General features: G+C 63.5%; 50 protein-coding genes, 2 tRNA genes and 1 pseudogene (2 of these 53 running past the window's edge). 17 read left to right on the top strand and 36 right to left on the bottom strand.

Annotation, left to right across the window (positions count from 1 at the left end):
* The 3 genes in view from ACIPK7_RS21900 to ACIPK7_RS21890 are tightly spaced (at most 58 nt apart) and all read left to right on the top strand, a layout consistent with a single transcriptional unit that may run on beyond the window.
* A protein-coding gene (locus tag ACIPK7_RS21900) for an urease accessory protein UreF (protein ID WP_192434191.1) crosses the window boundary here: on the top strand, positions 1-10 show its 3' end. The gene continues 659 nt to the left of window position 1, outside the view; 10 of the gene's 669 nt are visible here — the last part of the coding sequence; its start codon lies beyond the left edge, outside the window; it ends in the stop codon at positions 8-10.
* A gap of 10 nt (positions 11-20) precedes the next feature.
* Positions 21-635 carry an urease accessory protein UreG gene (gene ureG / locus ACIPK7_RS21895; RefSeq protein ID WP_401090139.1) on the top strand — a complete coding sequence of 205 codons (615 nt, stop codon included), beginning with the start codon at positions 21-23 and terminating at the stop codon, positions 633-635.
* A gap of 58 nt (positions 636-693) precedes the next feature.
* Positions 694-1,266: a HupE/UreJ family protein gene (locus ACIPK7_RS21890; protein WP_401090137.1), complete on the top strand. Its 573-nt coding sequence runs from the start codon at positions 694-696 to the stop codon at positions 1,264-1,266.
* 261 nt (positions 1,267-1,527) lie between these two features.
* On the opposite strand, the gene ACIPK7_RS21885 is transcribed toward ACIPK7_RS21890, so the two are convergent.
* From ACIPK7_RS21885 to ACIPK7_RS21845, 9 genes are all read right to left on the bottom strand, one after another.
* Entirely contained in the window at positions 1,528-2,292 is a 765-nt protein-coding gene (locus tag ACIPK7_RS21885) for an SDR family oxidoreductase (protein ID WP_401090135.1), read from the bottom strand.
* Between the two features lie 509 nt (positions 2,293-2,801).
* On the bottom strand, positions 2,802-3,731 hold the full coding sequence (locus ACIPK7_RS21880; protein ID WP_401090133.1) for an ornithine cyclodeaminase family protein: 930 nt from the start codon (positions 3,729-3,731) through the stop codon (positions 2,802-2,804).
* A 240-nt stretch (positions 3,732-3,971) separates the two neighbouring features.
* Entirely contained in the window at positions 3,972-4,688 is a 717-nt protein-coding gene (locus tag ACIPK7_RS21875) for an ABC transporter ATP-binding protein (RefSeq protein WP_138214070.1), read from the bottom strand.
* Positions 4,685-5,560, bottom strand: coding sequence for an ABC transporter ATP-binding protein (locus ACIPK7_RS21870; protein ID WP_138524199.1), 876 nt, complete (start codon positions 5,558-5,560; stop codon positions 4,685-4,687). The genes ACIPK7_RS21875 and ACIPK7_RS21870 overlap by 4 nt, the downstream gene beginning before the upstream one ends.
* Entirely contained in the window at positions 5,557-6,861 is a 1,305-nt protein-coding gene (gene livM / locus ACIPK7_RS21865; protein WP_401090131.1) for a high-affinity branched-chain amino acid ABC transporter permease LivM, read from the bottom strand. The genes ACIPK7_RS21870 and livM overlap by 4 nt, the downstream gene beginning before the upstream one ends.
* Before the next feature lie 2 nt (positions 6,862-6,863).
* Positions 6,864-7,778: a branched-chain amino acid ABC transporter permease LivH gene (locus ACIPK7_RS21860; RefSeq protein ID WP_401090129.1), complete on the bottom strand. Its 915-nt coding sequence runs from the start codon at positions 7,776-7,778 to the stop codon at positions 6,864-6,866.
* 133 nt (positions 7,779-7,911) lie between these two features.
* The gene (locus ACIPK7_RS21855) at positions 7,912-9,048 is read right to left on the bottom strand and encodes a branched-chain amino acid ABC transporter substrate-binding protein (RefSeq protein ID WP_138214067.1); all 1,137 of its coding nucleotides are present in this window, start codon (positions 9,046-9,048) and stop codon (positions 7,912-7,914) included.
* 413 nt (positions 9,049-9,461) lie between these two features.
* Positions 9,462-10,745, bottom strand: coding sequence for an NAD(P)/FAD-dependent oxidoreductase (locus ACIPK7_RS21850; RefSeq protein WP_401090127.1), 1,284 nt, complete (start codon positions 10,743-10,745; stop codon positions 9,462-9,464).
* 168 nt (positions 10,746-10,913) lie between these two features.
* The gene (locus ACIPK7_RS21845) at positions 10,914-12,404 is read right to left on the bottom strand and encodes an aldehyde dehydrogenase family protein (protein ID WP_401090125.1); all 1,491 of its coding nucleotides are present in this window, start codon (positions 12,402-12,404) and stop codon (positions 10,914-10,916) included.
* 120 nt (positions 12,405-12,524) lie between these two features.
* Between ACIPK7_RS21845 and ACIPK7_RS21840 the strand changes: the two genes are divergently transcribed.
* The gene (locus ACIPK7_RS21840) at positions 12,525-13,418 is read left to right on the top strand and encodes a LysR family transcriptional regulator (RefSeq protein ID WP_401090123.1); all 894 of its coding nucleotides are present in this window, start codon (positions 12,525-12,527) and stop codon (positions 13,416-13,418) included.
* A gap of 24 nt (positions 13,419-13,442) precedes the next feature.
* Here ACIPK7_RS21840 and ACIPK7_RS21835 read toward each other — a convergent pair whose 3' ends face one another.
* Entirely contained in the window at positions 13,443-14,135 is a 693-nt protein-coding gene (locus ACIPK7_RS21835; RefSeq protein ID WP_401090121.1) for an NrtR DNA-binding winged helix domain-containing protein, read from the bottom strand.
* Between the two features lie 167 nt (positions 14,136-14,302).
* Between ACIPK7_RS21835 and ACIPK7_RS21830 the strand changes: the two genes are divergently transcribed.
* The 3 genes from ACIPK7_RS21830 to nadE are packed head-to-tail and all read left to right on the top strand — an operon-like array spanning position 14,303 to position 17,012.
* Positions 14,303-14,950 carry a nicotinamidase gene (locus ACIPK7_RS21830; RefSeq protein ID WP_401090119.1) on the top strand — a complete coding sequence of 216 codons (648 nt, stop codon included), beginning with the start codon at positions 14,303-14,305 and terminating at the stop codon, positions 14,948-14,950.
* A 2-nt stretch (positions 14,951-14,952) separates the two neighbouring features.
* Entirely contained in the window at positions 14,953-16,152 is a 1,200-nt protein-coding gene (gene pncB / locus ACIPK7_RS21825) for a nicotinate phosphoribosyltransferase (protein WP_401090117.1), read from the top strand.
* Positions 16,153-16,184: 32 nt separating this feature from the next.
* On the top strand, positions 16,185-17,012 hold the full coding sequence (nadE, locus tag ACIPK7_RS21820) for an ammonia-dependent NAD(+) synthetase (protein WP_401090115.1): 828 nt from the start codon (positions 16,185-16,187) through the stop codon (positions 17,010-17,012).
* 51 nt (positions 17,013-17,063) lie between these two features.
* Here nadE and ACIPK7_RS21815 read toward each other — a convergent pair whose 3' ends face one another.
* Both ACIPK7_RS21815 and azu read right to left on the bottom strand, forming a co-directional pair.
* Positions 17,064-17,690 carry a hemolysin III family protein gene (locus ACIPK7_RS21815; protein ID WP_192434151.1) on the bottom strand — a complete coding sequence of 209 codons (627 nt, stop codon included), beginning with the start codon at positions 17,688-17,690 and terminating at the stop codon, positions 17,064-17,066.
* 125 nt (positions 17,691-17,815) lie between these two features.
* Positions 17,816-18,262: an azurin gene (azu, locus tag ACIPK7_RS21810; protein ID WP_401090113.1), complete on the bottom strand. Its 447-nt coding sequence runs from the start codon at positions 18,260-18,262 to the stop codon at positions 17,816-17,818.
* 368 nt (positions 18,263-18,630) lie between these two features.
* On the opposite strand from azu, the gene ACIPK7_RS21805 reads away from it, so the two are divergent.
* The gene (locus ACIPK7_RS21805; RefSeq protein WP_192225241.1) at positions 18,631-19,218 is read left to right on the top strand and encodes a TIGR00730 family Rossman fold protein; all 588 of its coding nucleotides are present in this window, start codon (positions 18,631-18,633) and stop codon (positions 19,216-19,218) included.
* 7 nt (positions 19,219-19,225) lie between these two features.
* Here ACIPK7_RS21805 and ACIPK7_RS21800 read toward each other — a convergent pair whose 3' ends face one another.
* Genes ACIPK7_RS21800 through pilV form a run of 5 tightly spaced genes read right to left on the bottom strand, consistent with a single transcriptional unit; the run spans position 19,226 to position 24,759 of the window.
* Positions 19,226-19,627 (bottom strand): type IV pilin protein, encoded by a 402-nt coding sequence (locus tag ACIPK7_RS21800; protein ID WP_401090111.1) that lies wholly within the window; start codon positions 19,625-19,627, stop codon positions 19,226-19,228.
* 1 nt (position 19,628) lies between these two features.
* Complete coding sequence (locus ACIPK7_RS21795) at positions 19,629-22,856, bottom strand: pilus assembly protein (protein WP_401090109.1); 3,228 nt, start codon at positions 22,854-22,856, stop codon at positions 19,629-19,631.
* Between the two features lie 20 nt (positions 22,857-22,876).
* Positions 22,877-23,332, bottom strand: a complete 456-nt coding sequence (locus tag ACIPK7_RS21790) for a PilX N-terminal domain-containing pilus assembly protein (protein ID WP_192434145.1) — start codon at positions 23,330-23,332, stop codon at positions 22,877-22,879.
* Positions 23,333-23,345: 13 nt separating this feature from the next.
* Positions 23,346-24,284, bottom strand: coding sequence for a PilW family protein (locus ACIPK7_RS21785; RefSeq protein ID WP_192434143.1), 939 nt, complete (start codon positions 24,282-24,284; stop codon positions 23,346-23,348).
* A gap of 1 nt (position 24,285) precedes the next feature.
* Positions 24,286-24,759, bottom strand: coding sequence for a type IV pilus modification protein PilV (gene pilV / locus ACIPK7_RS21780; protein WP_401090107.1), 474 nt, complete (start codon positions 24,757-24,759; stop codon positions 24,286-24,288).
* Between the two features lie 537 nt (positions 24,760-25,296).
* On the opposite strand from pilV, the gene ACIPK7_RS21775 reads away from it, so the two are divergent.
* From ACIPK7_RS21775 to ACIPK7_RS21755, 5 genes are all read left to right on the top strand, one after another.
* The gene (locus ACIPK7_RS21775) at positions 25,297-27,669 is read left to right on the top strand and encodes a type VI secretion system Vgr family protein (RefSeq protein ID WP_401090105.1); all 2,373 of its coding nucleotides are present in this window, start codon (positions 25,297-25,299) and stop codon (positions 27,667-27,669) included.
* 21 nt (positions 27,670-27,690) lie between these two features.
* Positions 27,691-30,147 carry a hypothetical protein gene (locus ACIPK7_RS21770; protein WP_401090103.1) on the top strand — a complete coding sequence of 819 codons (2,457 nt, stop codon included), beginning with the start codon at positions 27,691-27,693 and terminating at the stop codon, positions 30,145-30,147.
* Position 30,148: 1 nt separating this feature from the next.
* On the top strand, positions 30,149-30,586 hold the full coding sequence (locus tag ACIPK7_RS21765; protein ID WP_401090101.1) for an XAC2610-related protein: 438 nt from the start codon (positions 30,149-30,151) through the stop codon (positions 30,584-30,586).
* A 124-nt stretch (positions 30,587-30,710) separates the two neighbouring features.
* Positions 30,711-31,319: a hypothetical protein gene (locus ACIPK7_RS21760; RefSeq protein ID WP_192434135.1), complete on the top strand. Its 609-nt coding sequence runs from the start codon at positions 30,711-30,713 to the stop codon at positions 31,317-31,319.
* 148 nt (positions 31,320-31,467) lie between these two features.
* Positions 31,468-32,355: a hypothetical protein gene (locus ACIPK7_RS21755; RefSeq protein ID WP_401090099.1), complete on the top strand. Its 888-nt coding sequence runs from the start codon at positions 31,468-31,470 to the stop codon at positions 32,353-32,355.
* A gap of 42 nt (positions 32,356-32,397) precedes the next feature.
* Here ACIPK7_RS21755 and ACIPK7_RS21750 read toward each other — a convergent pair whose 3' ends face one another.
* The 3 genes from ACIPK7_RS21750 to ACIPK7_RS21740 all read right to left on the bottom strand — a co-directional run bounded on the left by ACIPK7_RS21750 (position 32,398) and on the right by ACIPK7_RS21740 (position 35,728).
* Positions 32,398-33,249: a mechanosensitive ion channel family protein gene (locus ACIPK7_RS21750; protein ID WP_401090097.1), complete on the bottom strand. Its 852-nt coding sequence runs from the start codon at positions 33,247-33,249 to the stop codon at positions 32,398-32,400.
* A 110-nt stretch (positions 33,250-33,359) separates the two neighbouring features.
* Positions 33,360-34,484 carry an SO2930 family diheme c-type cytochrome gene (locus ACIPK7_RS21745; protein WP_401090095.1) on the bottom strand — a complete coding sequence of 375 codons (1,125 nt, stop codon included), beginning with the start codon at positions 34,482-34,484 and terminating at the stop codon, positions 33,360-33,362.
* The gene (locus ACIPK7_RS21740) at positions 34,481-35,728 is read right to left on the bottom strand and encodes a parallel beta-helix domain-containing protein (protein WP_401090093.1); all 1,248 of its coding nucleotides are present in this window, start codon (positions 35,726-35,728) and stop codon (positions 34,481-34,483) included. The genes ACIPK7_RS21745 and ACIPK7_RS21740 overlap by 4 nt, the downstream gene beginning before the upstream one ends.
* Positions 35,729-35,905: 177 nt before the next feature.
* Between ACIPK7_RS21740 and ACIPK7_RS21735 the strand changes: the two genes are divergently transcribed.
* Entirely contained in the window at positions 35,906-36,316 is a 411-nt protein-coding gene (locus ACIPK7_RS21735) for a bacteriohemerythrin (protein ID WP_192434127.1), read from the top strand.
* Between the two features lie 34 nt (positions 36,317-36,350).
* Here ACIPK7_RS21735 and ACIPK7_RS21730 read toward each other — a convergent pair whose 3' ends face one another.
* On the bottom strand, positions 36,351-38,600 hold the full coding sequence (locus ACIPK7_RS21730; protein ID WP_401090091.1) for a YgiQ family radical SAM protein: 2,250 nt from the start codon (positions 38,598-38,600) through the stop codon (positions 36,351-36,353).
* 208 nt (positions 38,601-38,808) lie between these two features.
* Here ACIPK7_RS21730 and ACIPK7_RS21725 point away from each other — a divergent pair, with 208 nt between their 5' ends.
* The gene (locus ACIPK7_RS21725) at positions 38,809-40,686 is read left to right on the top strand and encodes a diguanylate cyclase domain-containing protein (protein WP_401090089.1); all 1,878 of its coding nucleotides are present in this window, start codon (positions 38,809-38,811) and stop codon (positions 40,684-40,686) included.
* On the opposite strand, the gene alr is transcribed toward ACIPK7_RS21725, so the two are convergent.
* From alr to rnr, 8 genes are all read right to left on the bottom strand, one after another.
* Entirely contained in the window at positions 40,687-41,763 is a 1,077-nt protein-coding gene (gene alr / locus ACIPK7_RS21720) for an alanine racemase (protein WP_401090087.1), read from the bottom strand.
* 68 nt (positions 41,764-41,831) lie between these two features.
* Positions 41,832-43,226, bottom strand: a complete 1,395-nt coding sequence (dnaB, locus tag ACIPK7_RS21715; protein ID WP_192434111.1) for a replicative DNA helicase — start codon at positions 43,224-43,226, stop codon at positions 41,832-41,834.
* Positions 43,227-43,369: 143 nt separating this feature from the next.
* A complete protein-coding gene (gene rplI, locus ACIPK7_RS21710) occupies positions 43,370-43,816 on the bottom strand; it encodes a 50S ribosomal protein L9 (protein WP_015479134.1) in 447 nt (148 codons plus the stop codon).
* 21 nt (positions 43,817-43,837) lie between these two features.
* On the bottom strand, positions 43,838-44,707 hold the full coding sequence (locus ACIPK7_RS21705; protein ID WP_401090085.1) for a hypothetical protein: 870 nt from the start codon (positions 44,705-44,707) through the stop codon (positions 43,838-43,840).
* Positions 44,708-44,741: 34 nt separating this feature from the next.
* On the bottom strand, positions 44,742-44,972 hold the full coding sequence (gene rpsR, locus ACIPK7_RS21700; RefSeq protein ID WP_003095634.1) for a 30S ribosomal protein S18: 231 nt from the start codon (positions 44,970-44,972) through the stop codon (positions 44,742-44,744).
* Between the two features lie 29 nt (positions 44,973-45,001).
* Complete coding sequence (rpsF, locus tag ACIPK7_RS21695) at positions 45,002-45,418, bottom strand: 30S ribosomal protein S6 (RefSeq protein WP_017518275.1); 417 nt, start codon at positions 45,416-45,418, stop codon at positions 45,002-45,004.
* 203 nt (positions 45,419-45,621) lie between these two features.
* Positions 45,622-46,374 carry a 23S rRNA (guanosine(2251)-2'-O)-methyltransferase RlmB gene (gene rlmB, locus ACIPK7_RS21690; protein WP_192434107.1) on the bottom strand — a complete coding sequence of 251 codons (753 nt, stop codon included), beginning with the start codon at positions 46,372-46,374 and terminating at the stop codon, positions 45,622-45,624.
* Positions 46,371-49,100, bottom strand: coding sequence for a ribonuclease R (rnr, locus tag ACIPK7_RS21685; protein WP_192434105.1), 2,730 nt, complete (start codon positions 49,098-49,100; stop codon positions 46,371-46,373). The genes rlmB and rnr overlap by 4 nt, the downstream gene beginning before the upstream one ends.
* A gap of 205 nt (positions 49,101-49,305) precedes the next feature.
* Here rnr and ACIPK7_RS21680 point away from each other — a divergent pair.
* Together ACIPK7_RS21680 and ACIPK7_RS21675 are read left to right on the top strand one after the other, a co-directional pair.
* Positions 49,306-49,392 (top strand) — tRNA-Leu (locus tag ACIPK7_RS21680).
* A 146-nt stretch (positions 49,393-49,538) separates the two neighbouring features.
* Positions 49,539-49,625, top strand: a tRNA-Leu gene (locus ACIPK7_RS21675).
* Between the two features lie 98 nt (positions 49,626-49,723).
* On the opposite strand, the gene ACIPK7_RS21670 is transcribed toward ACIPK7_RS21675, so the two are convergent.
* The 7 genes and pseudogenes from ACIPK7_RS21670 to hflK form a co-directional block, all read right to left on the bottom strand.
* A complete protein-coding gene (locus ACIPK7_RS21670) occupies positions 49,724-50,608 on the bottom strand; it encodes a methyl-accepting chemotaxis protein (protein ID WP_401090342.1) in 885 nt (294 codons plus the stop codon).
* Positions 50,582-51,583 (bottom strand): annotated as a pseudogene (locus ACIPK7_RS21665) (HAMP domain-containing protein); the annotation flags it as partial. The pseudogene ACIPK7_RS21665 and the gene ACIPK7_RS21670, both read right to left, overlap by 27 nt.
* Positions 51,584-51,804: 221 nt before the next feature.
* Positions 51,805-53,100 carry an adenylosuccinate synthase gene (locus ACIPK7_RS21660; protein WP_192434101.1) on the bottom strand — a complete coding sequence of 432 codons (1,296 nt, stop codon included), beginning with the start codon at positions 53,098-53,100 and terminating at the stop codon, positions 51,805-51,807.
* Between the two features lie 66 nt (positions 53,101-53,166).
* The gene (locus tag ACIPK7_RS21655; protein ID WP_192434099.1) at positions 53,167-54,345 is read right to left on the bottom strand and encodes an ATP phosphoribosyltransferase regulatory subunit; all 1,179 of its coding nucleotides are present in this window, start codon (positions 54,343-54,345) and stop codon (positions 53,167-53,169) included.
* A 34-nt stretch (positions 54,346-54,379) separates the two neighbouring features.
* On the bottom strand, positions 54,380-54,565 hold the full coding sequence (locus ACIPK7_RS21650; RefSeq protein ID WP_192434097.1) for a DUF2065 domain-containing protein: 186 nt from the start codon (positions 54,563-54,565) through the stop codon (positions 54,380-54,382).
* 107 nt (positions 54,566-54,672) lie between these two features.
* Positions 54,673-55,542 carry a protease modulator HflC gene (hflC, locus tag ACIPK7_RS21645; protein WP_081515534.1) on the bottom strand — a complete coding sequence of 290 codons (870 nt, stop codon included), beginning with the start codon at positions 55,540-55,542 and terminating at the stop codon, positions 54,673-54,675.
* On the bottom strand, positions 55,542-56,526 hold the 3' portion of the coding sequence (gene hflK, locus ACIPK7_RS21640; RefSeq protein WP_192434095.1) for an FtsH protease activity modulator HflK. It continues 188 nt past the right edge of the window; 985 of the gene's 1,173 nt are visible here — the last part of the coding sequence; the start codon falls outside the window, past its right edge; it ends in the stop codon at positions 55,542-55,544. The genes hflC and hflK overlap by 1 nt, the downstream gene beginning before the upstream one ends.

The raw sequence follows: 56,526 nt of genomic DNA, 5'->3' as shown, positions 1-56,526 counted from the left end.
CCGCTCCTAGGAGAACTGCCATGAACTCTCAACCTCTTCGCGTCGGCATCGGCGGCCCGGTGGGCTCCGGCAAGACCGCCCTGACCCTGGCGCTGTGCCGCGCCCTGCGCCAGCGCTACAACATCGCCGTGATTACCAACGACATCTATACCCAGGAGGACGCGCAGTTCCTGGTACGCAACGAGGCGCTGGAGCCAGAGCGGATCATCGGCGTGGAAACCGGCGGCTGCCCGCACACGGCGATCCGCGAGGACGCCTCGATCAACCTCGAAGCCGTGGACCAGCTCAACCGCCGCTTTCCTGGCCTCGACCTGATCCTGGTGGAGTCCGGGGGCGACAATCTCTCGGCCACCTTCAGCCCCGAGCTATCGGACCTGACCCTCTACGTGATCGACGTGTCCGCCGGCGACAAGATTCCGCGCAAGGGCGGGCCGGGCATCTGCAAGTCCGACCTGCTGGTGATCAACAAGATCGACCTTGCCCCGCTGGTGGGCGCCTCGCTGGAAGTGATGGACCAGGACGCCACGCGCATGCGCGGCGACAAGCCCTTCGTCTTCAGCAACCAGAAGACCGGCCAGGGCCTGACCGAGATCATCACCTTCATCGAGCGCCAGGGCCTGCTGACCGCAGCCTGATGTGTTCTTCGCGGCCGCGGACGCCGGCCGACCCACGACAATCACCAGGGAGTTTTCCATGCAACTGCGCAAAGCCATCTACAGCCTGGCGCTGTTCCTCACCCCGGCCGTGGCCTTCGCCCACCCGGGCCACGGCGACCACGGCCTGATCGCCGGCATCGCCCACCCCGTCACCGGCCTCGACCACCTGCTGGCGATGTTCGCCGTAGGACTTTGGGCCGCGCAGCAGAAAGGCGCCGCGCGGCTGGCGCTGCCGTGCACCTTCGTCGTGACCATGCTGATCGGCGGGCTGCTGGGCTTCGAGGGGCTGGAGATACCGTTCATGGAGACCGGCATTGCCGCTTCCGTGCTGGCGCTGGGGCTGTGCGTTGCACTGGCGGTGCGCCCGCCGCTGTTTCTCGCAATGGGCGCGACCGCACTGTTCGCCCTGGCCCATGGCGTGGCCCACGGCCTGGAACTGCCGGACCTGAGCAGCCCGTGGCTGTATGCCACCGGCTTCGTCGGCGCAACCGCCGCACTGCATGCAGCGGGTTACGGGATCGTTCGCCTGCTACCGCAGGCGGCGGCGCCGCTGGTGCGCTTCGCCGGCCTGGCTTCGGCAGGCGCCGGCGCCTGGTTGCTCGCGGGCTGACCTGCTCACTTCTACAAGATCAACAGCCCTCACCCTAACCCTCTCCCGCAAACGGGGGAGGGGCTCGTTCGGCGCGAGTTGAAGCCTCGGCGTCAGCCGGTACGGACGGCTCCTCTCCCAGAGGGAGAGAAGTCAGTTTGGTGCAGGATGAAGCCTCGATGTCAGCCGGCTCGGACCGCCCCTCTCCCTCTGGGAGAGGGCTGGGGTGAGGGAAAAGTCCCGGCACGCCCCCCGGAGTTACGACGGTTAGCCCACCGCACATCACCCCTTGCGATGCACCGCAAACCCTGCCCACGCCTGGCTCACCGGCATGATCTCCAGGGTGTTGATGTTGATGTGCGGCGGCTGGTTCAGGATCCAGTGGATGGTCTCGGCGATGTCGGCGGATTGGATCGGCTCAGCGCCGGCGTAGGTCTTGTCGTACTTCGCCTGGTCACCGCCGAAGCGTACCAGGGAGAACTCGCTCTCGCACATGCCCGGCTCAAGGTTGGTAACGCGTACGCCAGTGCCCTGCAGATCGCAGCGCAGGTTCAGCGAGAACTGTTCGACGAAGGCCTTGGTCGCGCCATACACGTGGCCGCCAGGATAGGGCCAGTGACCAGCCACCGAACCCAGGTTGAGGATGCTTGCGCCCGGGCCGTGGGCGATCAGGCGCGGCAGCAGCAGGCGGGTGGCGTACATCAGACCCTTGATGTTGGTGTCCACCATGGTGTCCCAGTCATCCAGCTCGCAGTTCTGCGCAGGGTCGGTCCCCAGGGCGAGGCCGGCGTTGTTGATCAGGCCACGCAGCTTGGCGAACTTCTCCGGCAGGCCGTCCACGGCGGCGGTCATCGCCGCACGGTCGCGCACGTCCAGCACCAGCGGCAGCACATCGGTCTCCTCGGAAAGCTCCTGGGCCAATGCGTTCAGGCGTTCCTCGCGGCGCCCGGTGATCACCAGCGACCAGCCGTCACGGGCGAAACGCCGCGCACAGGCTTCGCCGAAACCGGAGGTGGCACCGGTAATGAACAGAGTGGGTGTGGTCATCACTGAAATCCTCATGCTGGGCACTGCCGTCGCCGATACATGCCGGGGACTGGTGCGGTGCGCGTTCTTGTCGGTCGGCCGAGCATAACAGCCCGAACCCGCCGCGTTGCGTTACAGCCATGCTGGATAAAACCCGCACAGCCGCTTGAAAGCCCCATGGCTACGGGTCTGGCGCGAGTTGCACCCACCTTGTCCACAGGCTGCTCCACGGTTTCTGTGGGCAAGCAGAACCGCGGTTACCCCTGGACGATTTTCGAGCGCCCCGCCGCAAGCCCCGCCACCGCTGCGCTGGAGAAGTTCTTCCCAAGGTTATCCACAGATATTTCAACGGCTGGCGGGGACAACTATCGGAGGCGCGGAACTTTTCCGCGAAGCCGTAACTGTCCATCCATACAGGGGTTGCGGGGCGATCGAACAGAAATCGACCGCCTCGGGCGGCGCCTGCGACCATGGGGCCTGGCGAGGTTCTCCCAGACGTTATCCACAGTCCGACCCACAGATTTTCTGGATTAATTAACGGAAAGCAGCAGGCGCGCGGCGATCAGGTCTTCCAGTGCATATCCCACGGACTTGAACAGGGTGATCTCGCTGTCGTCCTTGCGTGCACCGCGACCGTTCAGGAGATCGGCCAGTTGGCAATCGATCGCGCGCTCATCGATCACGCCTTCATCCATGGGAATCAGCAGGTCGCCCGCCTCTTCCAGCGCACCCTCGCGGGTATCGACCACGATGCGCGCACGGCGCACGGCTTCGCTGTCGGTCTCGCGCATGCTCGGCAGAAAGGCGCCGACCAGGTCGAGGTGGCAGCCCGAGCGCAGCCAGGCACCATGGACGATGGGTTCGCGCGAGGTGGTGACACAGCTGATGCAGTCCGCTGCCGCCACGCCGCCGCGCAGATCGACGCAGGCATGGACGGGATAGCCTTCGTCCTGCAACTGCTTCACCAGCGCATGCACCTTGTCTTCCTGGCGCCCCCAGAGTGCGATGTCCTCGTATTCGCGCACCGAGCAGTGGGCGCGGACCATGTGCGGCGCCAGGGTGCCGCTGCCGACCACTAGCAGCCGGCGCGCATCGCGGCGCACCAGGTAATCGGCGGCCAGCGCGGAGGTGCAGGCGGTGCGCCGGGCAGTCATTTCCGAGGCTTCGAGCATTGCCAACGGACGGCCGGTTTCGCCGTCGAACAGGCAGAACAGGGCGGCCACCGCCGGCAGGTTCTTCGCGCCGTTGTCGGGGAACACGGTAACCAGCTTCACGCCGATATCCTGCCCTGGCCGCCACACCGGCATGGTCAGCAGCGAGGCGTTGCCGGGCAGTTCATGGCAGCCGCGCACGGGTGCCTGACAGTCGCCCGCCAGGCCGATGCGCAGGGCTTCGATCAGTTGGGGATAACTCAGGCGTTCGGCGACGTCGGCGTTGGTGAGGAAGCGGAGGTCTTGCATGGAAACCCCTCTTGAAGAGAACGCTGGGTAGTCCGCTCCCAAGATCAGGAGCCCCTCACCCTAACCCTCTCCCGCAAGCGGGAGAGGGGACCATTCGGAGCAGGATGAAACTATGGCGTCAGCCGGCACGATCTGCCCCCTCTCCCTCCGGAGCGGGGCGCGCAGCCAGGGTTGGGGTGAGGGCAGGACGCGGCACCGGTTTTCCATAGAACGACAAATACCGCTACGTAAGGTGATGGGTCAGTGCCCGCCCAGATACGCGTTGCGAACCTCCTGGTTACCCAGCAGCTCCGCCCCGGTACCACTCAGGCGGATCTCGCCGTTGACCATCACGTAGCCACGGTCGGAGAGCTTCAGCGCGTGGTTGGCGTTTTGCTCCACGAGGAACAGCGTCATCCCGCTCTGCGCCAGCTCGCGCAGGGTCTGGAAGATCTGCTTGACCACAATGGGTGCCAGGCCCAGCGAGGGTTCGTCGAGCAGCAGCAGCTTGGGCCGGCTCATCAGCGCGCGAGCGATGGCGAGCATCTGCTGCTCACCGCCGGACATGGTCATGGCGCGCTGGTTGCGCCGCTCCTTCAGGCGCGGGAAGAGGTCGAACATGCGCTGCATGTCCTCCTGGGCGTGCTCCATGCCGACGGGAATGGTGCCCATCAGCAGGTTCTCTTCCACCGTCATGTCAGGGAACACCCGGCGTCCTTCCGGCGACTGCGCGATGCCGTTGGAGGCCACGTAGTGCGCGGACTTGTGGCGGATGTCCTGGCCCTTGTAGAGAATTGCGCCACCAGCCGCGCGGGGCTGGCCGAAGATCGACATCAGCAGCGTCGACTTGCCGGCGCCGTTGGCGCCGATCAGCGCCACGGTTTCCCCTTCGTTGACGGTCAGCGAGACTTTCTTCAGCGCCTGGATCGGCCCGTAGAACACATCGACCTCACGGAATTCCAACATCGGCGCCGTCATGCCAGCTCCTCTTCGTCTGCGCCGAGATAGGCGGCGATCACTTTCTCGTTGTGGCGGATTTCGTCCGGCGCGCCACGGGCAATCACCACGCCGTGGTCGAGCACAATGATGTGGTCGGAGATGTTCATCACCATGCCCATGTCGTGTTCGATCAGCAGCACGGTGATGCCGTGGTGGTCGCGCAGGTAGCGCACGATGCGCGCCAGCGCCTGGGTTTCGGCCGGGTTGAGGCCGGCGGCAGGTTCGTCGAGGCAGATCAGCTCGGGCCGGGTGCACATGGCGCGGGCGATCTCCAGGCGGCGCTGCTGCCCGTAAGACATCTCGCCGGCCAGGCGGTTGGCGCAGTCCACCAGGTCCACCACTTCCAGCCAGTAGAAGGCGTGGTCCAGCGCCTCGCTTTCCGCACGGCGGTAGCCGGGGGTGTTGAGCACGCCGGCGATGAGGTTGCGGTTGACGAACATGTGCTGGGCCACCAGCAGGTTCTCCACTACCGACATCTCGCGGAACAGCCGGATGTTCTGGAAGGTGCGCGCAAGGCCCGCGCGGTTCACCAGGTGGGTGCCGCCGAACATCTTGTAGTAGAGGCGGTTGCCGAACTGCGCCGGGTTGACGAAGTCGCCGCCCTGGAACGGCTGGCCGAGCACCTTGATGACATCGGTGGTGCCACCCTGGGTGTTGAGCAGGATGTTGCCGCCGGTGGCCTTGTAGAAGCCGGTGAGGCAGTTGAACACCGTCGTCTTGCCGGCGCCGTTGGGGCCGATCAGCGCGGTGATGGAACCGCGCTCCACGTCGAGGTTGACGTCATTGAGCGCCTTGATGCCGCCGAAGTGCATCATCAGGTGCTCGACGCTGAGGATCTTGTCACCGCTCATGGCGCCACCCCCTTGCGGACGGCGAAGCCCGAGCGGCTGATGCGGATCAGCCCGCGCGGGCGCCAGATCATCATCAGCACCATGAGGATGCCGAACAGCAGCACGCGGTAGTCGGCGAAGCTGCGCAGCAGTTCCGGCGCGACGGTGAGGACGAAGGCGGCGATCACCACGCCCACCGTCGAACCCATGCCGCCCAGCACCACGATGGCGAGGATCAGCGCGGACTCGAAGAAGGTGAAGGACGACGGGTTGACGAAGCCCTGGTAGCTGGCGAAGAACACGCCGGCGAGGCCCGCGGTAGAGGCGCCGAGCATGAACGCGGAGAGTTTCACCAACACATGGTTCAGGCCCATGGCGCGGCAGGCGATCTCGTCCTCGCGCAGCGCTTCCCAGGCGCGGCCCACCGGCATGCGAGTCAACCGGTGCTTGATGTAGAGCACCAGCAGCACCACCAGGAAGAGCACCACGTAGATGAACAGGAACTTGAAGTTCTGGTTGTAATCGATGCCGAGGAATTCATGGATCGGCGTACCGCCATCCTTCGCCCGGCGGCCGAACTCGAGGCCGAAGAAGGTCGGCGACGGCACCGGCATGCCATTAGGGCCGCCGGTGAAGGACAACCAGTTGTTGAGGATCAGGCGGATGATCTCGCCGAAGCCGAGGGTCACGATGGCCAGGTAGTCACCGTGCATTCGTAGCACCGGGAAGCCCAGTAGCGCCCCCGCCAGCGCGGCGACGATGGCCGCCAGCGGCAGCACCGTCCAGAAGCCCAGCCCCAGATACTGGTAGCCCAGAGCAAGGCCGTAGGCGCCGATGGCGTAGAAGGCCACGTAGCCGAGGTCGAGCAGGCCGGCGAGGCCGACCACGATATTCAACCCCAGGCCCAGCAGCACGTAGATCAGCCCGAGGATGATCACGGTGAGCAGGTACTTGCTGGCGAAGAACGGGAAGATCACCGCAGCGACTATCACCAGCGGGACTATCCAGCGCAGCCGCGTCTTGTAGCCCGGCGGCAGGACGCTGATGCCCGAGTCGGAGGTCTCGAAGCGGTCCATCACGCGGGAGCCGGCGGGGGTCTGCAGGAACAGGCTGAGGAGAAGCCGGCCGAGCATCACCGCGCCGATCATCCAGGCGAGGCGGACTGGTTCGACCTTGAAGCTGTAGCCATCGAGCACGATGCCGACGATGGGGCCGAATACGATCAGGGCGATAAGCCCGGCGAGCACGGTGTCGACGAGGCTCTTCTTGATATCGATGCGCGCCGCTTTCGGCGCGGCTGAAGTCTGGGTTGCGGACATCATGCTTACACCTTCGATACCTGGGGACGCCCCAGGAGCCCTTGCGGCCGGAAAATCAGGATGGTCACCAGCAGGCCGAAGGCGAACACGTCCTTGAAGTCGGTGTTCACCATGCCCGAGAACTGCGCCTCGGCCACGCCCAGGATCAGCCCGCCGAGCATCGCGCCGGGCAAGGAGCCGATACCGCCGAGCACCGCGGCGGTGAACGCCTTGATGCCGATGATGAAGCCCGCGTAGAAATCGAAGGTGCCGTAGTTCATGGTGATCAGCACGCCGGCCAGTGCAGCCATAGCGGCGCCGATGATGAACACGTAGGAGATCACCCGGTCAGTGTTGATGCCCAGGATCGAGGCCATCTTGCGGTCCTGCTGGGTGGCGCGGCACATGCGCCCGAGCTTGGTGTACTGGATCACGTAGGTCAGCACCGCCATGCCGACGAAAGCGGCGATGAGGATGAACACCTTGGTGTAGGTCAGTTGCACGAAACCTTCGCCGATGTGGAACTTGAAGGCGCCGTCGAGCAGGGTCGGCACGCCTTGCTGGCGCGGGCCCTGGGACAGCTGCACGTAGTTCTGCAGGATCAGCGACATGCCGATGGCGGAGATCAGCGGCGCCAGGCGCGTGGAGTTGCGCAGCGGCTTGTAGGCGATGCGCTCGATCACCCAGCCGTAGACGCCGGTGACGAAGATGGTGAAGACCAGCGTGCCGAGGATCAGCAGCGGGAACGACTGCAGGCCGAAGAAGGCCAGCAGCGCCAGGGCCACGGCCGAGAGGTAGGCGGAGATCATGTACACCTCGCCGTGGGCGAAGTTGATCATGCCGATGATGCCGTAGACCATCGTGTAGCCGATGGCGATCAGGCCGTAGACCGACCCGAGGGTCAGCCCGTTGATCATTTGCTGGAGGAAGATACCGTCCACGATTGGGTACTCGCGCAAGCTGGCAGGAAAGGCGGACGGCTCGCGCGATCACCGGCTCGTGACCAGCTGCGCGCGTTTCGTCGACCTGCGGGGAAGCCGGCGCCGCGGGTAGCGGCGCCGGCAGGTCAGGCGGTTACTTCTTGAACGCGTCGAGCTGGTGGTACTTGCCCTTGTCGTCCCACTCGTAGACCACGTAGTCGGAGACTTTCAGGTCGCCTTTCTTGTCCCATTCCTTCTTGCCCATCACGGTCTGCACCGGGTTGGCCTTCAGCCAGGCGCTGGCCTTGGCCGGGTCGGTCTTGCCCGCGCCATTGAAGGCAGCGGCCAGGGCCTGTACCGAGGAGTAGGCGTAGAGGGTGTAGCCTTCGGGCTCGAAGCCGTTGGCGCGGAATTTCTCCACCACGGCCTTGCCGTCCGGGATCAGGCGCGGGTCGGCGCCGAAGGTCATCAGCACGCCCTTGACGTATTGCGGGCCGCCAGCGGTGGTGACCAGTTCGTCGGTGACGATGCCATCGTCGGACATGAACTTGGCGGTCAGGCCCTGCTCGCGCATCTGACGGACCAGCGGGCCGGCTTCCGGGTGCAGACCGCCGAAGTAGACGACTTCTGCGCCCGAGGCGCGGATCTTGGTGACCAGGGCGTTGAAGTCCTTCTCGCCACGGGTCAGGCCTTCGTACAGCACTTCCTTCACGCCACGTTTGTTCAGCTGCGCACGGGTGGCGTCCGCCAGGCCCTGGCCGTAGGTGTCCTTGTCGTGGATCACCGCGACCTTCTTGGCCTTCAGCACGTCGACGATGTAGTCGCCGGCGACCACGCCCTGCTGGTCGTCACGGCCGCACATGCGGAACATGCCGGAGAGGCCGCGCTCGGTGACCTGCGGGTTGGTGGAACCGGGGGTGATGGCGATCACGCCGGCCTCGTCGTAGACCTCCGAGGCGGGGATGGTGGAGGAGGAGCAGAAGTGGCCGACCACGGCGACCGCCTTGTCCTGATCCACCAGGCGGTTGGCCACGGCCACTGCCTGCTTCGGCTCGCAAGCGTCGTCCGCCTTCACCAGTTTAATCTTCTCACCATTGATACCGCCGGCGGCGTTGATGTCTTCCGCGGCCTGGCTAGCCCCGCGCCAGTACTGCTCACCGAACGAGGCGTTCGCCCCGGTATGCGGACCTGCGACCCCGATAACGACATCGGCCTGTACAACCGAAGACATGCCCAGTGCGGTGGTTACCGCCAGAGCCAGAAAGCCTTTTCTGAAAATCTTCTGCGACATGGAGTTTTGCTCCTGAGGGTTTTTTGTAATGGCGCGTTGTATTTCTTGTTGGCGATTTCTCGTTTAAGCGATTCAGCGAATTATCGACAGCAAGCGGCGTGCCATTCGTTTTTGTTATTAACCAAGTCCTACAGCGAAAATAGCCCGAGCTGGCAGATATCAACTGCTAGACACGTGCAACCCACCAAAAGCAGAAGGTGCAACCAATCAGGCAAAAGGGTGCAACCCGACTTCCCGTGAGCTGACTTTCTCCAGCCACCACAGGCGCAACCCAAACCGTAACCATCGCTGTCACCGAACTGCACATCCTCGGTGCAGACCCGTCGGGGTAACGCACCATAAGAGGCTAGACCAAAGTGCAGCGAGCGTTGGCGGGTCAAACCGGGGCGGCGACCGCCCCGACCTGAACGACCTCAGATCACCACCCGCAGGCATTGCCCGGCGTGATAGAGGGAGAAGCCGGCCTCGTACAGACAGCTGCGCAGGCCCACGGCGGAGATTTCCTCCATGGGCCGCAGCGGCATCGGCAGCGCGCTGGCGTCGCCGTCCAGCAAGAAGTCGGCAAATGCCTTGCCCACCACCGTGCCGGTGGTGACGCCACGACCGTTGTAGCCGCTCATGGCGACCAGCCCCGGCGCCGGCTCGAACAGGCGCATGAGGTGGTCGGGGGTGAAGTCGATGCAGCCGGTCCAGGTGAACTCCCAGTCCACCTTGCCCAGCTTCGGGAAGTAGTGCTGCTGGATGCGGTCGGCCCAGCTCTTGAGAAACCACGCCGGCTTGCCGGTGCCCTTGCCCAGGCTGCCGAGCAGCAGGCGGCCGTCGGCGTCGCGGCGGATGCTGCTGAGCACCTGGCGGGTATCCCAGGAGCCCTGCCCGCCCGGCAGGATACGCGCCGCTTCCGCGCCCTCCAGCGGACGCGAGGCAACCTGATAGTAGTAACCGGGGAAGAAGGTGCGGCGCAGTTGCGTCCACTCGCCCTCGGTGTATGCGCTGGAGGCGATCACCACCTTCTCGGCAGTGACCACTCCACCAGCAGTGATCACATTCCACGCGCTGCCCACGCGCACCAGGCCAACCACCGGGGAGTGGTGATAAAGCTCGCCCCCCTGGCCGACCACTGCGCGGGCCAAGCCGCTGACGTAGGCCATGGGGTTGAGCGTGCCGGCGCGGCGGTCGAGCAGCGCGCCAGCAATCTTGTCGGTGCCGCAGGCCTGCTCGCAATCGGTACCGGTGAGCAACTCTACCGGAGCGCCACGGCGGCCCCACTGTTCGCAGCGGCTGCGCAGGTCAGCCAGGCCACGGGCGTTGTGCGCCATGTGCAGGGTGCCTTCGCGGCGCGCCTGGCAATCAATGCTGTATTTGTCGATCAGCGAGAACACCAGCGACGGTGCGTTGCCGAGCATGCGATTGACCCGTTGGCCAATCTCCGCGCCCATGCCCGCTTCGATCTCGTCCGGAGGAATCCACAGGCCGGCGTTGACCAGCCCGACGTTGCGCCCCGAGCCACCGTGCCCGGTGGTGTGGGCCTCCAGCACGCAGACCTTCTGGTCGCGCTCCAGCAGATGCAGCGCGGCGGACAGGCCAGTGAAGCCCGCGCCGATGACACAGACATCGACCCTGCGGTCCCCGCGCAGCTCCGGGGCTTCCGGGCGGTCGGGAGTCAAGTGTTCCCACAGACACTCTTGGCGAAGCGACATCCAGCGATCCTTCTACGCGAACCTTTGTGAATGACTCGGTACTTCAGGCCCGTTCGTGGGCCGGGGTGGCTGTCGGAGCGAGCTTGCTCGCGAACCGCATCACGCCGAAGTCCAGCCGGACCCCGTTCGCGAGCAAGCTCGCTCCTACGAAGAGCAGGCCCGACGGCCTCAGTCGAAGACTATGCCCTGCGCCAGCGGCAGTTCCCGCGAGTAGTTCACGGTGTTGGTCTGCCGTCGCATGTAGCCCTTCCAGGCGTCGGAGCCGGACTCGCGGCCGCCGCCGGTTTCCTTCTCGCCACCGAAGGCGCCGCCGATCTCCGCGCCGCTCGGGCCGATGTTGACGTTGGCGATGCCGCAGTCACTGCCCACCGCCGAGATGAAGGCTTCCGCCTCGCGCAGGTCGGTGGTGAAGATGCACGACGACAGGCCCTGGGGCACGCCGTTGTTCAGCGCCAGCGCATCGTTGAAGTCCTGGTAGGGCACCACGTAGAGGATCGGCGCGAAAGTCTCGCTGCGCACCACGTCGCTCTGCTCGGGCATCTCGACGATGGCCGGCGACACGTAATAGGCCTCGGGGAATTTGTCGGCCAGCTGGCGCTCGCCGCCGAATACCACGCCACCCTCGCCGCGCGCCTGCTCCAGTGCTCCCTGCATGGCCAGGAAGCTGCGCTCGTCGATCAGCGGGCCGACCAGGTTGCCCTCCAGGGGATGGCCGATGCGCACCTTGGCGTAAGCGGTCTTCAGGCGGCTGACGAACTCGTCCTTCACCGACTCGTGGGCGATCAGCCGGCGCAAGGTGGTGCAGCGCTGCCCGGCGGTGCCGACGGCGCTGAACAGCACGGCGCGCACGGCCATGTCGAGGTCGGCGCTGGGCGCCAGGATCATCGCGTTGTTGCCGCCCAGTTCGAGGATGCTACGGCCGAAACGGGCCGCCACGCGTGGGCCGACTTCGCTGCCCATGCGGGTGCTGCCGGTGGCGCTGACCAGGGCGACGCGCACGTCGTCCACCAGTGTTTCGCCAGCGCTGCGATCGCCGATCACCACTTGGCTGAGATACGCCGGGGCGTCACCGAACTTGCTCAGTGCGCGCTCGAACAGCGCCTGGCAGGCCAAAGCAGTCAGCGGGGTCTTTTCCGACGGTTTCCACACTACCGAGTTGCCGCAGACCAGCGCCAGCGCGGTGTTCCACGACCAAACGGCGACCGGGAAGTTGAAGGCGCTGATCACGCCGACCACCCCCAGCGGATGCCAGGTCTCGCGCATGTGATGGCCGGGGCGCTCGGAGGCGATGGTCAGGCCGTAGAGCTGGCGCGACAGGCCGACGGCGAAATCGCAGATGTCGATCATTTCCTGCACTTCGCCCAGGCCTTCCTGGGTGATCTTGCCGGCCTCCCAGGACACCAGCTCGCCGAGCGCCGCCTTGCTCGCCCGCAGCTCCTCGCCGAACAGCCGCACCAGTTCGCCACGGCGCGGCGCCGGCACCTTGCGCCAGGCGTCGAAGGCATGGGCGGCGCGACCGATCTTCTGCTCGACCTCGGCGGCGCTTTCCAGGCGCACTGCGCCCAGGCGGCTGCCGTCGATGGGAGAGTGGATAACCTGATCGCCACCGGTAACCAGGCGGGCGTCGACGCCGAGGGATTCGAGCAGTGCGGAAATCATTTGGACTCCAGTTCGTTTCAGATGACCTGACGGAATGCCAGCAGTAATAAACGGCTTGCGGAGGCACAACAAACGACGTTTCCTATGCATATCATTCCGTAAATTCATGAACTGCCCGCCATGCTGAGCAAACGCCACCTGCCGTCCATGACCGCCCTGCAATGCTTCGAAGCGGTGGCGCGGCACCTGAGTTTCACCCGTGCCTCCGAAGAGCTGAACCTGACCCAGAGCGCGGTCAGCAAGCAGGTGGCGCAGTTGGAGGAAATGCTCCAGCATCTGCTGTTCCGCCGTGTGCGCCGTCGCCTGCAATTGACCCCGGCGGGTGACCTGTACCTGGTGGAAGTGCGCAAGATCCTCACGCAGGTGGAGATGTCCACCCACTACCTGCTGTCCTACGGCGGCGAGACAGAGGTGCTGCGCGTGGCTACCCCGCCGACCTTCGGCGCGCGCTGGCTGATCCCAAGGCTGAATGGCTGGCGTCACCGCCACCCGAACATCCACCTGGACCTGCGCCAGGAACTGGAACCAGGCGACCTGCTGCAGTCGCGCTGCGACATCGCGTTCTTCTTCGGTGCCGCCACTCTGCCGGGCGCGGAATGCGTGGCGCTGTTCGGTGAGGAGATGGTGCCGGTGTGCTCACCGGCGATCCTGCCGCCGCAGCCGCTGGCCGATCCGACCCAGCTGGCGGACCTGGTCCTGCTGCAGAACGCCACGCGCCAGGAAGCCTGGCACGAGTGGTTCCTCAGCCTCGGCCAGCACAGCGAGCACAGCTACCACGGGCCGCGCTTCGACACCTTCTACATGTGCATCCGCGCAGCGCAAGCCGGCTGCGGCGTGGCGCTGCTGCCGCGCTTCCTGGTGGAAGAAGAACTGAACGAGGGCAAGCTGGTGATCGCCTGGCAGCACGGCCTGCAGAGCCGCAGCGGCTACTACCTGGCTTACCCCGAGCATGCGGCGGCGGTACCCAAGGTCAGGGCGTTCGTGGAGTGGATCGGGGAGCGGATGGAGGGCTAGCGCCCAGCGCTCAGCGCTCAGCGCTCAGACCAGCAGGCTCCGATCAAACACGAACGCCCCATCCCCCTGCGGCGTGAAGCGCAGGACATGCTGCGGCCGGCCCATCGGCGGCTGGTGGCGTTCACCGGTGTCTTCCACCCAACCTGCCGCCTTCATCCGCTCCAGCCGACCGCGCAGGCTGGAATGCTGGATTTCCTCACCGATGGACCACTCGAAGGCCTTCAGCGCCTCGGCCACGGTGAAGCGCTCCGGCAGCAGGTGCAGCGGCAACGCGCTGTACACCGACTTGCCCGCCAGCCGCTCGCAGGCCTGCTGCACCAGCTGGGTGTGGTCGAAAGGCAAGGCAAAGCGCTCACTGCGCACGGCATCCAGTGGCACGAAGTCCAGGTCGTCGGCGGCCAACTCAGTGTCCGGCGCCACCAGCACCAAATAGAACACGCTCAGCGACCAGCCACGCGGGTCGCGTACCGCATTGCCCACAGTCGCCACCTGCTCCATGTACGCCGGCTTCACCCGCGCCTTTTCGCGCAGTGCGCGCAGGGCGGCATCATCCAGGCCATGGTCGGCACAGCGGCCGTTGATCAGCACGCCGGGCAGCGCCCATTGACCCTCGAACGGCGCCTGGGCGCGGCGGATCAACAGCAGCTCCAATCCGTGCTCGGGATTCAGGCGCAGCGCCACGATATCCACGGTGGCCAGCACTTCAGCGGTACTCATCGATGCTCCTCAAATGCTTCCTCGCAGGAAGAAGCCTGAGACTTATTTCACCATGTACAGAAAGCATCTTCCACCTCCGAGTATTTTTATCTTTCTGCTTGACGACTTATTTCATGTCGTGAATTATGTAGCCACGACAGGCCACAAACGGTCAAGCGGAGGCTTCCATGAACCTGATCGCCAGCTTCGATGTAGACGCCCAGAAAGGCTTCACCCCACTCTGCCCCAACGAACTGCCGGTACCCGGCGGTGAGGCCATCGGCGCAGCCCTCAACCTGATGGCCGAGCGCGCCAGCCTGCGCCTGGGCAGCAAGGACGCCCACAGTCCGCAAGCGCCCTGGGTAGTGAGCAAGCCGGCACAGATGCTGCAACCGCTCGCCTTGCCCAATGCCGACCTCACCTGGGTCAGCCACTGCGTGCCGGGCACGCCGGGCTTCGAATTGCTGGACGAGCTGCCCAAGCCGATGGACTACGACTTCTTCATCTGGAAGGGCGTGGAGCCGGACCTGCACCCCTACGGTGCGTGCTACCACGACCTGGCGGAACGGCGCAGCACCGGTGTGATCGAATACCTGCGGCAGAACGCTGTCAGCCATGTACTGGTGGGCGGCCTGGCGCTGGACTACTGCGTGAAGACCACCGCTCTGCAGCTGCGCCGTGCCGGCTTCCAGGTGCTGCTGTACCTGCCGGCCTGCCGCGCCATTGCGGAGGAAACCGCGAAGATCGCCTGTGCCGAAATGCGCAGCGCCGGGATTCTGCTCTGCGCGGACGAGAACGAACTGGACGAGGCCCTCATGGGCATCAGGGAGAATTGATCATGGCCGAGAGCGTGTTTGCCGACAGCATCGTGCAGAACCTGCTGGACACCGACTTCTACAAGCTGACGATGATGCAGGCGGTGCTGCACAACTACCCCAACGCCGAAGTAGAGTGGGAATTCCGCTGCCGCAACGCAGAAGACCTGCGCCCGTACCTGGCGGAAATCCGCTACCAGATCGAGCGCCTGGCCGAGCTGGAAGCCACGCCGGACCAGTTGGCCTTCCTCGAACGCATCCCGTTCATCAAGCCGGATTTCATCCGCTTCCTCAGCCTGTTCCGCTTCAACCTGCGCTACGTGCACACCAGCATCGAGGACGGCCAGTTGGCCATCCGCCTGCGCGGGCCATGGCTGCACGTGATCCTCTTCGAGGTGCCGCTGCTGGCCATCGTCAGCGAGGTGCGCAACCGCTATCGCTACCGCGAGGTGGTGCTGGAGCAGGTCGGCGAGCAGCTCTATCGCAAGCTCGACTGGCTCGCCGGCAACGCCAGCGCGGAGGAGCTGAAGGAATTCCAGGTCGCCGATTTCGGTACCCGCCGGCGCTTCTCCTACCGCACCCAGGAAGAAGTCGTGCACATCCTCAAGCGCGACTTCCCCGGCCGCTTCGTCGGCACCAGCAACGTACACCTGGCCCGCGAGTTCGACGTGAAGCCCATCGGCACTATGGCCCACGAATGGCTGATGGCGCACCAGCAACTCGGCCCGCGGCTGATCGACAGCCAGATCGCCGCGCTGGACTGCTGGGTACGCGAGTACCGTGGCCAGTTGGGCATCGCGCTGACCGACTGCATTACCATGGACGCCTTCCTGGGCGACTTCGACCTGTACTTCGCCAAGCTCTTCGATGGCCTGCGCCACGACTCGGGCGACCCGCTGGTCTGGGCCGAAAAGGCCATCGCCCACTACCGCCGGCTGGGGATCGACCCGATGACCAAGACCCTGGTGTTCTCCGACGGCCTCGACATGCCCAAGGCGTTGCAGCTCTTCCGTGCATTGCGTGGCAAGATCAACGTTAGTTTCGGTATCGGTACCAACCTGACCTGCGACATCCCCGGCGTTGAACCGATGAACATCGTGATCAAGATGACGGCCTGCAACGGCCACCCCGTGGCGAAGATTTCCGACACGCCGGGCAAGACCCAATGCCGCGACGAGAACTTCGTCGCCTACCTGCGCCACGTGTTCAAGGTGCCGGTGTAACCCTTTTTCCGCTTTCCACAGGAGCCCTCCAGATGAAAGACACACAGGCCGCCATCGCCAGAGAACTCAACGTGCAGCCACCCTTCCAGTCCGACGCCGAGCTGCAGGCCGAGATCCAGCGGCGCGTGCGCTTCATCCAGGACTGCCTGAAGGGTTCGGGGATGAAGACCCTGGTGCTGGGTATCAGCGGCGGCGTCGACTCGCTCACCGCCGGCATGCTATGCCAGCGGGCCGTGGAAGGCCTGCGCGCCGAGACCGGCAACCAGGACTACCGCTTCCTCGCCGTACGCCTGCCGTACAACGTGCAGGGCGACGAGCAGGACGCCCAGGACTCGGTGGACGTCATCGCCCCCGACGAGCGCCACACCGTAAACATCGGCCCGGCCGTACAAGCGCTGGCCGCCGAGACCCAGGCGCTGGAAGACCTGGCCCCGGCCACCCGCGACTTCGCTCTGGGCAACACCAAGGCGCGCGTGCGCATGGTCGCCCAGTACACCATCGCCAACGCCCGCGCTGGCCTGGTGGTCGGCACCGACCACGCCGCCGAGGCGGTGATGGGCTTCTTCACCAAGTTCGGCGACGGTGCCTGCGACCTCGCCCCGCTCACCGGCCTGGTGAAGAACCAGGTGCGCAGCATTGCCCGCAGCCTCGGCGCGCCGGAGCATCTGGTGGAGAAAGTGCCGACCGCCGACCTCGAAGACCTCGCCCCCGGCAAGCCGGACGAGCACGCCCACGGCGTGACCTACAAGGAAATCGATGCCTTCCTGCACGGCCAGGAGGTCGGCCAGGAGGCCTTCGACATCATCGTTCGCACCTTCGAGAAGACCCGCCACAAGCGCGCACTGCCCACCGCGCCATAAGCGAACGGCAGCCGTTAACGCGAGAGAAATCCCGCGTTAACGGCTCAATGCTCAATGCTGGGGAATGACGTAGCGCCAGATCGCGATGAAGTGCAGCAGGCTGCCGGCGATCACGAACAAGTGCCAGATGCCGTGCCAGTGGCGGAAGCGGCTGTCGTAGGCGAAGAAGATGATGCCGATGGTGTAGCAAGCCCCGCCGCCCACCAGCCAGGCGAACCCCGCTCCGCCCAGCGCGCGGTACAGCGGGCCGACCGCGATCAGCACGATCCAGCCCATCACCGCGTAGATAATGATCGACAGCACCCGCGCCTCGGAGCGCGGCTTGATCTCCTGCAGCATGCCAATCACTGCCATCGACCAGACGATGCCGAACAGCGTCCAGCCCCAGGGCCCTTTCAGCGTCACCAGGCAGAACGGCGTGTAGCTCCCGGCGATCAGCAGGTAGATCGACAGGTGATCGAGCTTGCGCAGGATGACCTTCGCCCGCCCCCGCACGCTGTGGTAGAGCGTCGAAATGCTGTAGAGCATCGTCAAAGTCGTGCCATACACTGCCACGCTGACGATGCGCAGCGGCTCGCCCACCAGGCTGGTGGCCACCAGCAGCCAGATGCCGCCCACCAGCGCCAGTACAGCGCCGATCAGGTGGGTCCAGGCGTTGAAGCGTTCACCGTGGTACATGCATCCCCCCTTGCGATTTCAACCACGCAGCACCTGACTCCGATTTATGAAATAAAAACCGTGAAATAAAAAGCCCGACCAAGGGTCGGGCTTTCTCGATCAGCCAACTTTCGAAGAAAGCCGGATCACTTCACCGCCAGGGTGCCCTTCATCATGGCCGAGTGGCCCGGGAAGGAGCAGAAGAAGGCGTATTCATCGCCAGCCTTCAGCTTGGAGACGTCGAAGGTCACCGAATCCTTCTCGCCGGAGCCGATGATCTTGGTGTGGGCGATCACGCGGTTATCACCTTCTTTCACGTAGTTCTTGTCCAGACCAGCGGCCATGCCGTCGGTCACCACGCCCTGCATGTCAGCGGCGGTGGTCAGGACCCAGTTATGACCCATTACGTTCTTCGGCAGGCTGCCCGGGTGGGACAGGTTCACAGTGAAGGTCTTGCAGCTCTTGTCGACGCTGATGGCGTTGGTGCTGAACTGCATCTGGTCGTTGCCCTGGATGTCCACGGAGCATTCGGCGGCCAGCAGCGGGGCACTGAACAGGCCAAGCAGGGATACAGCGGCGAGTTTACGGAACATGACATGCCTCCTAGGCAGGTTGGGCGGAGAATCCTGAAGGGGAAGACTGCCCGAACGTGATCGGGGTTCCCCTGATCTGCATCAATGGCCGTCGGCCACGTGCCAAGCACCGAACTGTCTATCAGGTCGATCAGCAGGATCAACGAGGCAGAACAGCGCACTCCGCCTAGCATAGACGTCATCCCCCGGCCCCACAGGAGCTCGCACCCATGCACCGTCTTGCGCTGTTACAAAGCCCGCTGCTACAGAACCTGCTCGCCTGCTACGCACTCGGTGCCTCCGCCGGCGGCTGCCAGGACAACTGAATTCGGCTTGGTCGCTTTCCTCGCAGCCGGTAACCTGACGGCCTGCTGAAAGAGGACAGTTCCATGACCTTGCGTTCCATCTGCGTATTCTGCGGCGCCAGCCCCGGCGCTACCCCGATCTACCAGGAAGCCGCCGAAGCCCTCGGCCGCCACCTCGCCGAGAACGGCATCCAGTTGGTCTACGGCGGCGGCGCCGTGGGCCTGATGGGCATGGTCGCCAATGCCGCTTTGGCCGCTGGCGGCGAAGTCATCGGCATCATCCCGCAGAGCCTGAAAGATGCCGAAGTCGGCCACAGCGGCCTGACGCGCCTGGAAGTGGTGGACGGCATGCACGCACGCAAGGCCCGCATGGCCGAACTGAGCGACGCCTTCATCGCCCTGCCGGGCGGCCTAGGCACCCTGGAAGAACTGTTCGAGGTCTGGACCTGGGGCCAGCTGGGCTACCACGCCAAGCCGCTGGGCCTGCTGGAAGTGAACGGCTTCTTCGATCCGCTGCTGACCTTCCTCGACCATCTGGTGCAGGAGCGCTTCGTGCGCCAGCCGCACCGCGACATGCTGCAACGCGCCGCCTCGCCCGCCGAGCTGGTCAGCGCCCTGGCCGCCTGGAAGCCCCTGGCCGCGCCCAAGTGGGTCGACCGTACGCCAACCTGATGCACGACTACCAGCAGCGCTCCGAGCTCGCGCCTCGGAGCCCGCTGCTGGCCAGCGTCAGCACCCCGCAGGCATCCCCCGCCATCGCCCCGACCGGCTCGGCCTGCAGGACATAGCCAGACTCATCCGGCTCACTGGCGAAACCCAGGCGGTAGAACGCCTTCCCTGCATCGCGTGGCGACTGGTCGAATGCAAGCGTTGCGCCAACGTAGCTGCCACGACTGGTGTAGAAGCGCTCCAGCGACTGCGCCAACTCCACCAGCGACTTCTGCGCGTCCACCCGGCGCACCCGCTGGATGTGATCCTGATACGCCGGCAGGGCGATACCCAGCAGGACCCCGATCAGGGTCAGGCAGACCAGCGACTCCACCAGCGTGAAGCCGCCAGCGCGTTCGTTCGGCGATGTCATTTCACCGAGACTCCCACCAGGCCTTGCGCCCGGAATCACGGGGTACATTGATTCTCTGCTCCTGCGGCCTGCCATCGCGATCCACATCCATGATGCGCAGAGCACCGCCCGGATCGGATTGCAGAAGCGCTCCGCTGGTCCGCTGCGCTGCGTCGCCGCCCGTCATGACAGCGCCCGACAGGCCACCTGCCAGCCGCTCTCCGCTGCCGATATCCAGTACCACTGAAGCGTAAGCGAGAGGGTCGCTGCAGGGGTCGTCTCCCGGTGCGATCAGGTTGAACAACACCAGCTTCCCATCGCGTATCTGCGGCTGCTCCACCACGCGCGAGCCATCCGCCGGCAGGTCGAGATACCAGCCGCGAGCACCATCCGTGTCGGGCACCGGTAGAAGATCAGACCGCCCGACCATGGCCCGCCCATCGTCGAGAACGCCATAAAGACTTTCAGTCTTCGCCGACGGTTCGTCATCACCCACGCGGTAAAAGCGGCCGGTGCCGAACAACACTCGCACTTGTCCGCTACGATCCAGGGCGGCCGCCACCGGCGCGCTGATTGCCTGCGGAGCCCCATCTGGCGCCAGCGCCCGGAACAGAGGCTTGCCGGCCAGCGACGGAGGGATCGCTGAGCCGCCGTCCTCTTCGTCCGCCAAATCCACGCGCCAGAGATTCCCGAGACTGTCACCCACATAAAGGCGGTTGGCGGTTACGTCGCCCGTGCTGCTGATGACCGTCACCGGTCCCAGGTCGCCGGCCTCGGGCAGATGGACGCGCTTGTGCACATGACCATCCGCCGCATCGAGCAACCAGATGTCCCCGCCCCGGCTTTCCGGGTCCCTGGCGCCGGAGGACACCGCCACCACGAACCGTCCCCGCCCGAGGGCCATCAGGCTTGGCCGCCCCAGCGTGTAGCCGAGATCAGGGTGGGCGAACTCCCAGAGCACACTGCCGGGCCGAACGCGCTCCGGGTCGGTCACGTCCAGCGCAAACAGGCTGTTACCACCCGCTCCGGTGCTGCCCAACAGCAGGGTCCGCCACTCCCGGCTGATCCAGGCGTTACCCACAACAGGTGACCCATCGACGTAAAAGCGGTGGGCATAGCCGGGATCGGCCAGCTCGCGAAGATGCCCCAGCACAGCCGCCGGCACATAGGCGAACAACTCGCGCCCATCGCGCGCATCGAAGCCATGCAGCATGCCGTCGTTGGCGCCCACTGCCACCAGCGGCGCGCGCTGCTGGTATTGCTCGCTGGCAAGAAACTCCCGGTAGCCAGCGCCTAATGGCTTGGGCAGCTCACCGTAGGGCTGCGGGTCGTGCCAGGAATAGACCGGGTGCGAGCCAACGATGTCGCCCAGCCTGCCGGTGCGCAGGCGGAACGGCAAATTGCTGCCCGGCTCCTGGCGTTCGTGGAGGCGCGAGCCACGCAGGTAGTCGACCAGCAACTCGCCCTGCTCGCCTCCCAGTCTGCGGCGCTGCTCGTCATCCAGGGCACTCCAGGCGAAGGACATGCCGGCGCGCGCGATCAGCGCTCCATCCGCCCCGGCCGCGGCGGGCCGCATTGTGAGAATGTTCCGCCCAGCCAGTTGCGCTTCGCTCAGCGCATCCAGATTCCGTGCTGCGGACCATCGCGGCTGTTGCTCACCTTCGCGCCAGAGCTGCAGGTCTCCGCTCCAATGCCGCCGCGCCAGCAAGGTACTGAACCACTCGCCGGGGTTCAGGCCGGCACTGAAATTGCCAATGCTCCGAGGGTCATCGTCGGCCGCTCGGGCAAATGCCTGCTTTAGCTCATCACGTAGTTGCTCGGGCTCGGCGAGCCTCAGCAGATTGGCCGGCCAGCCATCCGCGCCTTGCCACGTGCTGTCCGGCAGCGGTGATGTGCGCACATAGGAGTGGCCACGCGAGAAGGCAAAGCCGCCGTACTGGGCCGCCAGCCACAGGGCGCTGCCCGGTCCGGACACATCACGGAAAGATGCAAGCCAGTAGGTGGAGGCACTCTGCCGACCGGGCAGGTCCGGGCGCAGATCGCGCACATGGGCGTCATAGGCCAGGCCTGCCAGCACGAGTGAAGCGGCGGAGCCTGCGCCTCCCTGCATGGTCGTCACCTGCTGCGTCGCCTGGGCCAATTGCGGATCTCCAAGGCGCAGCAGACTCGCGCCGGCCTCGCCCTCGCCCACGCCGCCGATTCCGAGCATGGCGTTGCGTTGGCAGGCGTAGGTGAGCGGGTCCGCGTGATCTCCCTGATGGCGCAGATAGCGGGTGCCGGCATGCAGCAACTCACCTGGGTCATCGAAGGGCAGTAACGGGGCCTCGTCGAAGCGGTGGAGCGTGGCGATCACGCCAGCCGGCCGGTCGATGAAGACTCCGGTCTGTGCCGACCACTCCTTGAGCGGGTTATCCCGCCCATCATCCAGCCACGGACCGATGAACTTCTGCGGCGCGCGCAGCACCGCTCCCGTTTCGCTATCAGACCGGCCAAACAGGCTGAAGCGCAGGCGCCCGGCGTATTGCTGCAGCAATCCCTCGGGCTTGTGGTGCTCACCATGGCGCTGGCAGTTACGTTCCAGCTGGCCGGCAACACAGACCTGCACGCGCACCGCGAGCCGGTAGGTCGTCGCTGGCAAAAGCGGCTCTCCGGGCAAGAACTCCTGCGGCTCGCCAGGAAATTCCGGACTGCGACTCAGCAACAGGCTGCGCTCCTCTCCCGCTATACGCAGGTACAGCGTTATGCCGGAGAACGGCGTAGCACCCTCCACGGTGTCGAAAGGCAGAAGGCGATCCGGGAAGACGCCGTCCCGCTCGAGATTCCGGCCCTTCTGCAACACCGTCAGCCCGACGCTGTCGATGAAGCGATCGCCCCCGGTCAGCACAGAGCGATACACGTCGATGTTCTGCGCCGTTACCCAGTTGAGGAAGTTACCACTCCAGGCCTGCCGACAGAGATGGGTCAGTGCCGGGCCGACAGGCTGGAAATAGCGCTCCGTCCCGGCTTCGTCAAAGCGGTAGGCGTAGCACTTGTCCGGGTCGAAGTAGCCGAAGTACCGCTCGCCGGTGGCGTAGCCAAGGCTCGGATTGGCAGCAGCCGCCGTCGCCCCGTGGGCCGAGGACGGAAGCAGCAGGATGTTGCCTGGAGCACCGCTGGCCACCTGCAGCGGTACCTGGCTGACCGGCGCTGCCGACAGCGCGCCCGCCAGAGTCGCACCCGCCATCAGGGAACAGAGTCTTCCGAGCCTCACGGCCACCTCCTTGGTACGCGCTAACGGATGAAATAGATGCTGCTCAGCCGGACACTGGAAACTGGCTCCCCTGAAGGCTGGCGACGGGCGCCGAAGCCTTCGGCACGCACCTCGATGGCGACACCACTGGCCGAGCCGCCCTTGCCGACTTCCAGCCCTTCGCTGGCTAGCCAGCGCAGGAAGCGCAGCCGGTAGACCGGCTGCGCCGCGCTCGCGGCAAAGCCAGCAGACACGCCTTCGGCTGCGTCCAGAGAGGTCATCGGGCCGTCGCGCCGATAGCGCGCCAGTGCCGCCGTTTCACCGGCCCGCAGCGCTGCTTCCGCCGCCTGGAAGGCCATCTGCCGATCACGCAGGTTGCCGGCCATGCGTTCTTCCAGCTGCACCATGTGCATGCCCGCCAGGCCAATGAGTGTGAGCAGCAACAGCATGACCAGCGAGACCAGCAGCACCGCCCCGCACTCGGTTTCATGGCGCATCGCAGACCTCCCTTCATGGCAAAAGATTGCGCAGCGTAATGGTGCTGCTCATCACCAGCCGCAGTCGTCGCTCCGCATTCGGTGGAACGGTTCGGCCGTCGAACTGCAGCGCCTTGGGCGCCTCGTCGACCTCGCGGGTCTGGCTCTGCAGCAACAGGCTGACGCGCACCGTACGTACCCGCCGCCAGTCGCCCGTGGTCATTTCCCGCGCCGCCTTGTAGGCCGCCACCGCCTCGCTGCCCGCCCCTGCCACGCCATAGCGCAGGCTCATGCCGGCGACGCCGTTGACCAGTTCTTCGGTGTTCGGCTTGAAGGAGGTCTGGCTGTTGTCGGTCACGAACAGCCCCGGCGTCCCGTCGACGCCACGGCCGATCCAGTAGATCGCGTAGCGGTAGGGGTAGACCCGCGTGGCGGGCGCCAGGAAGTGCTCCAGAGAACGATCCGCCAACAGGCTCGCCGCATTCCCGGCATTGCGCAGCAGCAAGCAGGACTGCTGATCGCTGAGCAGATAGAAGGCTCCTGCGACCGCACTCGATGAGACGAGGAACATTCGGTTCGCGCTGATCGAACGCGCCTCGAGAACAGGGTCGGACGCGTAGCGCAGCAGCACAGCGTCCGTGTTCGCCAGACGCCCGGAAGGCACCCAGGCGGCTGCCGGCATTCCCGCGCCATACCCTTCGACTGGCGAGCGCTCCACGGCGTACTGCGCGTCACCGACGCCACTGGCATTGATCAGGGCGCCGGTACAGGCGCCTGTGAATCCGGCATTACGCAGGTCCTGTGCCATGGCCTCCAGCGCGAAGCGGCCATTCTCCTGCAGCTCGGCCAGCGCCACACCGCTCTGATAGCTGCGCTTGCTGCCGACGACGACCTGGATGACGCCCGCCAGGAGCAGCAGGCCGAGCGCCATGGCGACCAGCAGCTCGACCAGCGAAAGCCCGCGCTGGCGCATGTCAGAGGCCTGTCCGGTAGGTGAAGGTTTCCCAGGCGTTGCCCGCCTCCGCCAGTCGCTGCCGAGCACGCCGTCCGCTCCAGCGCACAGCGATCACCGCGCTATACAGATCGCCGCTGCGGGTTACCGTCACCGAGCCGCTACCCGATCCACCGAGCGTCTCGCAGACATCGGCCTGCCATTGGCCAAGATCGAGCTGCGCGCGTGTCGAGCCCCCGCCCGTCGGGCAGCCGGCGGCCCCGTCGATGAAGTTCAGGTCGTAGGCGCCAGCACGGGCGGAGTCGGGATTGGCGCGCAGCATCTCCGCCATCTCGCCGGCCAGCCAGGATGCCTGGGAACGGTGCAGCGCGCTGTAACCAGCGCTGATACCGACATTCTGCAATCCCGCCAACCCCAGCAGGCCAATGCCGAGGATGAGCACCGAGATCAGAACTTCCACTAGGGTGAATCCTTCGCTGCGCTTGCCACCGTCCATGCTCATCGCCTCGCCGCTGAGGGGTAGGCCTCAAGAGTGCAAGGCGCAACGCGGCGCGGTCAGCCAGACATTTGCTGGGAGATCGAAGGGAAAAGTCCGCGCGCCAATAGTGATAGACGGAAGTGGTTAGGAAAGCGCCTGAGCCATTCGGCCGCTTGTCCGCGAGGCTCAACCGCCGATCCCCATTGATCGCTCAACTCAGACGCTCGCAGCTTTCGCCGCGAGCGTTCGAGAGGCGCAGCTACAGCGTCCGGCGTTCGAGCTTTCACTCCAGCTGGGTGAGGAAGCCGATTTCATAGGCCATGCGGTCTAGCAGGGAGCGCTGTAGCGTACGGCCCCTGGCGAAGTTGCTCCACAGAGCATTTCCCCGTCTGGGGCGAATGAAGTCCGAGACTGCCGGCTCTACGTTCTTTCTTGAGCCAGAAGCAAACCTGCTCGCGTCCGGCGACCAATCGGACGGCATACCCGGACAGGTCTGACTGACAACACAACGGCCTAACTGCTGGGATGGATGTCCCCCTGGAATGGATGCCCGCCATGCTCATCGACGCCGCCCACCGCTTCTTCGATCACAGCCGTCATACCCTCAGCGTCAGGGACGTGGACGCACCGCTCGATGTCCTGGCCTTCACTGGTGAAGAAGGGCTCAGCCAACCCTTCGTCTACCGCATCGAATTCACCAGCACGCACCGCGACCTCCCAGCCGACTCCTTCCTCCGCAAGGACGCCAGCTTCAGCCTGCGCGCGCCGCCTGAGCAGCTGGGCATTCCCGGCTACACGCCGCCAATCGCTCCTCCCCTGCGCACGCTGTACGGCACGATCAGCCGCTTTTCCCTGCTGGCCATGTCACGAGACAAATCCCGCTACGAGGTGATTTTCGTCCCCCGTTTGAAGCTGCTGGGACTTGCTCGCCAGTACCGCCTTTACCAGAACCAGAGCGTGCCGGAGATCGTCGAGCAGGTGCTGCGGCGTAATGACTTCGCAGGGCAGGATTTCCTCTTCGAGTTGACCCGGGACTACCCGCAGCGCGAACAGGTGATGCAATACGGCGAGGATGATCTGGCGTTCATCCAGCGCCTGACGGCCGAAGTGGGCATCTGGTACCGCTTCTCGATGAACCCGGAGCTGCGCATCGAGACGGTGGAGTTCCACGACGACCAGCGTCATTACCTCCCCGTGCCACCCTTGCCGCTGCGCCCGCTCTCGTCGCTGGAGTCCAGCGGCCAGGACGCCATCTGGAAGTTGCAGAGCGGCCATGGACTGGTTGTGCAGCAGGTCAGCAATCGCGCCTACGACTACCGCGATGCTGGCGCCCAACTGGACGCCAACGTCGACCTGCTCAAATCGCCGAAGACCACCTTCGGCGAGGCCTACCACTACGGCGAACCGCACCAGAAACTAGGCGACGCCTACGCCCAGGACGAAGACCTGGAAAGCGAAAGCGGCTACTTCTACGCGCGCCTCGCCCACGAACGCTACCTCAATGAACGCACGCGCCTGACCGGTTTCACCAGCAGCCCCTCGCTCCTTCCCGGCCAGATACTGAAGCTCGACGGCGTAGACCAGAGCTTCGTGCCGGGTGCGGTGATTGTCCGCGTGCACAGCAGTGCCGCCCGCGACCGCAGCTTTGAAGTGCAATTCGAAGCCATCCCCTACGACGAGCAGGTCTGCTTCCGCCCCACAGTGCCGGCCAAACCGGTGATTGCTGGCACCATCCCGGCCCGCGTCACTAGCCCGGAGCCGAACGATCTCTATGGCCACATCGATAAAGACGGCCGCTATAAATGCTACTTCCTGTTCGACCGCGATACCTGGCCGGCAGGCCGGGAGTCACTGTGGCTGCGCCTCGCACGCCCCTATGCCGGCGACACCTATGGCCTGCACCTGCCTTTGATAGAAGGCACCGAAGTACGGATCGCCTTCGAAAACGGCGACCCCGACCGCCCCTACATCGCCCACGCCATTCACGACTCTCGACATCCCGACCACGTCACCCTGAAAAACTACAAGCGCAACGTCCTGCGCACACCGGCCAACAACAAGCTGCGCCTGGATGACTCGCGCGGAAAAGAGCACATCAAGCTCAGCACCGAATACAGCGGCAAGAGCCAGCTGAATCTCGGCCATCTGGTGGATGCGCAACGGCAGCAGCGCGGCGAGGGCTTCGAACTGCGCACCGACGGCTGGGGCGCAGTGCGCGCCGGCAAGGGTGTGTTCATCAGCGCAGACGTGCAGCCCGGCGCACAAGGTCAGGTACTGGCCATGCAGGAAGCCATCGCTCGCCTGGAACAGGCTGGCGACGAGATGCAGAAGTTCTCCAGCGATGCGGAAATGTCCCAGGCCGACGCAGCCAACTATCTGGCGCAAATCGCCTTCATGCGTGAAGAGGTCAAACAGCTCGAAGGCGCCGTCGCCCTGCTCAGCGCCCCGCAAGGCATCGCCCTCACCAGCGGCCAGCACCTGCAACTGGCCGCCCAGCAGAACTTGATACTCAACGCCGGCCATGAAGCGGATATCTGCGTGGCCAAACGACTGTTCGCCGGCGTCGGCGAAGGCATGAGCCTGTTCGTGCGCAAGCTCGGCATGAAGCTCTTCGCCAACCAGGGCGCAGTGCAAATCCAGGCGCAGAACGACCGCATGGAACTGCTCGCGCGCGAGGCGGTGGATGTCGTCAGCACCGAGAACGAAATCCACCTCACCGCCAAGAAGCGCATCGTCATCAACGCCGGCGGCAGCTACATCACCATGGATCAGCACGGCATCGAGTACGGCACCCAGGGCGACCACCGGATCAAGTCGGCGCACTTCGCCTATCTCGGGCCAGCCCGCCTGCATCCGGATATCCCCTTCCTGCCGCGCGAATCCACGGGCGAAGCCAAGAAGAAATCCATCTACCCACTGTCGCTCTGACTAGGCAAAGGAAGCCTGCACATGATCATCAGCCCTCCCTTCATTCCAGTCCCGATAGCCGGGGAAACCGACGAAGCCTTCGTCAACCGCGCCATGCCCGGCGGCAACCTGGGCGATGGCGCCTACCCCCTGAGCTTCGACCTCAACTGGCATGGCGGCCTGCATCTGCGCGCCCCGCAGGAGAACGGAAAGAACCTGCCCGTCCGCGCGATTGCCGACGGTACGCTCGCGTACTTCCGCGCCCCAGCAGAGAAAACCGACGATCCCAACAACGCGCTCAACTACGGCGATGGCTGGACGGACAACGGCTGCATCGTGCTGCGCCACGAAACCGAAATCGGCGAAGGCGCACGCAGCCAGGTGGTGTTCTATTCGATCTACATGCACCTGTCGAAAATCAACATCGCCAACCCGCAGCTCAAGCAGCGCATCTACCGCAAGGACAACATCGGCGAGGTTGGGGAAATCTACGGCAGCGCTGGCAAGATTCACTTCGAGATCATCGCCAGCGACACTCAGGTCGAGCACCTGACCGGCCGCAGCACGCGAGAGCTGGACTACCGCACCCGAGACGGCCGCACCGACAGCTGCTGGGGCGACATGTACTTCTACGTCCCCAGCACTCTACAAGGCTTCGCCGCGCCACCGAGCGACTTCGCCTCGCCCACCATCACGGGCGCTGTCTCCTTCAGCTTCCCCGCCCTGCCAGCAGGCTGGCTCACGCCAAGCGGAAGCCCCAGCGGACTCGCCATCACCACCACCCAGATCGATGGCTACCGCCCGGAAATGGTCAAGCAGATGCAGCAGGGTCTTATCGTTCGCATGCGCTACGACAAAGGCCAGTGCCAGCTGACCACCTACCACCTGACCGGCGAACTCATCGGCAGCCAGAGCGAAGAAGCGGACTTCGAGTACAACCTCTACACCACCGCCACCCGCCGCTACCCCGCCTGCCCCAGTGCCGGCTACGAACTGCTGCGCTTCGGCCGGGTGCTGGGGCCGGATGTACTCCAACCGGCCGACGCCGCGCACTGGCGCAAGATCAGCCTGCCGCCCCGTACCGAAGCTGGCGAAGCGGAGCGCAGCGCCTGGTTCAACCTCAACGCCCCCGGCGTCACCCGCTTCAGCGATGCCGACTTCCCGCACTGGATGGGCTGGCGCCTGATCGACGACGACCAGGACTCCGACAGTCACTGCCAATCCACCTATATCCGCGACCTCCTCGAACCGCCCAGCCTCTACGCCGTGCAATTGCCCCGTCGCGAAGATGCCGTCAGCCGGGCCCAATCCGACGCCTACGACTCGATGCCTGAGGGGGACAAACGAAGGCTCTCGGAGCAATACATGGACGACCGGCTGCGCAACACCACCTATCTCGTGGATGCCACCGCCAAGGGCACGCTCAAGCGCCTGATCTGCAAATTCCCCACCGAATGGTCGAGCGAAGATTTCAAAGTACGCTATGGCTGGCTAACGAAGGTCGCAGAGGGTGGGCCTATGTCGGAGGATGACTTCAAGGACCTTAAGAAGCACCACGAGGCGTTGGCGTTTTGGGAGGATTCCAATTTAACTGATATAGATAAAAAGCACTGGCAATTTCCTCCCAGGGAAATCATTAGCATCTTCAGAGGATGTGGTTGGCTCACAGCTAATGAATTTGCAATGACATTCCCTAAGCATATGTTTTACAACACTAACTCCAACCCAATAACCCCCATAACAACCAATAGCGACACCTATACAATCAGCAGGGAACGAGCAAAGGAAAGGATCGCAAGGCACAGCCCCAGCCTTAACAAAGTTATTAGAAAATACCTAGGAGGAAATAAGCATCGAATTTCTATATTTCTGGCGCAAACACTATTGGAAACCGCACAATGGAGAGATTTAGGCGGCTCAAAGCGCCTCATGCATGAGTGGGGCTTCGGTGCATACTCAGCAGCAAATCCTGCGACACAGTTCTATACGATATTTTATGGTAGAGGAATAATGCAGTTAACTTGGGCGGGAAACTATAGAGAATATGGAAACTACAGGGCGTTCCCGCCAAACTCTACTACAACCTATACCGAACGACGCCCCAACACGGACGCTCGACTTACACCGACTTCACAACATTACTCAGCACACCCAAATAACAATGGCAGTTTATTCACCTGGTCGCCGAGATTCGACCCAGACATCATAGGAGAGAGTCCGTATGAAGCTTGCGATTCTGGGGGGTTCTATTGGATATCAAAGCCATTCTCAGAAGGAATAAACATCAACAGAGTCGCGGACAGACCTTACTCACCATCAAACATTGGGCTGGTTAACCGGCTAGTTAACGGTGGCAGTAACGGATATTACGAAAGGCAGGCGTACACCGTTTATATGCTGCGAAGTCTTACTGACTCCGTAGACACATCGCGCGAAGTCACCATTACGCCCCCACATCCCAAACACCCAATTCGAGCAAACATGCAGGATCCTGAATAATATGCGTCCAAAAAAAACCATACTACTCCTATTCATCATCTTTCTATCGTCATTAGCGCATGCCGGGAATGTGGATTTCTTCCCAGAAGGAAGAAGCAAGTACACAATCACAACAGAAGGAAGCTCAATCATCATTACGGGAGATAACGAGGAAAAAGAAACTATAAATATAGACACAGAGAGTAAATTAAACATAGAAATAGCAGACTATAATTTTGATGGAAATCTTGATTTTTCAGTCTGGCACATGGACGAGGGCATGGGGACATACTTAATTTATAGAGTTTTTATATTCAAACCCAAGATAAAAAAATTCACTGAAGCCAATCCGAATTGCGGAGATGAATTTATAAATCTAAATCTAGACAGAAAAAGCAAAACGGTTTCGAGCACCTACTTCAAAAACAACACGCCACGGGTTTGCCATACAAGGCTATAAATAACAAAAATTAAAAATGGAATATTTGCCTCCAAGACTCCAGCCTGAACCAGTCGGCTCTATGCTTAGAACAGAAAAATACGTCCATTCTGTCTGTTTTCTGCTGTAAACATGTGCAAAGACCATGAAAAACCCATTAGCGATCATTATCTTGGTGACAACAAATGCGAACGCAGGCTCAATATACGAACAGGCAGACTGCAGAAAAACCGAGTCAAACACAAAAATTGAAATCTATGCAAATGGAACATCCTACCAACTTGGAGACAATAGCAAAACTTGTGATAGGTATTATTCATTTATAGACTCAGGCGACGGGGGCATAGTCATTCTGGCCGGCCCAAGCTCGGATGAGCTTGGAATAAACGCGCAGAATGAAATCTACCTCGCTGCTCCTGGAAGTCGGAAAGCAATCAATATTGGTTCAGTGCCCGCGAGATCAGATTTTATTGAAAACAAGACATTTCGAGATATAGCGCAAGTTGGAGGCTCTCTCTTTGAGACAAAATACATTATTAAAGATGGAAAGCTAACAGCCTATCCAGGCTATGAGCTCATATTCTTTGACGAGCAATGCATATACAAAAATGAAAATTCAAAAAAATGCACCGCACTGACAGGAACCTATGAAAAACCTATCTGTGCGTGGCAATCGGGCGATAGGAAATTTTTAGCCAAAAAAGAGAGGTGCGAAGACTTAAGAGACAACATAGATTCTCGATTAGGAAAATAGCGAGAATTAGTGGCAAAAAAGGGGACGGATTTATTTTTCAAGCGCCTTTCCTGAACCATCACCACCCAGCCTTAGAGTAGGAAATAAATTTGCCCTCTTCCATAGAATAGAAAAATTGGCCACTTTCCTTTTCCTCGGCGATCATGATATGAAAACCGTCATACCAAGTATCCTTTCCATTACCGCGCTAATAGTCTCTCTGATAAGCTTGCGCCACACACGGCGTCTGAGTGATAGCGCTTACTACAGCTACAGAGCCCAAGTTTCTGAGCGTCACGCCAAATACAGAGTTGAATTTAACGAAATTCGCCGCAATAACAAAGAAGGAATATACAAACTCAGCAAGCTTGCTGAAGACTCACTCAACGAGATCACAAGCCACTTCGACAGCTTCGACTTAAATAAGAAAGAGGCTCGCCATCTGCGCCACTTGCTGCGCGACTGCGCCGAACTGATTTACTACTCATTTAAAGGCCAGCTGGATTGGAAATATGCGGAGGATATCACGAACCGCCTTCAGGGATTTCGCTACGTCGAGAGTGAAGTAAGTAGCCAAATAAACTATTCTGGTAGAGAAAATTTCCGCTGCCACCTTATGGAGCAGTACAGAACAAACCCCAATCACCGCCATGAACTCGAACTTACAAAAGACATATATTTTTGCGAGCTGATTTATAGCTTGATCAATCGAACATCATCAGCAGACCGCATTAGAATAATGAGAATAACCCAAGAAAAAACAGAGTTACTAAGAAGGACCAAGAAGAACCTTGATGTTTCCCTTATGAATAGTATCGAACGCATTGACGAGGTACTAGAAGAGTGCGAGCTAGATGACTTCGCTCTCAACGAGCCCCCAAAGCTCTATACTTCCATTAAAAAATACGACGCCATGCTTAAAATCTTAAATAGACTGTACCTCCCAAAAATAAAAGAAGAGCACTACCCGCTTCAATCCAACTATATATCCATGACCGTTCTAACTTGTGCTGTTTTGTCCATGATACAAAGCTTCAGCTCTTGGGGTGACAAATAAACAAAGACCACCTTACGATGGCCTTTTCTGGAGCACGAGCCGTCAGCCGTTCGCCGACTGCTGCACGATCACCGTCTGCGCCGGCATCGGTGCCGGGAAGTCGGTGCCCAGGGCTTCCTTGATGGTGCGGTTGGTGTCGAAGTAGACCTGCCAGTAGTTGTCGTTATGGCAGTACGGACGCACCGCCAGCACCGGGCCGACGAGGTTGAACTCGAGGATTTCCACATCCACCGGCGGGTCGGTCAGCACATTCGGGATCGCCGCGATGCGCTGCTTGAGTACCGCCGCAGCGGCCTGGTAGTCAGCGGCGCCGGAGAGCTGCGCCTTGAGGTCTACGCGGCGGAAGGTGTTGTGGCTGAAGTTCTGGATGGTGTCGCCGAAGATCTTGTTGTTGCCCACCAGGGTCAGGACGTTGTCCGGGGTGTTGATGGCGGTGGCGAACAGGCCGATCTCCTTGACAGTGCCGGTCACGCCGCCGGCGGAGACGAAGTCGCCGACCTTGAACGGCCGCAGCACGATGATGAAGCCACCGGCCGCGAGGTTGGCCAATAGGCCGGACCAGGCCATGCCGATGGCCAGGCCGATCGCGGCGATCAGCGCGGCGAGGCTGGTGGTTTGTACGCCGAAGTAGCCGAGGATGCCGACGACCAGGAGGATGTTCAGGGTGACGGTGATGAAGGAGCCGACGTAGCGCAGCACCGTCGGATCGACGCTCTGCCGGGCCAGCGCCTTCTCCACCAGGCCGACGGCGAAGCTGATCAGCCAGCGGCCGAGAACCCAGAAGAGAATGGCGACGAGGATCTTCACACCGAAAGCGAGCGCGTACTGCGAAACCGTCGCCCACAGTGCGTTGAACTTCTCCGTACCCACATTGATGATGTTCGTATCGTCCATGGAAGCGCACCTGCGAGAGAAAGGGACCAGATGAACGCTAGCACGGCCCCAGCCGTTTGCTCGTCGCGGCGCGCAGCCCAGAGCCCTGGCGGGCTCCGGGCGCTATTGCACTAGCAGTCGCCGGGCAGCGAGGCGATCCAGCGGTTGAGCATTTCCAGCCCCTCGCGGTGCACGAGGGCGCGCCCCAGCTCGGGCATCATGTCGCCCGGCTTGTCGCTGCCGACGCGGTAGCTGAGCACGGACTTCTCCGGGCTGCCGGGGTGGATGTCTTCCAGCCGCCCGCCCGTGCCGCCGCCCGCTGCCACCGGCGGCTTGCAGATGCCGTAGGCGATGGAGACCGGTGTGTGCGGGTCGAGGTAGAGGCCGGAAGTGCGCGCCGCGCCCTTGGGGTTGTGGCAGTGCGAGCAGTTGGCGTCGAGGTAGCTGCGGGCCTGTTTCTCCAGGTCTTCGCCGGGACGCGGATGCCCCCACAGCGCGTTCTGCTGCACCTGCGCCAGCGCCGGCAGGCCCTTGAGGAAGCCGCGCGCCTGCCAGTGCTGCAGCTGGTTGTCGCTGCCTTCGGCATAGGCGAAGTCCTTGTTCAGATGCCGCGCCTTGGGGCCCAGCGGGGTGATGCCGCCGCCCTTCTGCTCGGCGTGGCATTCGGAGCACTGATTGGCGTCCGGCACCATATAGGTGAAGGCGGTCTTCCTGCCGTCTTCGGCGGTCAGCTCCAGCGCCGGGCTGTCGCCCGCGACCTCCAGGGTCGCTTCGCTCTGCTCGGCATTCCACACGTAGGGCAGTGCCGCCCAGCCATCCTTCTGCCGCACCAGCACGCGGGTTTCCACCAGATGAACCTTGGCCATGTCGAGCCCGGCCTTCGGATCGCGGTCGTCCTGGCTGTTCTGCAGCAGGTTGCCCTGGGCGTCCTTCGGGTAATAGAAGGTCTTGGTCAGGACGGTGCCGACGGGGTAGTCGAAGCGGTCCTCGGCGTACTGCGCCGATTGTCCTTCGGGCATCCACACGGTGCGCAGCTTGTGCGCGTAGTCGGTGAACAGCGAGGTGTTCAGGTCATAGGGCAGCACCTCGGCGGCCGGCGTCAGATGGCCGCCCGCCAGGTGCAGCATGCCCCAGCCGCTGAGCTTTTCCGGGTAGTCGTCGCCTTCGGGCTGATAACGCGGCTTGCTCTCCTGCCCGCACCCGGCCACCAGGGTGGCCAGGGCGAGCGACAACAGGAACGAAGCGGGTTTCATCATGCCTTGTTGCCCTTTTCACCCAGGCCGGCCTGTTCGATCTTCGGCAGCGGCTTGAGCTTGCACTGGTGCGCGGTCATGTCGGTGCTGATGTTCTTGTAGCCGTTGGGGCCGTCGACGTTGACGATGCCGGCGCTGCCGTTGTCGATGCAGATGGCCAGGGCTTCGGGCAGTTTGCCGTCGACCAGTTTCTTCTCGTTGAAGTAGCCGTCCCAGAGGATGTCCGGCAGGCGCCCGGTGAGGCCGAACTTGGCGACCTTGAGGGCTTTCAGCTCCAGGTGGTCGGGGCTGTCGCCGCCGGGGCCGAAGGTGTTGCCGTGGATGAAGATGCCTTCGGGATAGGGATCGAAGTTCGGCTGCGTGGCCTTCTCCGAGTAGTTGGTGCTGAAGTAGCTGCTGATGATGACGTTGGCGGTTTTGTGGTTGCCGATCTTGTTGTTGAAGATCTCCACGTCGTCGTTGGAGTTCACCACCACGCCCGAGCCCGCTGGTACGCTGGCCACCGGCGTGCCCTTGTGGCCGAAGTTCTCGTGGTTGTTGTTCTGCACGTCGTTGTCGAAGACGCGGGTACCACGTCCCGGTTGCTGCAGGTTGGGCATGTTGAAGACGAGGATGCCGCCGGTGTTGTCGGTGGCGACGTTGTTGTAGACGTCGGCGCCGATGGTGTTCTCGATCTCGATGCCGGCGACGTTGCGCTCGGCGCGGTTGTTGCGCACCACCACGTTGCGCGACTGGCCGACGTAGATGCCCGAGTCGGAGGCGCCGATGGCGACGTTGCCTTCAAGCAAGGTGTTCTCAGTCTGCACCGGGTAGATGCCGTAGCCACCGTTCTCGGTGGAGGCGCCGTTGGTCCACTCGGTGCGGATGTTGCGGATGACGATGTTCTTGCCGCCGATGACCTTCAGGCCGTCGCCCTTGGTGTCCTCGATGGCGAGGTTTTCTACGGTGAAGTCGGAGGCGTCGACGAAGAGGCCTTCGGCGCCGGCCTTCTGGTTCTTGAAGTTGAGGATTGTCTTGTCCATCCCGGCCCCGCGGATGGTCACGCCGTCCACTTTCAGGCTGAGGCTGCGGTCCAGGTGGTAGGTGCCGGCGGGAATGTCGATGACATCGCCGGCCTTGGCCTTGATCAGGCGGGCCTGCAGGTCCTTCTGGAAATCGCTGCTGACGGCGGCGGTGGGCTTGTCGCCTTCGCCGCAGGCGGCCAGCGCAACGGAGAATGCGAGAAGGGAGAGAGTGGCGAGACGCATGGCGGGCTCCAGTCTTGTTCTTATGATATGGAACTATCGTACCAACTAAGCCAGAGAATACTCCTACATCCCGCGCCACGCCAGCCCTTCAGACACTTCGCACTTTGATTGATTGGCGTCACTGCTTCGCGATGGCGGATCGGGATGATCTGCGCTTCCACCCCAAGGAGTGCACGGATGAGCTTCATGCCCTGGAACGACGAGTTCGTGATCGGAATCGAGCGGATCGATGAACAGCACCGCTGGCTGGTCGACCTCACCAATGCGCTGTACGACAGCCTCAACGGCGCGGATGGCGAGGGCCAGCCCATCGGCGAGTTGCTGGAGCAACTGGTGGAGTACACGATGAACCACTTCATCGTCGAGGAGGTGCTGTTCCAGCGCCTGGGCTACCCGGAGGAGGAAGCGCACCGCGCCGAGCACGACCGCTTCAACCGGCAGATCATCGACCTGCTGTACCGTCACGAGGATGGCGAGGTGGTCTCGGTCGAGGCGCTGGAGCTGCTCAAGGCCTGGCTGATCCACCACATTCTCAAGGTGGACAAGGCTTACGTGAGCTTCTTCCAGCAAAAAGGCGTGACCGCATAGCGGGCACGCCTTTTTCACAGCACGGGCAGACGGATCAGCGCGGGATATTCGGCTGCCGCTTGGTGGTGCGTTTCTTGCCCTTGGCGTAGCCGGTGGCCTTGCCTTCCTCGGTCTTGTTCCACGGCTTGGAGCCATTGCTGGCGCGCGGGGGCAGACCGGTGTGCTGGGTCAGCAGCGGCTGGCCAGCCTTCTTGCTGCCGGCCGGGGTGGAGTTCTTGCGACGCGCGCTCTGGTACTCGTCGGTCTGCGGCTGGTAGGTCGGGATCAGGTGGTGCTTGCCGTTGCCGATCAGGTCCGCGCGCCCCATGCGTTCCAACGCTTCACGAAGCATCGGCCAGCCCTTCGGGTCGTGGTAGCGCAGGAAGGCCTTGTGCAGGCGACGCTGCTGGTCGCTTTTGACGATGGTCACGCTGTCGCTCTTGTAGGTGACCTTGCGCAGCGGGTTCTTGCCCGAGTGGTACATGGCGGTGGCGCTGGCCATCGGCGAGGGATAGAACGCCTGCACCTGGTCCGCGCGGAAGCCGTTGCGCTTGAGCCACAGGGCGAGGTTCATCATGTCCTCGTCGGTGGTACCCGGGTGCGCCGCGATGAAGTACGGGATCAGGTACTGCTCCTTGCCCGCCTCCTTGGAGAACTTCTCGAACATGCGTTTGAAGGTGTCGTAGGTGCCGATCCCCGGCTTCATCATCTTCGACAGCGGGCCTTCCTCGGTGTGCTCCGGGGCGATCTTCAGGTAGCCGCCGACGTGGTGCGTCACCAGTTCCTTGACGTACTCGGGCGACTCCACGGCGAGGTCGTAGCGCAGGCCGGAGGCGATCAGGATCTTCTTCACGCCCGGCAGGGCGCGGGCCTTGCGGTACAACTCGATGAGCGAGGAGTGGTCGGTATTGAGGTTCTCGCAGATGCCCGGCCAAACGCAGGACGGCTTGCGGCAGTGACGCTCGATCTCCGGGTCCTTGCAGGCGATGCGGTACATGTTGGCGGTCGGGCCGCCGAGGTCGGAAACCACGCCGGTGAAGCCTGGCACCTTACGCATCTCCTCGATCTCGGCGAGGATCGACTCGTGGGAGCGGTTCTGGATGATCCGCCCCTCGTGCTCGGTGATCGAGCAGAAGGTGCAGCCACCGAAGCAGCCCCGCATGATGTTCACCGAGAAACGGATCATCTCGTAGGCCGGGATCTTCTCCTTGCCATACAACGGGTGCGGCACGCGCGCATAGGGCATGCCGAACACGTAGTCCATTTCCTCGGTGCTCATCGGGATGGGCGGCGGGTTGAACCACACGTCCACTTCGCCGTGCTTCTGCACCAGGGCGCGGGCGTTGCCCGGGTTGGTCTCCAGGTGCAGCACGCGGTTGGCGTGGGCGTAGAGCACCGCGTCGCTGCGCACCTTTTCGAACGACGGCAGGCGGATCACCGTACGATCGCGCTCCAGGCGCGGGTGCGCCAGCAGCTGCACGACCTTGGCTTCGTTCGGGTCTTCCTGCTCGCCCTTCTCCTGCTCGATGGCGCAGGCGGCGGTGTCCTGGGTGTTCACGTACGGGTTGATGATCTTGTCGACCTTGCCCGGACGGTCGATGCGGGTGGAGTCCACCTCGAACCAGCCTTCGGGGGTGTCGCGGCGCACGAAGGCAGTGCCGCGTACGTCGGTGATCTGCTCGACCTGCTCGCCAGCGGCCAGGCGCTGGGCGATCTCCACCACGGCGCGTTCGGCGTTGCCGTACAGCAGGATGTCGGCGGTGGCGTCCATCAGGATGGAGCGGCGCACCTTGTCCTGCCAGTAGTCGTAGTGGGCGATGCGGCGCAGCGAAGCCTCGATGCCGCCGAGGATCACCGGAGTCTGGCTGTAGGCTTCCTTGCAGCGCTGGCTGTAGACCAGGCTGGCGCGATCCGGGCGCTTGCCGGCCAGGCCGCCCGGCGTATAGGCGTCATCACTGCGGATTTTCTTGTCCGCGGTGTAGCGGTTGATCATCGAGTCCATGTTGCCCGCCGCCACACCGAAGAACAGGTTCGGCTGGCCGAGCTTCATGAAGTCGTCCTTCGAGCGCCAGTCCGGCTGGGCAATGATGCCCACGCGGAAGCCCTGGGCCTCCAACAGGCGGCCGATGATGGCCATGCCGAACGACGGATGGTCAACGTAGGCATCCCCGGTGACGATGATGATGTCGCAGGAGTCCCAACCCAGCTGATCCATCTCTTCCTTGCTCATGGGCAGGAACGGCGCCGGGCCGAAACACTCGGCCCAGAACTTGGGATAGTCGAACAACGGCTTGGCGGCTTGCATCACGGGCACCGGGTATCTCTATGTGGGTATCGCGGAAAAACGCGGGCGCGGAATATAGCACAAAAAGTGTACAAATCCGACCAGCAAGCTCAGATTTAGCTGGCGATTTAACCGGCGCGCGGTAGATTGCCAATGCCATCATCTGGCTATACTTCAGCCACTATTAGCAGTACGCCTGGCCATCCCGACCAGGCCAGGGAGCCGTGTCGTGCGTCGTGCCTTCGTGCTGTTGCTTGCCCTGCTGTTCTGCCACACGGCGCTAGCCTTCGAACTGGACGACAAGGCCAGCGGCGCCTGGCTCAACGATCACCTCGAACTGCTGCAGGAGCGTGACGGTCCGCTGTCGCTGGAGGCCGTGCAAGCCAGCCATGACTTCGTCCCGGCCAACGGCCGCACCAGTGTCGGCCAGAGCTCCGACGGCTGGTGGTTGCGCCTGGACCTCGACCGCCGCACTACCCCGCAGGGCGGCTGGTGGCTGGAAGTTGACGCGGTCAACCTGCAGGACCTTCGCCTGTACATACCCGGCGAATCAGGCGCCTACCGGGAAGCGCGTTCAGGCGAGGCAGTGCCTTTCGCCCAGGGCCGCGACCGCGACTACCGCCGCCCGGTCTTCCACCTGCCCGAGGGCACCGGACCGGTTCGCCTGTACGCCCGCGTCTACGATCCGGCCGGCAACTCCTTCCCGCTGCGCATCTGGTCGCTGGACGACCTGCAGGATCATCGCGCCGATACCAGCCTGTTCCTCGGCTTCATCTATGGTCTGATCGCCGCGTTGCTGCTGTACAACCTGTTCATCCTGCTGACCCTGCGTGACCCGGCGTACTTCTGGTACGTGCTGACCACCGCCAGCGCATTGCTGTTCAGCCTGGGGATGAGCGGCCACGGCTTCGAGTACTTCTGGCCGGACCATCCGGTGCCCTGGTGGCTGGACCGCATCACACTGCCCTCGCTCTGGGGCCTGTGCGTGCATCGCTTCACCATCACCTTGCTGCAGACCCGCCGCCACGTGCGCTGGTCCCACTGGCTGCTGAACCTGAACTGCGCGCTGTATGTGCTGACCATTGTTCTCGGCGCCCTGCACCTGCGTGGCGTAGCCAGCTGGATGCTGGTGGCAATCACCCTGATCGGCGTCCCGGCGGCCCTGGGTGGCGCCCTGGTGCGCTGGCGCCAGGGCTCGTTCCCGGCCTTCCTCTACCTGCTCGGATTTGGCCTGGTGCTGACCAGCGTGAGCATCTCGGTGCTGCGTGCCACGGGTCTGGTGCAGCCATCTCCCCTGACGTCGTACATCTTCCCCATCGCCGTGGCCATGGAGTCGGTGCTGTTCTCCTTCGCCCTCACCTCGCGAATCCAGGGCCTCAAGCGCGAGCGGGCCCAGGCGCTGGAGCAGGCCGACCGGGAGAAAAGCGCACGCCTGACGCTGATGCAGAGCGCCCAGCAGGATCTGGCGACCGCCGTGGCCGAGCGCACTGCCGAACTCACCCAGAGCAACCAGCTTCTGCGCGAGCGCGAAGTGCAGCTGCAGCACGCAGCACATTACGACCCACTGACCGGCCTGCCGAACCGTCGCTATCTTGTGGAGCACGCCGAGCAAGCCCTGACCAATGCCCAGCAAAACGGCGAAACCCTGGCGCTGATGCTGATCGACCTCGACCACTTCAAGCCGATCAACGACAGCTACGGTCACGACGCCGGGGATTTCATGTTGCAGAACGTCGGCAATCGCCTGCGTCAGTGCGTGCGTGGGAGCGACTGCGTTGCGCGACTGGGTGGCGATGAATTCGCAGCGCTGATTTCGGGACCCGATGCTGAGGGGCACGCCAAGGAGATCGCCTGCCGCATCCTCAACGAGCTGGCGCGCCCAGTGAAGTTCGAGAGCCTGGAACTGCGCGTCACACCGAGCATCGGCGTGGCCATCTACCCCAGCCACGCAATGCAGTTCAGCAAGCTGTACAAGGCCGCCGACCAAGCGCTCTACGAAGTGAAGGGCAATGGCCGGGCGGCCTATGCCATGGCTAGCGAAGCCGCTGGCGAGACCAGCGAACTCTGGCCGGAAAAAGAATGGCTGGAAAGCGAAGACCGCGCCTGATCAGCTACGGTAGCGGCGCGGCACGCGGGCGGTGACCTTGGTCAGCAACTCGTAACCGATGGTACCGGCGTGGGCTGCCACCTCGTCTACCGGCAGGTTGGTACCCCACAGCTCGACGCGGTCGCCCACGGCTGCCCTGGGCAGGTCAGTCAGGTCCACCGCCAGCATGTCCATTGACACGCGCCCAGCCAACGGCGCGCGCTGACCATCCACCAGCACCGGCGTACCGCTCGCCGCGTGGCGCGGATAGCCATCGGCATACCCGCAGCTCACGGTACCGATGCGCGAAGGCCGCTCGGCCACCCAGGTTGCGCCGTAGCCCACACTCTCCCCGACCGCCACCTCGCGCACGGCGATCAGTTGAGCCTCCAGGCTCATGGCCGGACGCAGGCCAAGCTCGGCGGCACCGATGTCGGCGAACGGCGTCGCGCCGTAGAGCATGATGCCGGGGCGAACCCAGTCCATGTGCGCGGCGGGAATGGTCAGCACAGCGGCGGAGTTGGCCAGCGAACGTTGGTCGAAATCCAGGTCCAGCACACTGAGGAAGCAGGCTACCTGGTCTTCGGTAAGCTCGTCGCCGCGCAGGTCGGCGTTGGCGAAGTGGCTCATCAGGTTCAGCTCGGCCACCTGCGGCGCCTGGCGCAGGCGCGGATGCCAGTCGCGCAGCGCATCTGGCGAGAAACCCAGGCGATGCATACCCGTATCCAGTTTCATCCACACATTGAGCGCGCTGGGCAGCTGCGCGGCGAGCAGCGCCTGGGCCTGCTCGGGCCCTTGCACCGCAACGTCCAGGCGCAGCTGGGCAGCAATCAGGTATTCCGCCGGCTCGAAGCAGCCCTCCAGCAGCAGGATGCGCGCACCGGCGTGCAGCGCGCGCACCTCGGCGGCTTCCTCCAGACAGGCTACGGCGAAGCCGTCCGCCTCGTCGTACAGGCTGCTCACCACTTCCCGCGCGCCATGCCCGTAGGCGTTCGCCTTGACCACCGCGAAGGCTTCACGTCCCGGCGCGCAGCGCTTGGCGACGGCGTAGTTGTGGCGAATGGCGGCTAGATCGACGTGGGCGACGAGTGGGCGCATGGCGGCCTCTGCAATGAAAACGGGCGCCTATCTTAAGGCGCCCGTCGGTCACGCGGAATGCGGCATCGTTACTCGTCTTCGAAGTTGTACATGCCGGGCGCAAGGTTCTCGAAGCGGCTGTAGCGGCCGAGGAACGCCACGCGCACCGTGCCAATCGGACCGTTACGCTGCTTGCCGAGGATGATTTCGGCGACGCCCTTGAACTCGGTCTCGGGGTGATACACCTCGTCGCGGTAGACGAACATGATCACGTCGGCGTCCTGCTCGATCGCTCCGGATTCACGCAGGTCGGAGTTCACCGGACGCTTGTTGGGCCGCTGTTCCAGCGAGCGGTTGAGCTGCGAGAGCGCCACCACCGGGCAATTGAATTCCTTCGCCAACGCCTTGAGCGAGCGGGAAATCTCGGAGATCTCGTTGGTCCGGTTGTCGCCGGCAGAACCGGGGATCTGCATGAGCTGCAGGTAGTCGACCATGATCATGCCGATCTCACCGTGCTCGCGGGCCAGGCGGCGGGTACGCGCGCGCATTTCCGAGGGCGAGATGCCGGCGGTGTCATCGATGAACAGCTTGCGGTCGCTGAGCAGGTTCACCGCCGAGGTCAGGCGCGGCCAATCTTCGTCGTCCAGCTTGCCGGTACGCACCTTGGTCTGGTCGATGCGGCCAAGCGAGGCGAGCATACGCATCACGATGGAGTCGGAGGGCATCTCCAGGGAATACACCAGGATCGCCTTGTCACTGCGCATCAGGGCGTTCTCCACCAGGTTCATGGCGAAGGTGGTCTTACCCATGGACGGACGGCCGGCAACGATGATCAGGTCGGAGGGCTGCAGACCGCTGGTCTTCTCGTCGAGGTCGGTGAAGCCGGTGGTGATACCGGTCAGCGCGTCCGAGGTGTTGAACAGGTGGTCGATGCGGTCGATGGTCTTGACCAGGATGTCACCGATGCCCACCGGACCGCCGGTCTTGGGACGCGCTTCGGCGATTTCGAAGATCTTGCGCTCGGCTTCGTCGAGCACTTCGTTGGCGCTGCGCCCTTCCGGGTTGAAGGCGCTGTCGGCAATATCGCTGCTGATACCGATCAGCTGCCGCAGCGTGGCGCGCTCGCGGATGATGCCCGCGTACGCCTTGATGTTCGCCACCGAGGGCGTGTTCTTCGCCAGCTCCGCGAGGTACGCAAGGCCACCCACCTGGGACAGCTGCCCTTCGCGCTCGAGCTGTTCGGAGAGGGTCACCACGTCGATCGGCTGGTTGGCTTCGGCGAGCTTGTAGACGGCGCGGAAGATCAGGCGATGGTCATGGCGGTAGAAGTCGCCGTCGGACACGGCATCAGAGACTCGTTCCCATGCGTTGTTATCGAGCATCAGGCCGCCCAGCACTGCCTGTTCGGCTTCGATCGAGTGCGGCGGCACCTTGAGGGAAGCGGTCTGCAGGTCGTATTGCTCGGGGATGGTGATGTCGTTCATGGGCTCTTCGTGTCGGCTCTTCGTAGGAGAGAATCAAACGGCGGAAAAAACAAAGGGCACGGACCGAGGATCGGTACCGTGCCCATTGTTATAGGACTGATTCACCCAGGCAAGCCGTGTGAATCGTCCTAGCGACGGATCGCTTACTCGGCGACTACAACCACGTGCAGGGTTGCATCAACATCCATGTGCAGTTGCACTTCGATGTTGTATTCGCCTACAGCGCGCAGGGCGCCGTCGGGCAGGCGAACTTCGCTCTTTTCCAGCGGGTAGCCGGCAGCCGAAACGGCGTCGGCGATGTCGCGGGTGCCGATCGAACCAAACAGTTTGCCTTCGTCGCCAGCGTGGGCGCCGATGGTCACGATCAGTTCGGCCAGTTGGGCAGCACGAGCTTCAGCAGCGGCTTTTTTCTCAGCAGCGGCTTTTTCCAGCTCTGCACGGCGCTCTTCGAAAGCAGCGACGTTGGCAGCGGTGGCAGCGGTGGCTTTGCCCTGCGGCAGCAGGTAGTTACGAGCGTAACCGCCCTTTACGTTCAGCTTGTCGCCCAGGTTGCCCAGTTTGGCGATCTTTTCCAGCAGGATGACTTCCATTTGAGTCTTACCTCTTAACTTTTAACCTTCACCGTTCGCAGCTTTCTGGCGCTTGGCCAGGCGACCGCGAAAATCAAACAGACTGTCGACTACGGCGACAAGACAGATCACATTGCCCAGTACGAATACCAGCAGGTACAGCGGTGCCAGCCAGAAGCCCGGAAGCTTCTTCAGCGCGGCCAGGCCGTGCCCCAGTGCGATCCCGGCAAACAGCAGCGGGATCATGCACAACGGCGCCAGCATGGTGGCCGCGGGTCCTGCGAAGGGCAGTGCCACAACGCCGACCAGCAGCGCCAAAGCCGTGCCCGGCGACAGGCGCAGTGCGCGGAACTCGCGGCCAAACCCTTCCGGGTTGAACAGTACTGCTTGCCAATAACGCGCCAGCATCAGGCACAACAGGCTGATCGTCTGCAGCGAGGCTGCCATCAGGCCGGTGATGGTCGGAACCATCTCCGCCTGCAGGGCGGCCATCTGTTCCGGCGAAAGCTTCGCTTCGGCCAGAACCTGCGGCAGGGCCTTGCCGAATGCATCGGCCAGACCTGCGACCAACCCGGCCGACACCGTGCTGAGCAGCAGCACGAACACCGCACCGAGCACAACGCTCGCCAGCATCACCTGGTTCCAGGACACCTTGCTGCGCAGAACCTGCGCCAGCACGGCACTACCCACCAGAACCAGACTCACGCTGGGGTCACCCAGGTACCACCAGGCCAGTGCCGGAAGCAACGCCCAGGCCAGGATGCCAAAGGCATCACGCGGACCACGGCGCAACAGCACCAGACTGCCTGCTGCGGCACCGAGCCAGAACAAAGGCTGCAGTACCGCGGCTGCGACGACCACCAGGGTCGCCTGCATGCGGCCTCGCATGACAAATTCAGCCAATGCGCGCATGCGATCTATCCATCAATTCCAGTCGACTGCCCGATCAACGGCCGTGGCTGTCGGTGTAGGGAAGCAGGGCCAGGTAGCGGGCGCGCTTGATTGCGGTCGCCAGCTGACGCTGGTACTTGGCCTTGGTGCCGGTGATACGGCTCGGAACGATCTTGCCGGTTTCGGAAACGTAGGCCTTCAGGGTGTTGAGATCCTTGTAATCGATCTCTTTCACGCCTTCAGCGGTGAAACGGCAGAACTTACGACGACGGAAGAAACGTGCCATGTGTGTGGCTCCTCAATACTGGTCCGGGATTACTCGTCAGCGCTGTCGCGGCTATCATCGCCGTCAGCGGACTCGCCCTCGTTCGATTCGGGACGCTCACGGCGCTCGCGGCGCTCGTTGCGGCTCTCTTCGGCCTTCAGCATTTCGGACTGGCCGGTAACGGCTTCGTCGCGACGGATGACCATGTTACGGATCACGGCGTCGTTGTAACGGAAGTTGTCTTCCATTTCTGCCAGGGCCTTGGCGGTGCACTCGACGTTCATCAGAACGTAGTGAGCCTTGTGCACGTTGTTGATGGCGTAAGCCAGCTGACGACGGCCCCAGTCTTCCAGACGGTGGACTTTGCCGCCGTCTTCTTCGATGGCCTTGGTGTAACGCTCGACCATGCCACCGACTTGTTCGCTCTGGTCCGGGTGAACCAGGAACACGATTTCGTAATGACGCATAAATGCTCCTTACGGATTGCAGCCTGCCGACAAAGCGGTCAGACAAGGAGTGAATGATTTTTTCCTTGCCACTCGGAAGCACGCGCGAACGCCTGCCCGGACGACAAGGGCCGACATTCTAGAGAAGCGCGCCGGGGGGCGCAAGGAAAACTGGTGAAAGTTTGAACAGCGCGAGGCGGAACGACCCGCCTCGCGAAGGGACGTCAGGCGCCGACCTTGAGCTGGCGCTGGCGGACGATCTCGAACAGGCACACACCGGTGGCCACCGAGACGTTCAGGCTGCTGACGCTGCCCTGCATCGGCAGCTTGGCCAGGTAGTCGCAGTGATCGCGGGTCAAGCGGCGCATGCCCTTACCCTCGGCGCCCATCACCAGCACGGTCGGCCCGGTGAGGTCGAGCTCATAGAGCATCTGGGTCGCCTCGCCGGCGGTGCCGACGATCCACAGGCCGCGCTGCTGGAGTTTCTCCAGGGTGCGTGCGAGGTTGGTCACCGCCACCAGCGGGATGACTTCGGCAGCGCCGCAGGCAACCTTACGTACGGTGGCGTTGAGGGTGGCGGACTTATCCTTCGGCACGATGACCGCCAGCGCGCCCGCCGCGTCGGCGGTGCGCAGGCAGGCGCCGAGGTTGTGCGGGTCGGTCACACCGTCCAGCACCAGCAGCAGCGCCGGACCGGGGGAGCGCTCCAGCAGCTCCTCCAGCATGTTCTCGCCCCACACCTGGCTCGGACTGACCTCGGCGACCACGCCCTGGTGCACGCCCTCGGCCCACTCATCCAGTTCCTTGCGGTCGCGCGTGCCCACCGGCACGCGCGCCTGACCGGCCAGCTCGACCAGCGCCTGGATGCGTGGATCCTGACGGCCTTCGGCCAGCCACAGCTGCTTGACCCGCTTAGGGTGATGGCGCAGCAGCGCTTCTACGGCATGGACCCCGTAGACCTGTTCCCACTGACTCATTTCTTCGCCTTACGCTTGCTGGCCGGCGCACCGCCAGTAGCACCTGCCTTGGGCGCAGCAGAGCCCTTGCGGTGCTTGGACGGTTTGGCGGACCGGGCTTTCTGTTTCGAAGGATTGCGCGGCTTGCCCGCCGCGGGAGCGCCCTTGCCTTTACCGGCTGCCGGCTTGTTCCCGCCGACCTTGGCCTCTTCGAGCAGCGCCTTCTTCACTTCGCGGCTCTTGCGCACATCGGTATTGCCGAGCATTTCGTCGGCCTTGGCGAGCATTTCAGGGGCTACCGACGGCAGCGCCTGGACCACGCCGACCTTGCGCTTGCGCGGCTGCACGGCAACGTCCGGAGCGAGATACGGATCGTCCGCAACCAAACGAGGAGCCCGGGCAGGCTTATCTTTCGCCGCTACCGCCTTGGGCGCCCTGCCCTTGGCAGCCTTGCCCTTGGCGACCGGCTCAGCCTTCTCGCCACGCTTCTTGCGACCAATGGGCGCGCTGAGCACGTTGTCGGAGAGCTCGAAGTCGATCTTGCGTTCGTCCAGGTCGACGCGTGCCACCACGACTTCCACGGTGTCGCCGAGACGGAAGCTGCGGCCGGTGCGCTCGCCGCTCAGGCGATGATGCACGGCATCGAAGTGGTAATAGTCGCCAGGCAGCGCGGTGACGTGCACCAGGCCCTCCACATAGATGTCAGTCAGCTCGACGAAAATGCCAAAGCCGGTCACCGCGGTGATCACGCCGGGGAAGGTCTCGCCCACGCGCTCGCGCATGAACTCGCACTTCAGCCAGTTGGTGACGTCGCGGGTCGCCTCGTCGGCGCGGCGCTCGGTCATCGAACACTGCTCGCCCAGCTGAGCCAGACGGGCCTCATCGTACGGATAGATGCGCGCTTTCGGCATGCTGGCGGCGCCGACGCGCTGCACGTGCTCGGAGGCTGCCTTGGAGCGGATCAGGCTACGGATGGCGCGGTGGGTCAGCAGGTCCGGGTAGCGGCGGATCGGCGATGTGAAGTGGGTATAGGCCTCGTAGTTCAGGCCAAAGTGGCCAGCATTCTCGGGGCTGTACACCGCCTGGCTCAGGGAGCGCAGCATCACGGTCTGGATCAGTTGCAGGTCCGGGCGGCCCTGGATCGACTCCAGAAGCTTCTGGTAGTCCGCCGGGGTCGGATCGCCCTTGCCGCGATAGAGCGTCAGGCCCAGCTCACCGAGGAACTGGCGCAGGTTGTTCAGTTTCTCCTGCGGCGGGCCATCGTGGACGCGGTACAGCGCCGGAATGGCGTGCTTCTCGAGGAACTTGGCGGTGGCGACGTTGGCCGCCAGCATGCATTCCTCGATCAGCTTGTGTGCGTCGTTGCGCTGGGTCGGGCGGATCTCCGAGATCTTGCGGTCCGCGCCGAAGACGATGCGGGTTTCCTGGGTCTCGAAATCGATCGCTCCACGCACGTGTCGCGCGCCGACGAGGACCTTGTACAGGTCATAAAGGGTATTGAGGTGCGGTACCACCGCCGGCAGCTGTTCCTTCAGGCGCTGGCCTTCCGGACTGTCCGGGGTTTCGAGGTATTGGCTGACCTTGGTGTAGGTCAGGCGCGCATGGGAATGGATGACCGCCTCGTAGAACTGGTAGTCGGTCATCTTGCCGGCCTTGGAGAGATTCATCTCGCAGACCATGGCCAGGCGATCGACCAACGGATTCAGGGAGCACAGGCCGTTGGAGAGAATCTCCGGCAGCATCGGGATCACGCGCTCGGGGAAGTACACCGAGTTGCCGCGCTTGGCCGCCTCTTCATCCAGGGCAGAACCGACCTTCACATAATGAGAGACGTCGGCGATGGCGACGAACAGCTTCCAGCCGCCACCTTTGCGCTTCTCGGCATAAACCGCGTCGTCGAAGTCGCGGGCGTCCTCGCCGTCGATGGTGACGAACGGCAGGGCGCGGAGGTCGACGCGTTTTTCCTTGTCCTTCTCCAGCACTTCGGGCTTGAGCTTGGCGGCTTCCTTCTCCACGGCCTCGGGCCAGGTGTGGGGAATGTCGTAGCTGCGCAGCGCGACTTCGATTTCCATGCCCGGCGCCATGTAGTCGCCGAGCACTTCCACCACTTCGCCCTGGGCCTGACGATGCACGCTCGGCCAGACGTCGATGCGCACCTGGACGAACTGGTTGTGCTTGGCCTTGCCGGCCTTGCCCGGCGGGATCAGGATTTCCTGCTGGATCTTCGGGTTGTCGGCGACGACCGTGCCGATGCCGCTCTCGTCGAAGTAGCGACCCACGATGGTCTCGTGGGCGCGCTCGACCACTTCGACTATCGCGCCTTCGCGGCGACCACGGCGGTCGAAGCCGGAGACGCGCGCGAGGGCGCGGTCGCCGTCGAACACCAGGCGCATCTGCGTCGGGCTGAGGAAGAGGTCGTCGCTGCCGTCATCAGGGATCAAGAAGCCGAAGCCGTCGCGGTGGCCGGCGATGCGGCCGAGGATCAGGTCGAGCTTGTCCACCGGCGCATAGGCGCCACGGCGGGTATAGATAAGCTGGCCGTCGCGCTCCATGGCGCGCAGTCGGCGACGCAGTGCTTCTTCCTGCTCTTCGCCGGAGAGGCCGAGCTCTTCCAGCAACTGGGGCCGCGTCGCGGGTGCGCCGCGCTCGGCGAGGTGCGCCAGGATGAGTTCACGGCTGGGGATGGGGTTGTCGTATTTTTCCGCCTCGCGGGCGGCCTCGGGATCGAGGTTTTGCCAATCGGCCATTAAAGTGCGGTCACCTTATATATAGGGGTATGGTTCGCCATCTGCTTATTGAAGCGCGAAATCCGCCCGTCGGTCAGCTTCGGGCAAGAATAAATTTTTTATCGCATCAGGGGTTTACAAGCGAAAACGCTCTCCGTATAGTTCGCGCCCACAGCGTCAGACAGATGTTGTAACACGGAAACGATGAGTAATCATCGACTCCAGTGCCCAGGTGGCGGAATTGGTAGACGCACTAGGTTCAGGTCCTAGCGGTGGCAACACCGTGGAAGTTCGAGTCTTCTCCTGGGCACCACTTATTCAAGGATAAAGTCAGTTCCTGACAGGCTTTATCAGGCGGGTTCGGAACCCTGATAACCGAACAATAGACCGTCAGATGCACCCAAGGGTTGCATCACCGCAAGACGATGAGCGATCATCGCACCCCATGCTGAAAAGCATGCCCAGGTGGCGGAATTGGTAGACGCACTAGGTTCAGGTCCTAGCGGTGGCAACACCGTGGAAGTTCGAGTCTTCTCCTGGGCACCATCTTCAAACAAAAAAGCCGAGCATAGCTCGGCTTTTTTGTTTTCGGCTTTCCGTCTTTTACCTCGCCAGGCGCGAACGCCCGGCGAGGTCTACCAACCTCAAGCCTTGAACTGCCCCAGACTGGCGCGCAGCTGACCGGCCAATCCATCGAGCACTCGCCCACTGCTGGCGGTCGCACTCACCGCTTCCGCCGCGCGACTCGCCTCGGCATGGATCACCTCGACTCGCCCACGCACCGCCGCAGCGCCTGCGGCCTGCTGTTGCGCCGAATGAGTCGCCGCCTCGATGGCGCCGTGCACTTCCTCCACCGCGCTCTGCACTTCGCGCTGCAGCCGCTCACTATCCTGCAAAGCTGCCAAACCCTGCACCGCCTGCTCGCGAGCGTGCCCGATTGCGGACACCGCCTCTCGCGCACCTTCCTGCAGCGCACCAATGTGTGACTGGATATCGCCAGTGGATTGTTGGGTCTTGCTGGCCAGCGCGCGCACCTCGTCCGCCACCACGGCGAACCCGCGCCCGCTCTCACCCGCACGCGCCGCCTCAATGGCCGCGTTCAGCGCGAGCAGGTTGGTCTGCTCGGCAATCCCATGGATCACCGAGAGCACCACTTCGATCTGTTCGCTCTGCCGCGCCAGACGCTCAATCACGCCGGCGCCGTTCTGTACGCGGGACTCCAGGGTTTCGATCAGCCCGCCAACCTTGCGCGCAATAGCCGCATTGGCCTGCGCCGCCTTGCGAATCTCTCCAACCCGCGCCAGCGCCGCCTGCATGGAGCGGCTTTCCATCTCGGCTTCCGCCGCCATCCCGGAGAGCGCCTCCAGGCTGCCGGCCACTTCGTTACGCTGCCGATCCGCTGCCGCTTCGGCACTCGCGCTGCGACTGGCCAGCGCGGCAATTTCGCTGCCGGTCTGCTGCGCAACCTGCCCCGCCTCACGCACGATGGGCTGGAGCTTATCGACGAAGCGGTTAACCGCGGTCGCCATTTCACCCAGCTCATCACGGCTATCCAGGCGCACGCGCCGGGTCAGGTCACCCTCCCCGGCCGCCAGGTCATTCAGCGCATCGATCAGCAGGCGCAGGCGATTCACCACACGCCGACCGAGCACGACAGCCAGGCAGAGCAATACACCAAGCCCCACCAGCAGCAGCCCCATGCCGATGCGCCAGCGCAACGTTCCCGCCGCCTCTTCGATGGACGCCTTCGTGCCCTGACTCATGCCCACCGCTGCCTGCTTCGCGGATTGCAGGCGCGCCGTCAGCGCCTTGGAGCTGTCGGCCGCCGCACCGGAAAGGCTATCCCCCACCAACTGGTCACCACTGGCGACCAGCGCCGAGAAACGCTGATCCAGCGAGGCGATCTGCTTCTCGATGGCATCGGTGGAAACGCCCAGGCGCACCGTGCCGATCACCACGCCATTAGGACTGATCGGCGCCTCGACGAGGAACACCGAACCGTCATGACTTGCCGCCTCCAGCACCTTGTCCAGGGCGCGCTCGCCCTTGCCCTTCTCCAGCAGCGCCTGGACCCGCGGATCCTCGCGATTGAGGTAGCGGGTCAGGTGCTGCCCCTGTGGATCGTCGTAGACCACGAAGAGCACGTTCGGATTGGCCTGGGCGCGCCGGGCGTAGTCGGAGAGCAGCGGGACGTCGTTGTCCCACATGGCCTTGGGCGCAACAGCCGCCAGCAACTGCGCCAATTCGGTGGCGGACTGGCGCAGGCTCTGCTCCAGCCCCTCGCGCAACTGGCCCTGCTCTTCCTCCAGGCGCGCCGAGAGCGCTGAGCCCAGGCGCTCACGGGTGCGCGCTGACAGGTCATTCAGGCCGGAAGTGACTTCCTTGCCGGCCTGCTCCAGTTCGCCGGCGAGGCGTTGCGATTCGTTACCCAGGTGCGCGCCGAGGTCGCTGACCAGACCATCGACGGTGTTACGGGTAAGCCAGAGGGCAATCGCCAGCTGCACCAGCAGTGCGACTCCAAGGGCGATGAAAGCGGGGCGCAGTAAGCGACTGCGCAATAAAGACAGGACGGCGGACACGGCGGGCTTCCTCCGGATGTAACGGATGTCTGGCGCGAAAAGCACCAATCCGTTTCTCCAGCAAAGCGCGTGCCGCTAAGCAAAAACCAACCCCCAGAAACGACAACGAGCCGCATGAGCGGCCCGTTGCAGTGTGCAGCGGTGTATCAGCCGAACGGATGGCGCAGGACGATGGTCTCGGCACGGTCCGGGCCGGTGGAGATGATGTCGATGGGCGCACCGACCAGCTCCTCGATGCGCTTGATGTAAGCACGCGCATTGGCCGGCAGGCCTTCCAGGCTCTGTACGCCGACGGTGGATTCACTCCAGCCCGGCAGGTCTTCGTAGATCGGCTGCAGACCAATGTAGCTGTCGGCGTCGGTCGGCGCGTCGGTCAGTAGTTCGCCGGCGGCGTTCTTATAGCCAGTGCAGATACGCACGGTTTCCAGGCCGTCGAGGACGTCCAGCTTGGTCAGGCACAGGCCCGACAGGCTGTTGATCTCGATGGCGCGACGCAGGATGACGGCGTCGAACCAGCCACAACGACGGGCACGCCCGGTGGTGGCGCCGAACTCGTGACCGACCTTGGCCAGGCGCGCGCCGACCTCATCGAACAGCTCGGTCGGGAACGGACCGGAACCGACGCGGGTGGTGTAGGCCTTGGTGATACCCAGGATGTAGTCCAGGTACAGCGGACCGAAGCCCGAACCGGTAGCGGTGCCGCCAGCGGTGGTGTTGGAGCTGGTGACGAACGGGTAGGTGCCGTGATCGATGTCCAGCAGCGAGCCCTGGGCGCCTTCGAACATGATGTTCTCGTCGGCGCGACGCAGGTCGTGCAGGGCCGAGGTCACGTCGGTCATCAGCGGGCGCAGCTCTTCGGCGTAGGCCATGCACTCATCCAGGGTCTTCTGGAAGTCGACGGCCGGCTCCTTGTAATAGTGCTGCAGGACGAAGTTGTGGTAGTCCAGAACCTCTCCGAGCTTGGCGGCGAAGCGCTCGCGGTGGAACAGGTCGCCCACGCGCAGGCCGCGACGGGCCACTTTGTCTTCGTAAGCCGGGCCGATGCCGCGACCGGTGGTGCCGATCTTCGCGTCGCCACGGGCCTTCTCGCGAGCCTGGTCGAGGGCTACGTGGAAGGACAGGATCAGCGGGCAGGACGGGCTGATGCGCAGGCGCTCGCGCACCGGTACGCCCTTCTCTTCCAGCTTGGCGATTTCGCGCATCAGCGCGTCGGGCGCCAGTACAACGCCGTTGCCGATCAGGCACTGCACGCCTTCGCGCAGGATGCCCGACGGGATCAGGTGCAGTACGGTCTTCTCGCCAGCGACCACCAGGGTATGACCAGCGTTGTGGCCGCCCTGGTAACGCACCACGGCAGCAGCCTGGTCGGTCAGCAGGTCGACGATCTTGCCTTTGCCCTCATCACCCCACTGGGTGCCCAGGACTACGACATTCTTACCCATAACTCTTGTCCCCATCGTGGATGTTCGGTGCCGGCCGCGGCCGGCAGAAACTCGAAGTGGCGCGCCTCAGAGCGCAGCCACCTGCCAATTGCCATCGCGAGCCAGCAATTGCTGGTCGCAGCCCGCTTCGGAAGCCGAAGCCGCATCCTGCCCGGGCAGCGCCTGTACCACACGCACGCCCTGACGGCGCAACTGCTGCACCGCCTGCCACAAGCCAGCCCCATCGGCCGGCGCCCAGACTCCGGTGCGCGGCTCGTCGAGCTGGGCGCGGCCAAGAGTGACCAGGGTCTTGAGGTCGGTGGAGAAACCGGTGGCCGGACGCGCACGGCCAAAATCGGCGCCGATGTCGTCGTAACGGCCGCCCTGAGCGATGGACTCGCCAACCCCAGGCACGAACGCGGCAAACACCACGCCCGTGTGATAGTGATAGCCACGCAGCTCGCCAAGGTCGAAGTACAGCGGCAGCTGCGGGAAGCGCGCCGCCAGCGAGTCGGCGATGGCAGTCAGGTCGGCCAGCGCCGCCTGGACGTTGGCCGGAGCACCAGCGAGCACTTCGCGCGCCTGCTCCAGCACCTCACGACTGCCGCACAGCTCGGCGAGCGCACGGAGCATGCCGGCGAGCTCGCTCGGCAGGCCTTCGGTCAGCGCTGCGACTTCGTCCACGGCTTTGCGCTGCAAGGCGTCGAACAGCAACTGCTCGACTTCGCCGGACAGCCCGGCAGCCTGGGCCAAGCCACGGTAGATGCCGACATGACCGAGGTCCATGTGCACATCCGGCACCTGGGCCATCTCGAGCATGTCGAGCAGCAGACTGATGACTTCGACGTCACCGGCCGAGCCGGTGTTGCCGTAAAGCTCGGCACCCAGCTGGATCGGGCTGCGCGAAGTGGCCAGCGCACGCGGGCGGGCATGCAGCACGCTGCCGGCGTAGCACAGGCGGTTCGGACCTTCGCGACGCAGGCTGTGGGCGTCCATGCGCGCCACTTGCGGCGTGATGTCCGCACGGAAACCCATCAGACGGCCGGACGCAGGGTCGGTGACCTTGAAGGTACGCAGGTCCAGATCCTGGCCGGCACCGGTCAGCAAGGATTCCAGGTATTCGATATGCGGAGTGACGACGAACTCGTAACCCCAGCGCTGGAACAGGTCCAGCACCTGACGGCGGGCTGCTTCAACGCGAGCCGCCTCCGGTGGCAGCACTTCTTCGATTCCATCTGGCAGCAGCCAGCGGTCTACCGTTGCCATGTCGCCTCTCTCCTTTTTTAGGCCGGGCGGCACTTCAATGAATGCAGTAAAGAAGGACGGTGCCGAGCAGCATGCTGCCCAGCCCGATGAGTCTCAGACCGCGGTCGCCAATGCGCCCGAGTCCGCTCACGGCGTCGCGCCAACCACGCGGATACAGGAATGGAAGGATGCCTTCCAGCACCAGCAACAGACAGAACGCCTTGCCGAATTCCTGCCACATGGCTCTCGTACATCATTCTCGCGGACGCAAAAAAGCCGGGATTTCCCGGCTGACCCATGATAACACGATTTCTCCGACGGGCGCTGCCGCCCGCCGGAGACTTTGACTTACGGTTTAGCTTTTTCCAGATAGCGGAAGAACTCGTTGCTCGGATCGAGCACCAGCACATCCTTCTTGTCGGCAAAGCTCTCGCGGTAAGCCTTGAGGCTGCGGGTGAAGGCGTAGAACTCCGGATCGGCGGTGTAGGCCTTGGCGTAGATCGCCGCTGCCTTCGCATCGCCGTCACCGCGGGTCTCTTCCGACTCGCGATAGGCCTCGGCCAGCAGTACACGACGCTGACGGTCGGCATCCGCGCGGATACCTTCGGCCAGTTCGCGCCCCTTGGCGCGGTGCTCGCGAGCTTCCCGCTCACGCTCGGTGCTCATGCGCTCGAACACGCTGCGGTTCACTTCCTTGGGCAGGTCGATAGCCTTGACGCGAACGTCGACCACTTCGATACCCAGCTCCTTCTGCGCCATGCGGTTCAGCGAAGCGGTGATATCCCCCATCAGCGCATCACGCTCACCCGACACCACTTCGTGCAGGGTGCGCTTGCCGAACTGGTCACGCAGGCCGGCTTCCAGACGACGGGACAGACGCTCGTCGGCGATCTGCTTCATGCCGGAAGTCGCAGTGTAGAAGCGCTCGGCATCGGAGACGCGCCACTTGGCGTAGGCGTCGACCATCACCGCCTTCTTCTCCAGCGTCAGGAAGCGCTGGGTCGGCGAGTCCAGGGTCAGCAGGCGGCCGTCGAACTTGCGCACCGTGTTGACGTACGGAATCTTGAAGTGCAGGCCGGGCTTCACGTCCGGCTCGACCACGCGACCGAAGCGCAGCATGACAGCGCGCTCGGTCTGCTGCACCACGTAGACGCTGCTCCAGACGGCAACAGCAACCACTACACCCGCGATGAGGGCGATCAGGGACTTGTTACTCATCAGCGGCTCTCCCGGGTACGCGTATCACGCTGCTGCAGGTCGTTGGCGACCCGCGAACCGATATCCGGCGTGCTGCTGCTCGCGCTCGGCGCGGCGTTCGGAGCTGCCGAACCACGGCCATCCATCATCTTGTCCAGCGGCAGGTAGATCAGGTTGTTCTGACCTTGCTGACCAGTCACCAGCACCTTGCTGGTCTGACTCAGGACGTCCTGCATGGTGTCCAGGTACAGACGCTGACGGGTGACTTCCGGGGCCTTGTGATACTCGCTGGCCAGCTTGGCGAAACGATCCGCCTCACCTTGGGCGCGGGAGACCACTTCATCGCGGTAGCCGTTGGCTTCCTCGATGATGCGCTGGGCTTGTCCTCGGGCTTCGGGCACCACGCCGTTGGCGTAGGCTTCGGCCTGATTCTTCTCGCGCTGCTCGTCCTCGCGGGCACGGATCACGTCGTCGAACGCTTCCTGTACTTCACGCGGCGCGGCGGCGCTCTGTATGTTCACCTGGGTCACCGTGATACCGGTCTTGTAGGTATCGAGGAAACGCTGCAGGCGATCACGCACCTCAGTGGCCATCTGTTCGCGGCCCTCGGTGAGGATCTTGTCCATGGTGGTGGAGCCGGCCACGTGGCGCAGGGCGCTTTCGGTGGCGTGCTGCAGGCTCACTTCCGGCTGGTCGACGTTGAGCACGAAGTCCTTCAGGTTGCTGACCTTGTATTGCACGGTCAGCGGAACCTCGACGATGTTCTCGTCCTCGGTGAGCATCTGACCCTGCTTGCTGTAGGCACGCTCGCGGGTGACGTTCTCCTGGAACTTCTTGTCGATCGGCGGGAAGTAGATATTCAGGCCGGGGCCCACGGTCTCGTGGTACTGGCCGAAGCGCAGGATCACCGCCTGCTCCTGCTCATCCACTACGTAGATGGCGTTGTACAGCCACAGCACGGCGAGGATCGCCAGGCCGATACCGAACAGGCCGAGGCTGCCGCCC

Source organism: Pseudomonas sp. NPDC086581 (assembly GCF_044746165.1).
Classification (GTDB): domain Bacteria; phylum Pseudomonadota; class Gammaproteobacteria; order Pseudomonadales; family Pseudomonadaceae; genus Pseudomonas.
This window is presented reverse-complemented; position numbering and strand designations above follow the sequence as displayed.

Bases quoted from the DNA above. Each gene is read 5' to 3' on its own strand.
- ACIPK7_RS21660 (WP_192434101.1), bottom strand. From the start codon at position 53,100: ATGGGTAAGAATGTCGTAGTCCTGGGCACCCAGTGGGGTGATGAGGGC.
- ACIPK7_RS21705 (WP_401090085.1), bottom strand. From the start codon at position 44,707: ATGCGCGCATTGGCTGAATTTGTCATGCGAGGCCGCATGCAGGCGACC.
- ACIPK7_RS21755 (WP_401090099.1), top strand. From the start codon at position 31,468: ATGAAAACCGTCATACCAAGTATCCTTTCCATTACCGCGCTAATAGTC.
- ACIPK7_RS21885 (WP_401090135.1), bottom strand. From the start codon at position 2,292: ATGACCACACCCACTCTGTTCATTACCGGTGCCACCTCCGGTTTCGGC.
- ACIPK7_RS21760 (WP_192434135.1), top strand. From the start codon at position 30,711: ATGAAAAACCCATTAGCGATCATTATCTTGGTGACAACAAATGCGAAC.
- azu (WP_401090113.1), bottom strand. From the start codon at position 18,262: ATGTTCCGTAAACTCGCCGCTGTATCCCTGCTTGGCCTGTTCAGTGCC.
- pncB (WP_401090117.1), top strand. From the start codon at position 14,953: ATGGCCGAGAGCGTGTTTGCCGACAGCATCGTGCAGAACCTGCTGGAC.
- ACIPK7_RS21815 (WP_192434151.1), bottom strand. From the start codon at position 17,690: ATGTACCACGGTGAACGCTTCAACGCCTGGACCCACCTGATCGGCGCT.
- ACIPK7_RS21790 (WP_192434145.1), bottom strand. From the start codon at position 23,332: ATGCGCCATGAAACCGAGTGCGGGGCGGTGCTGCTGGTCTCGCTGGTC.
- ACIPK7_RS21855 (WP_138214067.1), bottom strand. From the start codon at position 9,048: ATGTCGCAGAAGATTTTCAGAAAAGGCTTTCTGGCTCTGGCGGTAACC.
- nadE (WP_401090115.1), top strand. From the start codon at position 16,185: ATGAAAGACACACAGGCCGCCATCGCCAGAGAACTCAACGTGCAGCCA.
- ACIPK7_RS21655 (WP_192434099.1), bottom strand. From the start codon at position 54,345: ATGGCAACGGTAGACCGCTGGCTGCTGCCAGATGGAATCGAAGAAGTG.
- ACIPK7_RS21830 (WP_401090119.1), top strand. From the start codon at position 14,303: ATGAACCTGATCGCCAGCTTCGATGTAGACGCCCAGAAAGGCTTCACC.
- ACIPK7_RS21800 (WP_401090111.1), bottom strand. From the start codon at position 19,627: ATGACATCGCCGAACGAACGCGCTGGCGGCTTCACGCTGGTGGAGTCG.
- rpsR (WP_003095634.1), bottom strand. From the start codon at position 44,972: ATGGCACGTTTCTTCCGTCGTCGTAAGTTCTGCCGTTTCACCGCTGAA.
- ACIPK7_RS21765 (WP_401090101.1), top strand. From the start codon at position 30,149: ATGCGTCCAAAAAAAACCATACTACTCCTATTCATCATCTTTCTATCG.
- ACIPK7_RS21850 (WP_401090127.1), bottom strand. From the start codon at position 10,745: ATGTCGCTTCGCCAAGAGTGTCTGTGGGAACACTTGACTCCCGACCGC.
- ACIPK7_RS21740 (WP_401090093.1), bottom strand. From the start codon at position 35,728: ATGCGTCTCGCCACTCTCTCCCTTCTCGCATTCTCCGTTGCGCTGGCC.
- rnr (WP_192434105.1), bottom strand. From the start codon at position 49,100: ATGGCCGATTGGCAAAACCTCGATCCCGAGGCCGCCCGCGAGGCGGAA.
- ACIPK7_RS21735 (WP_192434127.1), top strand. From the start codon at position 35,906: ATGAGCTTCATGCCCTGGAACGACGAGTTCGTGATCGGAATCGAGCGG.
- ACIPK7_RS21670 (WP_401090342.1), bottom strand. From the start codon at position 50,608: ATGGCGACCGCGGTTAACCGCTTCGTCGATAAGCTCCAGCCCATCGTG.
- ACIPK7_RS21805 (WP_192225241.1), top strand. From the start codon at position 18,631: ATGACCTTGCGTTCCATCTGCGTATTCTGCGGCGCCAGCCCCGGCGCT.
- hflC (WP_081515534.1), bottom strand. From the start codon at position 55,542: ATGAGTAACAAGTCCCTGATCGCCCTCATCGCGGGTGTAGTGGTTGCT.
- pilV (WP_401090107.1), bottom strand. From the start codon at position 24,759: ATGGACGGTGGCAAGCGCAGCGAAGGATTCACCCTAGTGGAAGTTCTG.
- ACIPK7_RS21845 (WP_401090125.1), bottom strand. From the start codon at position 12,404: ATGATTTCCGCACTGCTCGAATCCCTCGGCGTCGACGCCCGCCTGGTT.
- rlmB (WP_192434107.1), bottom strand. From the start codon at position 46,374: ATGAGTCAGTGGGAACAGGTCTACGGGGTCCATGCCGTAGAAGCGCTG.
- ACIPK7_RS21890 (WP_401090137.1), top strand. From the start codon at position 694: ATGCAACTGCGCAAAGCCATCTACAGCCTGGCGCTGTTCCTCACCCCG.
- ACIPK7_RS21870 (WP_138524199.1), bottom strand. From the start codon at position 5,560: ATGAGCGGTGACAAGATCCTCAGCGTCGAGCACCTGATGATGCACTTC.
- ACIPK7_RS21745 (WP_401090095.1), bottom strand. From the start codon at position 34,484: ATGATGAAACCCGCTTCGTTCCTGTTGTCGCTCGCCCTGGCCACCCTG.
- ACIPK7_RS21650 (WP_192434097.1), bottom strand. From the start codon at position 54,565: ATGTGGCAGGAATTCGGCAAGGCGTTCTGTCTGTTGCTGGTGCTGGAA.
- ureG (WP_401090139.1), top strand. From the start codon at position 21: ATGAACTCTCAACCTCTTCGCGTCGGCATCGGCGGCCCGGTGGGCTCC.
- ACIPK7_RS21770 (WP_401090103.1), top strand. From the start codon at position 27,691: ATGATCATCAGCCCTCCCTTCATTCCAGTCCCGATAGCCGGGGAAACC.
- ACIPK7_RS21880 (WP_401090133.1), bottom strand. From the start codon at position 3,731: ATGCAAGACCTCCGCTTCCTCACCAACGCCGACGTCGCCGAACGCCTG.
- ACIPK7_RS21730 (WP_401090091.1), bottom strand. From the start codon at position 38,600: ATGCAAGCCGCCAAGCCGTTGTTCGACTATCCCAAGTTCTGGGCCGAG.
- dnaB (WP_192434111.1), bottom strand. From the start codon at position 43,226: ATGAACGACATCACCATCCCCGAGCAATACGACCTGCAGACCGCTTCC.
- alr (WP_401090087.1), bottom strand. From the start codon at position 41,763: ATGCGCCCACTCGTCGCCCACGTCGATCTAGCCGCCATTCGCCACAAC.
- ACIPK7_RS21840 (WP_401090123.1), top strand. From the start codon at position 12,525: ATGCTGAGCAAACGCCACCTGCCGTCCATGACCGCCCTGCAATGCTTC.
- livM (WP_401090131.1), bottom strand. From the start codon at position 6,861: ATGATGTCCGCAACCCAGACTTCAGCCGCGCCGAAAGCGGCGCGCATC.
- rplI (WP_015479134.1), bottom strand. From the start codon at position 43,816: ATGGAAGTCATCCTGCTGGAAAAGATCGCCAAACTGGGCAACCTGGGC.
- ACIPK7_RS21875 (WP_138214070.1), bottom strand. From the start codon at position 4,688: ATGACGGCGCCGATGTTGGAATTCCGTGAGGTCGATGTGTTCTACGGG.
- ACIPK7_RS21785 (WP_192434143.1), bottom strand. From the start codon at position 24,284: ATGCGCCAGCGCGGGCTTTCGCTGGTCGAGCTGCTGGTCGCCATGGCG.
- rpsF (WP_017518275.1), bottom strand. From the start codon at position 45,418: ATGCGTCATTACGAAATCGTGTTCCTGGTTCACCCGGACCAGAGCGAA.
- ACIPK7_RS21750 (WP_401090097.1), bottom strand. From the start codon at position 33,249: ATGGACGATACGAACATCATCAATGTGGGTACGGAGAAGTTCAACGCA.
- ACIPK7_RS21835 (WP_401090121.1), bottom strand. From the start codon at position 14,135: ATGAGTACCGCTGAAGTGCTGGCCACCGTGGATATCGTGGCGCTGCGC.
- ACIPK7_RS21775 (WP_401090105.1), top strand. From the start codon at position 25,297: ATGCTCATCGACGCCGCCCACCGCTTCTTCGATCACAGCCGTCATACC.